Source organism: Mesorhizobium sp. C399B (assembly GCF_030323185.1).
In the GTDB taxonomy this organism is placed as follows: Bacteria; Pseudomonadota; Alphaproteobacteria; order Rhizobiales; family Rhizobiaceae; genus Mesorhizobium.
Genome location: NZ_CP100472.1, coordinates 112,841 through 168,831, shown reverse-complemented (window position 1 = coordinate 168,831; position 55,991 = coordinate 112,841). Strand labels below are relative to the sequence as shown.

The following is a 55,991-nucleotide window of genomic DNA, read 5'->3' as shown; positions in this document are numbered from 1 at the left end:
TGCTCCATTCGCTCAAGCGCACGAGCCGCCATACATTCCAAATCAGCGTCATTGATCAGCTCCATCGACAGCTCTTCGATATCGTGGTCCATTGACGTACCTCTTTGTCTTGTTGCCCTACGATGGCAGGGATGCCGGCCGCTTCATAGATTTGGATGGTCACGAATGAGATTGTTGCTCCTTTCATTGTTTGTCTTGCTTGGGTCGTCGGCTTGGGCCCAAGTGACCACTTGCTATGGTGACCAATGTACGATCGAGGAAAACGGCGCAAAGAGAGCTTTGACCGCTGAGGAAGTCGCTAAGCTCAAGAGGCAAAATGCTCGTACAGCGCTGGGCAATGTCGAATGCAAGGCTGCAACTGACCCGGCTGCTTGCGAGAAAATGATGGGCGAGCTCTTCGCGCAATTCCCCTACTGATTCAAGAAAGTTCGAAAAATGGGCAAGGCTGTTCCGCGCAACGCGACGTTAAAACCCTATTGGCATCGTCCCAAAGCGCTCCCGAGCGTAAGCCACAGCGGATCACCCCTGCGCAGTTAGTACCTGAAGCGCTCCTTTTTTGTCGGCCCTAGCGCTGTGAAATCGAGCAAGACCTCGTACTCTTCTCGGTCTTGAAACACGGTCAATATCTCAGTTTTCTTTACGGCCGTCGACACAACCGTCCGACCCGATTTATATGAAAGGCGGCGACCTCTGGCGAACCGTACAGCCGTCGCTTTGTCTGTAGTCCACGACAGCCCATATACTCGGTCAGATGCACATCCGCGATATACACGAACCTCACTAGGCAAGGCGTCAAAGAAATCCTGATCATTACCATGTGTCATGCCAACCAACCGAGGCAACACCGATAAGAATTCAAAACGAAGCTCATATGTGTCATCACACCCTGACCAGTGCGTCCGGAACAGGTCCCATCGGGCTTGCGCGTCATCGAGCTTGGCCAACTCACTCAGCAACACGCCGGCAAGCTGCGACGAACTGCATCGGGCCAAAGTTGGTTCGGTCCATATTCCAAACTCTCTGCGAACTTGATCAGTGATTGCCTGGACCACGGCGATATTCTTCGCACCTGTACGCTCGCCCAGCAGCTGCTGAAAGCGCGCATTAAATGCCTGTTCGTCGAAGTTCATCGTGTCAACCTGTAGGATTAAGACAGTGTGGAGGTGGCGACTATTAGGCCTTGACCGCCTTGGGCTGTGCTTTGAGCCGGTCGGCAAGCTTCACGGTAAGCCGAGAAGTCGAGTCGGTCTGCCTAATCAGCGCTAGCAAATCGATGCTGAACGTCACGCCGCTCTTTTTCATTTCTTGGAGTTCGGCATCCAGCATCGACTGCAGCGCTTCAAGCCGCGCTTTCGCTCGGATCAGATCCATCAAGCTATCGATTTGAGGCTGCGAAACGCTTTCCCCGGTGCCGAAATAGGCCTCAAACCCTTCACGGAACGATTTCTTTTCTGCCCTCGAAAGGGCCTTGGGGAAAGGCAAAGCCCTCATACTTTCCACATTTTTGATCATAGCAGACATTGGCTCCAAGACTGAGAACTCGTGTCAGGGCAGCAATCCGTAAAACAATTGCAGAAATCGGGCCGATGCATCGAGCAAATGTTCGAACGCTGCCAGAATAATTGCGCGCGTGGGCGGGCGTGCGCTCGGCGTGCGTTGCCTGCTGTCCACATTTTGATCCCCCCACCTCCTTTAGTGGCGCCGCCGCGCTGGCGTCACAGCGCGGCGGCCAGTGGCCTGAGAGGAGGGTGGCCAGGCCAACAACAAGATTGATTTCAATGGACCGGAAATTTCCGTTTGACCGCATCGACTGAGCGCTTGAACCAGGCTTCAATCTGGATGCTGTACGCGCCCAAGCGTTTGCTCTTCTCGCTATCGCTTAGCCCCTGCTGTGCCAAGGCGGCCTTGTATCTCTCGAGGACACTATCGGCGGCCTGACGGAAGGCAGTCTGGCAGATCTTAACCACTTCGGCGGGAGTCATAATTTCACCGCCTTGGCGCGGGCTTTGCCTACGGGCTTGGCACCCTTTGGCGACCCGGCGGCGAGTTCCAACAGCGTCACGCGATTACTCAGCAACCTTGTTTCTTGAGCAACCAGCTGTTTCATCACGTGACTTATGTCTGCCAGAAGGCTGGTGTCATAGTTGTCGGATGGTGAAATCGACGGCCCACCGCCTTTGGCCAACAGCCTGGCCAAGGAAAGAAGGGCTTCAAGCTGCCCATCGTCATTGGGTGTTTTGGAAATCGAGCGCATCTAGGGCGTCCCATGTTTTGAGGGGGTTCGCTCCTAAGCTTTCGCTTTGGTAACATAGCAAGAGGGGCGGTGAACTGCAAGGTTCGTTGATACAGTGGCGCTAGTGAAGATGTTGCGCGACCGTTGTCCGCGACGCGGGTTTGGTCGCATTCGCTCCCGCACTGCCCTCCGGGCATCGCTCCGCTTCGCTGCGCGGCCGCGACAGAGGTAGGATGGTGGCACTTCGCTTTTGATTCTCGATTTGAGGGATTTTTTTATAGCCGAGCACAAAGGCATTCACCGCGCTTTTGTATGCTCTCATCTCGGCATTGATTTGCTGTTGCTTCAGGCCATCGTGCCGTAGCTTCCCCCGCATTTTGGCGATGTGCTTCTTCCAAAACCGCGTGCCAGTTTCGGGCGATATCAAGCGCAACGCCGTGGCGCGCACGAGCGCGGCGCGGCGGTGCAGCGGGAAGTATGTGGTGCTGCATATCGGCTTCGCTTCCGGTCCTGGACTGAAGAGGCTCAACTGCATATTGGCTCCGTTGGCACTTAAAGGTCCCTCCACGGTAGGGGGAGCCGTGGGGGGTAACATCGATATTATCCTGGGGGGGACCGTGGAGGGTTCACTCTCTCGTCGGGCGGCCCTCGGTGCTTGGAAGGACGATCCCGTCAGGCAGTGATTTTGGATACGATAGCTGAAGGATTCGGGATCTGAGAGAATGACCATTACTTGTGATGCGTGGACCCCGCTTCGATATGAGCACGCCCATCGCTATGGCTTGCTTGACAAGGCGCTCCATCACCACAACGGAGCGCTCCGCAAGGCGCGCCAACCGCTTATTGGTTGCTGTTGTCGTGCCACTTTTCCACACGATTACAAATTTCATGAGATTGATGAGTTTAAAGCTGGCGTTGTGAAGGCCCGCTACTTGCTTGGACACGTAAAGCCATGACTCGAAAGCTACTTGACGTGTAGCTGCTGTTTTAGGCCATTCAAGCCGAATCGATGGCACTGGCGCGATTTCACGGTGTTTCCCTGTAAGCCACTTGGGCTTATCTTCAGCGCGTTGGGCTTCGGCTTGGTCGCCGGCCGAGGCGGACCTGTCGCGAGGGCGGAAATGCATTTTGACTAGTCCTCAAGATCATTCATCGTTGCGCCGGCACCGTTTCCGGGTCGCGTTTAGTCGTCATTGATCGCAGTAGTAAAGTTCGGACAGCATCATGATCCTGGGCGTCACGTTCTTAAACACCCTGTGGATCGAGTCCGCTTTGCCTTGAGCACGCTGCTGTTTCCAGAAGGCTTCACAGGTGGAGTGCTCTAGGTCCCGCAATGCTTTCATCGCCACAACCAATGACGCAATGCTGTCGATTTCGTCGGTACTTGGTTCCTGGTCGTGAACTTCAGCGGGGTCATTGATTTCGCGAACGGCACCGTGAATGCTGTCGGTAGACGGTTCCGGGTCTGGACCAGGGTGTCGCAGCTCCGGCGCGTCAACCTCCTGCATGGGTTCGATTTCGGCCTCGCGCTCCATGGTGGCGATGGCGTCATCATCCGCCTGCCTCATCGCGGCCCGATGCGCGGCCATCGCCTGATCGTAGGTTGCCTTGGTCACCAGCTCGCCGGCGTCGATCCTGCGGTCGATCTCGTCCCTGACCTCCGATGGCGTCTTTGGTGCCGCGAGGAGGTAGAGGGCTTCGGCTGTTACCTTCAAATCCGCAAGGCTTGCGTATTTGTCCGCATAGACCTCAGCTACCCCCATAAAATTCTGGGCTGAGCGTTCGCTCATTTTGAACTCGGCCTTGATCCATTTCATAAAATGGCCGTGACCTACGCGTTCCTTGATATCGATCAGGTCCAGCCCGATCCCGATGATGTCTTCAACAGTGCGGCGCATCCGCAATTTGATACGCGTGGCGGCTTCGCGTACCGCGATGGTGTCCACGTCATTCAACCCGAAGTAGTTGAACGCGCATTTGGCGCTGCTGTCATCGTACAGATCGGGATTGACGCGAGCCATTTACGCGCCCTCGCCTTCCAACAGGCCCAGGCGCTTTGCCTCTTTGGTGACGGCAACCAATTTCAGGCGGCCCATCGTCAGAACCTGAATGTCACCGCGCGCGGCGGCGCTGTAAGAGCCGTTGCGGGACAGATCCAGGAAAATCTTGCCGAAGATCGTCAACGGCAAAGTCGGATGCTCAAGGGCTTCCTTTACAGTCCTGGGTTGTGGCGATCTCACGATTGCACCTCGAAATGTTATTATTTGGCAGTGCAATCGGTGATAGGAAGGGACGAAAAAGGTCAATAGGTGTTGCAAAGTTTTTTGTGTCATTATAGGGAATTGGCATCACATTGGGAGCGGACGGGATGAAATCGGCGACGCCGCGAGGCGGCAAGAGCGAAACGCTCACAATCCGACTTGATCCAAAATCCCGCTTCGTTGTCGATTATCTATCACGGCTCACCGGTGCGACCATTACGAGCACGATAGAGCGCGCGATTTTCGTAGCCGCCTCAAACGCTCCGATTCCTGGCAATCCGGCGACCCCTGCGGAGACAACTTGGCAAGACCTTTGGGATGTCTCTGAGGGTATCCGTGCCCTTCGACTAGCGGCTCAACCGGAATTGTATCCAACCGATGAGGAGGAACGACGCCTTCGCTTCGCACAGGAACATTGGGCGTTGTTCTTCACCAATCACGATTGCAAGACGCCCATCCGGCAGAACGTCGATGTCCTCTGGCCAGATATCGATCAATACATCGCTATGCAGAATGAGGAAAAGGCGACCAACTATTTCGGAGCCAGCAAGGCGATGCATGCCGCACTTGTGGCGGCGAAACTGCGAGTGCCGGATTGGTTCGATGGGCGGGCCAACGGCGAAGAGAATTTTTAGGGGATACAGCAGTGAAGGGCCATCTCAGAGAAAGGTCGCCGGGGCGATGGGCGATAATCTTGGATGTCGGCGAGCGAGATCCGAAAACGGGCAAAAAGAAACGGAAGTGGCACAGCTTCAGCGGCGGCAAGCGCGAAGCTCAAAATGAATGCTCCCGTCTCATATCCGAAATTACCAAAGGCCAATATGTCGAACCGACCAAGCAGACCGTGGCCCAGTTTCTTGAAGAATGGCTCTTATTCATCAAGCCGTCGGTCGCACCGAAAACCCATGAACGCTACACTGAGATATGCCGCAAGGGGCTGACGCCGCTCATCGGCGATGTGGTCCTTTCTAAGCTGAGAACGGACCGTATTGATGCGGCCTTTACAACGGCGCTGACGGCGCCACGCGTCGACCACCGCAAGAAGAAAGATGGCGCGCCGTCGAAGCCTCTTGCGCCGTTGTCCCCCCGCACGGTCCACCACTACCGAAGAGTTCTGGTCAAGGCGCTGGGCCAAGCCGTGACCTGGGAGCGGCTTACTCGCAATCCAGCCACGGCGACGACGCCGCCGAAGGTCGAACGCAAGAAGATGCTGGCATACGATGTGGTGCAGACAGCCAGCATGTTGGACGCCCTCCGGCCGACGCGCATGTTTATTCCCATACTCTTGGCTGTGACGTGCGGCTTGCGCCGTGGTGAGATTCTTGCGCTACGCTGGCGCCACCTTGATCTTGGAGACAACAGCCGGCAGATGTCGATCCAGGAAAGCGCCGAGCAGACAAATGACGGCGTTCGCTACAAGGAACCGAAGAGTGGGCGGGCCAGGACGGTGGCGCTATCTGCTAGCACAGTCGCTGAACTAAAGGCGCACCGCGCGCGGCAGGCTGAGGAACAGTTGCGCCTTGGTATTCGTCCGGATGCCGACAGCTTCGTTGTCGCCCAGGTCGATGGCCAGCCGCTACAGCCTCGCTCCCTCACACATGAGTGGGTGCGCGTTCTCGGCAAGACCTCCCTACCCCGAATCCGGTTCCACGACTTAAGGCACTCGCATGCCTCCCACTTGTTATCGGCAGGCGTCCATCCAAAGATCGCGAGCGAACGCCTCGGGCATTCCGGCATCGGGATCACGTTGGATTTGTATTCGCATGTGATGCCCGGGATGCAGGCCGATGCAGCGGAGCAAGTTGACGTGGCATTGCAGGCGGCTATAAGCAGCCAGCGAAAAGCCGAATAGTTGCAAAGTGCGTAGCAAAGGCACAATGGAGATTTCTTGGCGCAGGGAATAACGTAGTCGGATCAACACTTTGGAGGGATGGCCGAGCGGTTTAAGGCACCGGTCTTGAAAACCGGCGTGGGTGCAAGCCCACCGTGGGTTCGAATCCCACTCCCTCCGCCAGATATTTGGCTACCGTGCTGAATTGCCTCTGTATTTTCAAAGAGGGCCAAATCTTTCCTAAGTTATTCCTAACTTCCTAAAACGAAGAAGCCTGCCACCGCGAGGCAGCGGGCCAGCGTGAGCGCAAACGTTGCGCCAGCCTCAGGATCAACGTTCGTCCTGGCGATAGAGCCGTTTGGTCGCGCGGTCGCTTTCCATGCGTTCTGCAGGACCACGGTGGCGTCGGGTCATAAGAACGTATGCCATCAATAGGGCCAGCAACAGTGGCCCACCAGCAACGACGATCAACCACATCACACTTTCAAACATGAGGCATCTCCTTCACGTCACAACCGTCAAGGAGAAGAACCGTTCCGTTCAAAGTTACAGCAACACCAGCACCTCCTGCGACTGAGGGCCGTTTTCCCATGTGACCGTTTCGGAAATCCGGGCTCCGCTGCAACAAAAGGCTGCGGCTGCACGTTGCGGTTGATCATTCAACCAGGAGCAAAGCAAATGGCCGACGACAAAACGAAGACGGACTTCCGCGATCGGGACCGCGTCTCTGCCGATGAGGATTATGAAGTCGAGTATTTCGCCACCAAGGCCGGCATCACCCCGCAGCAGGTCAAGGAATTGATCGCGAAGCACGGCAACCGACGCGAGACGCTGGAGCGGGAAGCGAAGGCTCTGGGGAGCGGTAGGTAGGCCGGCATGCCAGAGTACCAGGTGGAAGAGTGGCATGGAGAGGAGTGTGTCTCAACTCAGGCCACGAGCGCCGATGATCCGTTATCTGCGGTAGAGAAGGTCACGGGCCAAAGGGTGTCGCCTAGAGCGCTTCAGGAGCATTGGTTTCGTGTGGTCGATGAAGATGCGCGAAGCACGCATGAATTCAGCCTTGAGGACGGCGGCCCGGCTGGAGATTTCGCAAAATAGCCATGACCAGAATCTCGGACCTGCATTGGGACCAACGCTGCAGATAGGCGAGAAAGGTGCAGCCGCCGGGCGGACCCGACGGCTTATCGTCGATTGGATCGCTGCCGCCGCATGGGGCCTTAAGGCGCGGCCGGCGCCAGCTTGGCGGCTACTTGGTCGATCTTGTCGGCAAGTACGCTATTGGCCCAATCTGTCACCTCAGGGTCAACGGGCTTGTTGGCCATTTGGGCAAGGGCTGCATCGATCGATGGGACGTTGGCAGCGGCAGCTGTGGCGGCGGTCTGAGCAGCGGCCGCATCCTGGGTGGCGTCATCGAGCGCTGCCTGTGCTGCATCGAGGTCGGCCTGCGTCGGGACATCTTCGGGCGGGGTATTCGGGTCAGCCGCTTTCGCATTCAGCGCGTCGAGCGCCGCTTTGGCGTCGGCAACCGCCTGATTAGCGGCATCGAGCGCCGATTGAGCGTTCTTGGCTATTGCCGACTGTGTCACAAAAGCCTGCACGCCAGCGAAGTTCTTGCTCTTGGAGTGCATAAAGGCGTTGGCGTTGCGCTGCAGTGAGTTCAATCGGCCCAGCTTGGCATGGATATTCTTTTCCTTGGACACTGAACCGGTAGCGGCCTTGGCGACCTGGCCCTTGGCGGATGCCGACTTGCCGAGCGAACCGCCGCCTCCGCCATTGCCGCCAGCATTACCGTTTCCTCCGCCATTGCCATTGCCATTGCCGTTACCGTTACCATTGCCATGGCCGTTACCATGGCCGTTGCCACCAGCAGCAGCCAGGGCCGGCGACACCAGAAGCGAGAACACCGCAAATGCAGCAAAAAGGGTCTTTCGGGATGTCATAACTACCTCCGAGATTGCCACCGCCACTAACCGCTATAGCGGGCAACATGAGGAATCGCTAACACAAAGGGTAAACTTGGATATAGCTGTGCTTTCATTGCGAGAACGAAGCGGCCGGCCGGCGAAACGCCAACCAGCATAACTCTTTGAAATTGCTGAAGTAGATCACCCTCGTTGGGACCGGCCGGCCTTCCGAACTCAAAGGTCCTAGACCGCTCGGACCAAGGTCTTAAGCCGTGGTTTCGGCCGCGACTCAGAAGTCGTGACGGCGCGGCGACCTTCGGTAGTCGGCACCGTATCGGCCTGAGGCCGAGCTCGACATCGATCCGCTGCTGTGTCCCAAAACACCTCCTAAGTGCTTGTATTCTCTGTCTTTTGATATAAGCGCTAGTCTGAGGTAAATTTCGACCGGCATATGGCGGGCTTACGTTATGCAGCATCGAACGTTCTTTGGCGGCAAGGTCACCGAGATCCCCACTTCGTTACATTGCGATCCCAGGGGAATGCTGACCGCTATCGAGTTCAGCGGTTACAATTTCCAAGCCGTGCGGGCGTTCGTCGTCACCGCGCCGCGCGGCACGTCGCGGGGCGGACATGCACACGGCTCGGGCCGGCAATTGATGATGCAGCTGTCGGGCGAGATCGGCATCGAATTTCGCTATCAGGAACAGGTCGAACGGCTGACGCTCACCGCATCGAACCGCGCGGTACTGGTCGATGCCCCGGTGTGGGCGCTGCAGACCTATGAAGGCGAGAACCCGTCTTTGCTGGTTTTCTGCGATACCGAATACGACCCTGAAAACTACGTATCGAACCCCTGAGGACACTCATCGGGAAAGGAGAGGCCGCGATGCGCGCCAGGACATGACAGCGCCTCGCGGCAGAATGGCTATTCTCGGCGCCGGCATCATGGGCGCCAGCCTCGCTCTCATGATGGCCCGCAGAGGCTACGCGGTGTCCCTCTTCGACAAGGAGAGCGAGCCGATGGCCTGCGCCAGCCGTTGGAACGAGGGCAAGATTCATCTCGGCTATCTCTACGGGAACGATCCCTCGCTGCTGACCGCCCGGCATCTGCTTTCGGGAGGACTGTGTTTCGGCAGGCTTGTTTCCGAGCTGATCGGAAGCAATCTGGAAGCGCACACGACCTTTTCGGAAGACCTTTATCTGGTCCATCGCAACTCGATCGTCGCTGCCGAGGCGCTGGGGGCGATCTTTGAACGTGTGGATGTATTGGTGCGCAGCCACGCTGACGCCACCAGCTACCTTGCCGACGTATCGGCGGCGCGATCGAATCGGCTTTCCAAAACTGAATTGGCCGATGTCACCAACTCGGACCAGATCGTCGGGGGCTTCCAGGTGCCGGAGCGATCCGTCAACACGCGATGGGTTGCCGACCGGCTTTGCGCCGTGCTTCGGGGTGAACCCAACATCAGCTTGCGGATGACGTCCAAAGTCCTGTCGGCACAGCCGGTGGACGGAATTGACGGGAAATGGCGCGTGGCGGTCGCAGGCAAGAAAAGTGAGGCGTTCGACATCGTCGTCAATTGCCTTTGGGAGGGGCGGCTGGCTGTCGACCGCACGGCCGGCATCGAGCCGGTTCCCGGATGGTCGCACCGCTACAGGCTTTGCCTGTTCGGCCGCACCAGGCAGCCTGTCAATGTGCCATGCGCGGTCGTCGCCCTTGGCCCGTTCGGCGACATAAAAAACTATGACGGGCGCAACTTCTATCTCTCCTGGTACCCGAGCGGGTTGCTTGCGGAGAGTGGCGAATTGTCGATCGAAACGCCGCAAGCGCTCGATGCCGACGCACGACAGCGGTTCATCGGCGACGTTCGCGCCACGCTCGCCCGGTTGGTGCCCAGTGTTTCCAGCATGTTCGACGATGCCGAGGAGCTTGAGGTACGCGGCGGCTTCGTGTTTGCGCAAGGGCGTGGTTCGCTCAGCGACCCGAAAGCCACAATCCATCGCCGCGACCAATTCGGGGTCAACCGCCTGGGCAACTACATCTCGGTCGACACAGGTAAATATTCGACGGCGCCGTGGCTTGCCGACAGGCTGGCGCGGCAAATCTGCGGGATCGAGTGAATGGGTGAGACAGAACAGGGCGGCGCGAAGCAGGTAGCGCAGAAACAAGTCCAGCTTCGATCCGGCTGGCGGCCGAAGGTCACGGCGCTGGTGCCATGCTACAATTCGGCGGCATTCATTTCGCGTACGCTGGACAGCCTCGCCGCGCAGACCTGGGACAATATCGAGATCCTGGTCGGGGAGGACAATTCGACCGACGCGACATTCGAGATCGTTTCAGCCTTCGCCGGCGGCCGCGACGATGTCCGTATCCTCCGCCGGGACAAAAACCTGGGATGGCTGAAGAACTCCAACGATCTGATGGCCAATGCCAGCGGCGAATTGATGTTCTTTGCCTTCCATGACGACGTCATCGATCCAACCTATATCGAGGCGCTGGTGCGGGCGCTCGATGCCAATCCCGCGGCCGTACTGTCGTTCAGCGACGTCGAAGTGATCGAAGTCAGCGGCGAAAGTGCCACGTGGAAGTTCGACCTGCTGGAGGGCTTGCAGGACGGTTTTGCGCGTGGCCGGGCGATGGCGCGCCAGCCGCATGGATGGTGGGTTCCCAATCGTGGGATATTCAGGGCCTGGGCGTTCCACCGTAGCGGCGGGATCAAGCCCAACAGCCAAGGCGAATTCAGCGCCGACTGGACCTGGCTTCTGCATCTGTCGCTGCTCGGCGGCTTTGTCCGCGTGCCGCAAGTGCTCTGCCACAAATACTACCGGGCGGGCAGCATCAGCCGGCGCTGGGACCGCAACAGCACCCAACGAAGGGCCTTGCGGGCGGCGGGGATAAGGGAGGTCTGGCACAGCGAGGCCGGCCTTGCACAAAGAGCCTTCCTCGCTGTCTATATCGCCTTGCGGCCGTGGCGGTGGGTGCCGCGATCGCGAGAAGCGCAAAGACGGCGAAACAGGCAATCGGTGCATGGCAGCCCGGACAAATAAGAATGGCGCCGGCGACGTATCAAAGCGGCTGCGTCAAAACACCCTGCCCGGCCAACGGCGATTTCCGCGCATATCCGGCTGCCCCAAAATGGCACTCCGGTTGATTTTTCACGCGAGTTATGGTCGTTCTCCCGCCCATGAAAAAACTATTCCTTGCGGCGCTGGCCTCGGTGACGCTGGCCTGGCCCGCCCACGCGATGGACGCCGCCCTGCGCGCCGGCCTGCTGAAACTCGACCCGGAGACCCGGCTGGAGCAGAGATGCGACGCCGAAGTGCTCGACCGCATCAGCCATGACGACCACAAGTACAAGGCAGACCGCGTCGTCGCCTACGCCTTCGCGACGCCGGAAATGAAGGCCGATGCCATCCGCAGCCCGGGCGCTGCCTTCCGCAGCAAGGGGCAGTGGTACCGGCTGAAGTTCAAATGCGAGACGGCGCCTGACCATATGGAGGTCCTGCAGTTCCGTTACCGCATCGGCGACGAGATTCCGGAAGCCGACTGGGCGAAGTACAATCTCTACGACTGAATTCGCTGCGACCAGAATTCTCTCTGGCAGAACGACCTTCCCTATTCCCGTGGCTTTCAGCGTCGGCCGTTAGAGCGGTTCAGCTTTTTACAGAGCAGCTGACCCACTCTAACTCTTTGTTTTTGCATGATTCCGGACGGAAAACCGCTACGCACTTTTCCTGGAATTGCGCCGGCAGTCTCTTGACGCGCGGGAACCATACACGTTAGGGCGTCGGCATATCCGACGACGAACACGCCGATACAGCAAGGGGCTCCGGTCGATGGACATTTTCAGCGCTGCAAGCATGACGGCCCTCCTCCAGGTCATCGCCATCGATCTGGTGCTTGCCGGCGACAATGCCATCGTCATCGGCCTTGCCGCCGCCGGCCTGCCGGTCGAGCAGCGCAAGAAAGCCATCCTGATCGGCGTGTTGGCGGCGACTGTGCTGCGCATCCTGTTTGCCGCCGTCACCGTCAAGCTTCTTGCCATTGTCGGCCTGCTGCTGGCCGGCGGCATCCTTTTGTTGTGGGTGTGCTGGAAGATGTGGCGCGAGCTGCGGACGTCGCATGCCGACGAGTTCGAGGCGACCGAGGCGCTCTCCGATTCCGACCTCAACAGCGACAGAACGGTAGGTGGCAAGGCGCCGCGCAAGACGCTCGGCCAGGCGGCCCTGCAGATCGTCGTCGCCGATGTTTCGATGTCGCTGGACAATGTGCTGGCGGTCGCCGGTGCGGCGCGCGATCATTTTCCGGTGCTTGTCATAGGCCTGGTGCTGTCGATCGCCTTGATGGGCTTGGCCGCGAGCTTCATTGCCAAGCTGCTGCACCGCCACCGCTGGATCGCTTATGTCGGCCTGCTGATCATTCTCTACGTCGCGATCGATATGGTCTATCGCGGCGTTGTCGAGGTCTGGCCGCATGTCAGTCCTGTGGTGAGCTGACTCTGCCGGTCCTACAGCTTCTGTATATTACGGGTATCTGCCGGAGGCAGTGGTCGCGTTCGCCGCAGCCGCTGCCCATACCAATGCCGCAATAAGTGTGGTACTGGCCCCCGATCCCGAAAAACCCGGAATGTTTCTCATGTCTGCGCCTCGCGTCAGTTTCGTCAGCCTTGGATGCCCGAAGGCGCTTGTGGATTCCGAGCGCATCATCACGCGCCTGCGCGCCGAAGGCTATGAGATCGCGCGCAAGCATGACGGCGCGGACCTTGTCGTCGTCAACACCTGCGGCTTTCTCGATTCGGCCCGCGACGAATCGCTCAACGCCATTGGTTCGGCGCTTTCGGAAAACGGCCGGGTGATCGTCACCGGCTGCCTCGGCGCCGAGCCGGACGTCATACGAGAGAAGCACCCCAACGTCCTCGCCATCACCGGCCCGCAGGCCTATGAGAGCGTGATGGCCGCGGTGCATGAGGCGGCGCCGCCCAGCCACGATCCCTATATCGACCTTCTGCCGCCGCAAGGCGTCAAGCTGACGCCGCGCCACTACGCCTATCTCAAGATTTCCGAAGGCTGCAACAACCGCTGCACCTTCTGCATCATTCCGGCACTGCGCGGCGACCTCGTCTCGCGCCCGGCGGCCGATGTGCTGCGCGAGGCCGAGAAGCTGGCCAAGGCCGGCGTCAAGGAACTGCTGGTCATCTCGCAGGACACCAGCGCCTACGGCATCGACATCAAGTACCAGACGTCGATGTTCGGCGACCGCGAAGTGCGGGCGAAATTCCTCGACCTTTCGGAGGAGCTGGGCAAGCTCGGCATCTGGGTACGCATGCACTATGTCTACCCCTACCCGCATGTCGCCGATGTCATCCCGCTAATGGCGGATGGAAAAATCCTTCCCTATCTGGACATCCCCTTCCAGCACGCCTCGCCGCAGGTGCTGAAGAACATGCGCCGTCCAGCCCATGGCGAAAAGACGCTGGAGCGCATTCGCGGCTGGCGCGAGGTGTGCCCGGATCTGGCGATACGCTCGACCTTCATCGTCGGTTTCCCCGGCGAGACCGACGAGGATTTCGAGATGCTGCTCGACTGGCTGGACGAGGCCAGGATCGATCGCGCCGGCTGCTTTAAATACGAGCCGGTCCGCGGCGCCCGCTCCAACGATCTCGGCCTCGAACAGGTGCCGCAGGAGATCAAGGAAGCGCGCTGGCATCGCTTCATGCAGCGCCAGCAGAAGATCTCGGCGACGCAGCTGGCCAAGAAGGTCGGCAAGCGCCTGCCGGTGCTGATCGACGAGGCGCATGGCACGTCTGCCAAGGGCCGGACAAAATACGACGCGCCCGAGATCGACGGTTCGGTGCATATCCAGTCGCGCCGCCCGCTGCGCCAAGGCGACATCGTCACGGTCAAGATCGACCGCGCCGACGCCTACGACCTTTACGGCTCGGCGGTTTAGAAAATTACCAAAAAGGGCGCCTCCCGGCGCCCTCGGATTTTTGGCACAGCCCTCGGCGCGGTTTCGCAGTCGAAGCGTGCAGCCCGCGAAATGAAAAAGGGCGCCGCGCGGCGCCCCTTCTCCTTTGCGTTTCCGATATTTACTGCGGCAACTTGTCGTCGACGCCCTTCACATAGAAGTTCATGCCGAGCAGCGTGCCGTCGTCGGCGACTTCGCCGTCCTTGAGCCACGGCGTGCCGTCCTGCTTGGCGACCGGTCCGGTGAAGGGGTTCCAGCCATCTGCGATTTTCTTGGCGGTTGCCTCGGCCATCGCCTTCACATCGTCCGGCATGTTGGTGAAGGGCGCCAGCTTGACGGCGCCGTCCTTGATGCCGAGCCAGACATTGTCCGGCTTCCAGGTGCCGTCGAGCGCTGCCTGAACGCGGCTGATGTAGTACGGCCCCCATTCGTCCGTCAGCGAGGTCAGCTGCGCGTTCGGCGCGAACTTGATCATGTCGGAGGACTGGCCGAAGCCGTGCAGCTTGCGCTCTTCCGCCACCTGCAAGGCAGCGGTGGAATCGGTGTGCTGAACGATGATGTCGGCGCCCTGATCGAACAGTGCCTTGGCCGCGTCAGCTTCCTTGCCCGGATCGAACCAGGAGTTCACCCAGACGATCTTGGCCTTGAAGTTCGGGTTGACCGACTGCGCGCCGAGCATGAAGGAGTTGATACCCATCACCACTTCGGGGATCGGGAAGGAAACGATATAGCCGGCGACCCCTGCCTTCGATTCCTTGGCGGCGATCTGGCCGAGCACATAGCGGCCTTCATAGAAGCGCGCATTGTAGATGCCGAGATTGTCAGCGGTCTTGTAGCCGGTGGCGTGCTCGAACATCACTTTGGGGAACTTCTTGGCGACCTTCACTTCCGGGTCCATGAAGCCGAAAGAGGTGCCGAAGATGATCTTGCAGCCTTCGCGCGCCAGACGCTCGAAAGCGCGGTCGGCATCGGGACCTTCCGAGACGTTCTCGAGATAGGCGGTTTCGACCTTGTCGCCGAGCGCCTTTTCCACCTCGAGGCGGCCCTGGTCGTGCTGGTAGGAATAGCCGAAGTCGCCGATCGGGCCGGTGTAGACCCAGCATGCCTTCAACTTGTCGGCGGCCTGCGCGGACGCCGCCAGTGACATGGCGGCGGTCGTGGTCATCAACGCAATAAGCAGTTTTTTCATTGTGTTACCTCTCTGAGTTTAGCCTTGGAGCTTCCCGTTTGTTTTTGTTGTCAACGATCCGGAACGAATGGCTGCCCCAAGGAAGCCGGCGTGTTCATCATCGTCAGACGCTTGTTGCGCGAGATTAGAACGAGAACCACGACGGTTGCCAGATAGGGCAGAGAAGAAAGCAGCTGCGAAGGCACCGGAATGCCAAATGCCTGTGCATGAAGCTGGCCGATCCACACCGCGCCGAAGATGTAGGCGCCGGCGAGCACGCGCCACGGCCGCCAGGAGGCGAAGACGACCAGCGCCAGCGCGATCCAGCCGCGGCCCGCGCTCATGTTCTCCACCCATTGCGGCGTGTAGACCAGCGACAGATGGCCGCCGGCAAGGCCGGCGCAGGCGCCGCCGAAGATGACCGCGAGATAGCGGTAGCGGATGACCTTGATGCCGAGCGCATGCGCCGATGTGTGGCTGTCGCCGATCGAGCGCAGAGTGAGGCCGGTGCGGGTCTTGAACAGGAACCACATGACGGCCGCCGTCAGCGCGATCGAGATGTAGAAGATCGGGTCCTGGCCGAACAACAGCCTGCCGACCACGGGAATGTCGGTGAGCACCGGAACGTAGAGGTTTGGCAGCCGCTCGCCGGGCTGGCCGACGAAGCTGGTCCCCATCATGCCGGAAAGGCCGAGGCCGAGCAGCGTCAACGACAGGCCGGTCGCCACCTGATTGGTGGCGAGCGACAGCGTCATCACCGCAAACAGCAGCGAGAACACCGCGCCCATGGCAATTGCCGCCAACAGGCCCATCCAGGGCGATCCCGTGAGATAGCCGGCTCCGAAGCCGCCGACGGCGCCCATGATCATCATGCCTTCGACGCCGAGGTTGAGCACGCCGGAGCGCTCGACCACCAGTTCGCCGATGGCCGCTATTAAAAGCGGCGTCGCCGCCGTGGCGATGGTCAAAAGGATGTTGACGGCGATGTCCATCAGCGGGCTTCCTTCAACTTCGGCGCGGCTTCAAGCTTCGCCGCGCTTTTCGTCAGCGCCATGCCGACCAGACGGATGCGATAGTGGATGAGCGTGTCGCAGCCGAGCACGAAGAACAAAAGCATGCCCTGGAACACGCGTGCCACTTTGTCGGAAATGCCGAGCGCGCTCTGCACCGCCTCGCCGCCGAGATAGGTCAACGCCAGCACCAGGCCGGCGGCGACAATGCCGAGCGGATTGAGCCGGCCGAGGAACGCGACAATAATGGCGGTGAAGCCGTAGCCGGGCGAGATCACCGGCTGGAGCTGGCCGATGGCGCCGGAGACTTCCGAAATGCCGGCAAGCCCAGCCAGCGCGCCTGACAGCAGGAAGGCGAAGAACACCATGCGGTTGAGGCCGAAACCGGCGAAGCGCCCTGCCCTCGGGCTGGAGCCGAGCACGCGGACCTCAAAACCCTTGAGCAGGCGGCTCATCAGCACCCAGATCAGCACGGCTGCAACAAGCGCGAAGACAAAACCCCAATTGGCGCGGCCGGCATCCGGCATCAGTTCCGGCAGGACCGCCGAGTCATTGAACTGGATCGTCTGCGGGAAACCGTGGCCCTGTGGATCGCGCCAGGGGCCGCGCACCAGCCAGTCGAGGAAAAGCTGGGCGACATAGACCAGCATCAGGCTGGTCAGGATTTCGTTGGTGCCGAAGCGCGTCTTCAAGAGAGCCGGGATTGCTGCATAGGCGGCACCGCCGACCATGCCGAACAACAGCATCAGCGGCAGCACCAGCGGGCCTTCGAACCCGGGAAACAGCACCGGAATGGCCGAGCCGAAAATGCCGCCGAGGATGAACTGTCCCTCAGCGCCGATGTTCCAGATGTTGGCCTTGTAACAGACCGACAGGCCGACCGCGATCAGGATCAACGGCGCGGCCTTGATCGCCAGCTCATGCAGCTGCCAGACCTGGCTGATCGGCTCGATGAAATAGATCTCAAATGCGCTCAGCGGGTTGACGCCGAGCAGCGCGAACAGAACCGCGCCGGCGATGATCGTTAGGGCGAAGGCGATGAAGGGCGACAGCGCCGAAAAGAGCATAGAGCGCTGCGGGCGTTTGACGAGTTCGAGGCGCATCATGCCGTCTCCAGACCATGTTCGGCGTGGCCAGGCTCGGCGCCGCCCATCAACAGACCGACCTTTTCGAAAGTTGCCTCGGCGATCGGCAGCGGTTTGGACAATTCGCCATTGTGCATGACCGCGATCGCGTCCGAAATCTCGAACAGCTCATCGAGGTCCTGGCTGATGACCAGAACTGCCGAGCCGCTGCGCGCCAGTTCGATCAGCGCCTGGCGGATGTGGGCGGCGGCACCGGCGTCGACGCCCCAGGTCGGCTGGTTGACGACCATGACGGCAGGGCTGCGGTCGAGTTCGCGACCGACGATGAATTTCTGCAAATTGCCGCCCGAAAGGGCCGCAGCTTCCGGATCGGGCGCGCTCTTGCGCACATCCATCGCCACGATGATGCGCTGGGCGGCGGCATAGACCGCACCGCTTTTGACGGCGCCGCCGGCGCCGACAAAAACCTTGCCGTCGGTGGCGTGCCGCGACAGAAGCAGGTTTTCCGAAAGCTTCATGCGTGGCGCCGCGCCATGGCCGAGGCGTTCTTCCGGCACGAAGGCAGCGCCCATCAGCCGCCGGCCTGTGATCGAGAGCGAGCCGGCATCCTTGCCGCGGATGCGCACGGATGCGGCGTCCTGCTGCAGCACCTCGCCGGAGACGGATTCGAAGAACTCGCCCTGGCCGTTGCCGGCGACACCGGCAATGCCGATCACCTCGCCGGCGCGCACAGTGAGGTTGATATTCTTCAGCGGAATCGAAAACGGCGTTGCCGGCTTGCGGCTGAGGGCGCGGATTTCGAGCAGCGGCTGCGCGGTCTCGATGCCTTCGGCCGGCGCACGCACCACGGCCTTCACCTCGTTGCCGACCATCATGCGGGCCAGCGACGAAGCCGTTTCCTCGCGCGGATTGCAATGGCCGACGACCTTGCCGTGACGCAGCACGGTCGCGCGGTCGCAAATGCGTTTGACCTCTTCCAGCCGGTGCGAAATGTAGAGGATGGATTTGCCCTCGGAGCGCAGGCGCTCCAGCGTCTCGAACAGCTTGTCGGCTTCCTGCGGCGTCAGCACCGAGGTCGGCTCGTCGAGGATGATGAGCTGCGGCGTCTGCAACAGGCAGCGGATGATCTCGATGCGCTGGCGTTCGCCGACCGAGAGATCGCCGACCAGCGAGTCCGGATCGAGCGGCAGGCCATAGCTGAAGGAAAGCGCCCTCGCCTTGGCCGCGATCGAGCTGATCGGTGAGCCGTCATCCAGAGACAGAGCGATATTCTCGGCCGCGGTCAGCGCCTCGAACAGCGAAAAGTGCTGAAACACCATGCCGATGCCGAGCTTCTTCGCCATTCCCGGACTGGTGATGCGGACCGGCTCGCCGTTCCAGAATATCTCGCCGGAATTGGGCTCCAGTGAACCGAACAGCATCTTGACCAGCGTCGACTTGCCGGCGCCGTTTTCGCCGAGCAGCGCGTGGATCTCGCCCTTGGCGATGTTGAGGTCGATATGATCGCACGCCGTCAGCGTGCCGAATATCTTGGTCAGCCCACGAACCTCAAGCAGGTTCGCTCCATCATGATCTGCACTCACAGTGCCTCCCATCCGGTTCCCGGACATGTTCTGTGTTCCCGCCAGCATGGTATGCGCTGGCCGCTCTCGTGCGAAAGCAGCACCCGCCTTGAAAGAGCTTCAAGAATTTCAGCGGAAACTCAAGGGGTAAAGATTGACCTGCTTCGCACAACAAACCGATCGCCCGGTTTTTCGGGTAAACAGTGCCTGGCGTCGCGGCAAAACGCTGAAAAGCAAGGCAGATCAGGGGATCAGTATTGTCGTACCCGTGGTCTTGCGCCCTTCGAGATCGGCTTGCGCCTTGCCGGCGTCCTTCAGCGCATAGCGCTGGTTGATCTTGATCTCGACCGCGCCGCTCAACACCACATCGAACAATGCCGCGGCGGAGATTTCGAGGTCTTCACGCTTGGCGTTGTAGACGAACAGCGTCGGCCTGGTAGCGAACAGCGAGCCCTTCTGCGCCAGCAGCGACATCGAAAATGGCGGGATCGGTCCAGAGGACTGACCGAAAGAGACGAACATGCCGAGCGGCTTCAGACAGTCGAGCGAGGCCGGGAATGTGTCGTTGCCGACCGAATCGTAGACGACGTCACATTTCTTGCCGCTGGTGATGGCGGCGACGCCGGCGACGAAATCCTGCTCCTTGTAGTTGATGACATGGTTGAAGCCATGCGCCTTGGCGAGCTCGATCTTGTCGGTTGAGCTTGCCGTGCCGATGACGGTGGCGCCGAGATGTTTTGCCCATTGTCCCAGGATCAGCCCGACGCCGCCGGCGGCGGCATGAAACAGGATGGTGTCGCCTGCCTTCACCTTGAAGGTCCGGCGCAACAGATACTCCGCCGTCATGCCTTTAAGCATCATGCCGGCGGCCTGTTCGTCGCTGATGCCGTCCGGCACCTTGACGACGCGGTCGGCGGCGACGACGCGCTGTTCGGCATAGGCGCCGACATTGACGGCATAGGCGATGCGGTCGCCCGGCTTCAGCCAGTCGATGCCTGCACCGACCTCGAGAACCACACCTGCCGCCTCGCCGCCCGGGATCAGCGGGAAGCCGCCGGGCGGCGGATAGAGGCCGATGCGGTGATAGACATCGATGAAATTGAGGCCGATCGCGGTGTGCCTGACCAGGATCTGCCCGGCGCCGGGTTGTCCCGGATCGGCGTCTTCATAGGTCAGGACTTCCGGACCGCCATGGGCGTGGATACGGACTGCTTTGGACATTGTGGGCTTTCCTGCGGTCAGGCTTTCTTAGTGTCCGGCTTGGCGCCGAGTTTGGGGAAGAACTGCATGATACCGCCGATGCAGGCGAGGTAAAGTCCGGTGATGGTGATGCCGACCTTGGTAAAGACGCTGACCTGTTCGCCCAAAACGCCGATCTGGTCGTAGAAGGCGGCAAGGGCCGCCTGCGCCAGCGCCAGCGCACCGAAAGCACACCAGAGCAGCGTCATGCCAAGATTAATTGGCCGCAGCCGCACCACCCGCACGGGGTGAATGAAGTTGATCGGCACGAAGGTGAGGATGCCGGCCGCCACGACGACGCCGAAGGACACCCACTGTCCCGGCTCGATGACGAACAGCGTGAACACGACCATGTTCCAGACCACCGGAAAGCCTTTGAAGAAGTTCTCCTTCGTCTTCATTCCGGTGTCGGCATAATAGATGGCGCTGGACACCACGATGATGGCCGCGGACAGGAAAGACAGCCCTTCGCCCATGAAGCCGCGCTGGTAGAGCGCGAAGGCGGGGATCAGCACATAGGTGACATAGTCGATGATGTTGTCGAGGAGTTCGCCCGACCAGGTCGGCAGGATCTCCTTGACCTCAAGCTTGCGCGCGATCGGCCCGTCTATGCCGTCGACGAACAGCGCCAGCCCCAGCCACCAGAACATCGCCGTCCAGCGTTGCTCGCTTGCCGCCACCAGAGACAGGAAGGCCAGGAACGAGCCAGACGCGGTCAACAGATGCACCGAGAATGCCCGCGCCTGCGGCCAGGTGACCTTTTTCTTCGGCCTCGGAATCCGGTCGGTGATCTTTTTGGCGGCGTTTCTGGCCGTTGTGTTCTTGCTCACGGGCCCCGCCAATCCAGTTTGCAGATTTCGGCCGAGCGGCCGGCAAAGTTCCAGTTGTGGCCGAACGCCCGCATCTTGCTTTTGTCGGACCTGGCCACGATGATCTCCGGCGCGATCCAGTATTCCGAGTTGCCGATCACGGTATCCTTCTCGCGATCCTTGCCGGGAATCGGTGTGACCGCCCCGTCGATGATCTTCGGTATCTGGAAAATACGGGTCTTGTCACGCGTCTCGTAGGTGATCGGCACCTGCTCGACGCCGAGGAACTTGCCGACAAGGATCGACAACAGCGCGGTGGTTCCGCCGGCCTTCCCGGTGAAGATCCTGGTCAGCGCTTTCACCGCATAGACGGAGGCTCGCTTGTCGATGAACAGGCCTGCGGTCCAGTTGCCGCGGCTCATATAGCCGGGGATTTCCATGACCAGACCGAGATTGAGGCCGGACAGGTCGACCTCGCCGAAATGGCCTGCGTCGATGCGGAAGCCCGCCCAGGTCTGACAATAACCCTCCGTCGGCGGATGGCTGCCAAGCGACAGCACGCAAGGACAAAAAACCGTGCAATTGCAGGAGAGTACGAGCTCTCCTTTCATTGCCCAGCCTTGCTCTGCCATGGAATTATCCCCCGTCATGCCGAGACTACTAGCAGGGCGATTGCCCAGACAAGCAGTATCGCACCGGCCACTCGGGTTGGAAGGCTGCCGGTGGTCTGTTTTTCGATCAAGGTGAACAGGCCGATCAGCGCCATCCAGAACACGTTCATCGCGCCGACGGCAAACATCACCAGCATCAGCGCCCAGCAGCAGCCGAGGCACCACAGGCCCTGCTTCAGCCCTAGCCGGAAGATGCCACCCGGCTCCGCGCTCCAGTTGGAAAACAGTGTCGAGAACGGGTTCCGGCATTTTGTCAGGCAGGCCTGCTTGAGGCTGCTGAACTGGTAGAGGCCGGCAACCAGCAGCGCGGCCGCCGCGGCAAGGCCGCTCACCGGATCGAGCAATCGAGCGGAGGACGTAAATGCGTGGACGAGCAACGTCAGCACCGCGAAGCCGATAGAGGCGACAAGCCATGTCGAGAGGTAGCCGGCAGCCAGGACCAGCGGATGGGCCACCGGCTCGCCCTTGATGCGGGCGGTGTCGGCGATTTCACAATAGGTACGGATCATCGGCGCCGCCGACGGCAGCATCGTCGCCACGGCCATCAAAAACCACATCACGATCAGCGCCAGAACCGGTGCGCCGCCGGCATCAAGTGGTGCGGGCGTCAGGCACATGCCGAAGAAGCGGTCGAGGACATCCGGCAGCGGCAGTTGCGGCAGATATCGCAGGACCACATCGCCTGGTACGCCGGGGAGCCGGGCTTCGGCGCCGCGGATCGCCATGGCGCCAAGAATAAACCAGGCGAGCAGAATGCCGCCGGCGATGGCGATGTTGACCGTCAGGCGGGGGCTGCGGGCCAGGCTTGCCGTGGCGCGGCCGGCGCGGTCGAGATGGCTGAAATCGTCCTGCTGGCCGGTCATGGCAATCGAATGAGCCTAATCGCCGCGTTGATCAAGCCGCATGGTCTGACCTATATCCATGGGTAGACACCTGCATCGCAAACTGGAAGTCCAATTTGGATCATCGCGAGACAGCACGGATACTGGTAGCCGGCAGCGGCCCTGCCGGACTGATCGCGGCGCTCGGTTTCGCCGAGGCGGGCTTTCCGGTAACCCTGGTCGGACCCGAAGCAGGCGGGCCCGATGGCCGGACCACGGCGCTGATGAACCCTGCTCTCAAGGTTCTCGATCGGCTGGGCGTGCTGGCCGAACTTGCGCCGAAGGCCGCGCCGCTGAAGGTCATGCGCATCGTTGATGCGACCAGCCGGCTGATCCGCAGCCCGGTGGTGACTTTTCGCGCCATGGAGATCGGCGAGGAGCAGTTCGGGCTCAACCTGCCCAACAGTGCGCTGAACCCGACGCTGGCCAAGTCCGTCGCGGCCCATCCCGACATCGAATGGCTGACGTCGATGATCGAGAGTTGGCGTCTGGACGCCGATCAGGCGCATGCCGTCTTGACTGATGGTCGCGAAGTCTCGGCCGCGCTTGCGGTCGCTGCCGATGGGCGCCTGTCGCCGGCGCGCGAGGCGGCAGGCATAGTGGCCTCGGTGCGATCCTACCGCCAAGCGGCGCTGGTGCTGAATTTTGGCCATCGCAGCGAACACGGCTTCACCTCGACCGAGTTCCACACAGAGACCGGGCCGTTCACCCAGGTGCCGCTGCCCGGCAACCGCTCCAGCCTCGTCTGGGTGGTGAAACCGGAGGCGGCGAAGGACCTCGCCGCACTCGATGACGCGACGCTTTCCGAGCGTGTCGAGCAGCAGATGCAGTCGATGCTGGGCCGGGTGTCGGTCGAGCCCGGCCGACAAATTTACCCGCTTTCAGCGGCATCACCGGGGCGCTTCGCGCAAAACCGTGTGGCGCTGGTCGGCGAGGCTGCACATGTGTTCCCGCCGATCGGGGCCCAAGGTCTAAACCTCGGCATCAGGGACGTCGAGGATCTGATTGGAATCGCACGCGAAAATCGCGGCGACCCTGGCGCCGCAAGGGCTTTGGCCGCCTATGATTCCAGGCGCCGTCCCGACATTCTGGCGCGTTCGGGCGCGGTCAACCTGCTTAACATGTCGTTGCTGTCGGACATGTTGCCGGCGCAGATGGCACGCAGCGCCGGCCTCAATGTGCTCGGCAGTTTCGCGCCGCTGCGCGCCTTTTTCATGCGCGAAGGCTTGAGGCCGGGCAGCGGCTTTGCGGCGCTTACCGGCGGTTCAGGGAAACAGGTCCGGCGGTAAGATGCCGTGGCGGATCATGTAGAGCAGCCCGGTCACCGTCAGCACCGAGAGGCAGGTGGTGATCAGCACGCTGGCCGACGCGCGTTGCACCCAGACGCCATATTGCTGGGCGATGACGAAGACGTTGGTTGCGGTCGGTAATGCCGCCAAAAGCACGGCTGAAAAAACCCAGATTTCGGAAAAGTTCCCGATCCAGCTCAGCACGACGTAGCAGAGCGATGGATGCAGGATCAGCTTCAGCGCCGCGATCGACGCCAACTCATGCGGCACGCGGTTGAGGGGCCGGAGCGCAAGCGTCACGCCCATGGCAAACAGGGCGCAAGGGGCGGCCGCCCGAGACAGATATTCGAGCAGGCGATCGACCGGCTGCGGTGGGTGAAAGCCGAGATAGGCGGCGCCGACGCCAAGCGCGGTCGCGATGATGAACGGGTGCAGGACGATTTTCCTGACTACGCCGAGGATGAGCCGCCACGGCGATGTCTTGTCGTCGCCCGACAGCGCCATCATCATCGGCGCGATGGCGAAATGCATGATATTTTCGAAGCAGAAGATCAGCGCAACGGGGACCGCCGCTTGTTCGCCGAAGGCGAGCAGCGCCAGCCCCGGCCCCATATAGCCGATATTGCCGTAGGCCGCGGCCAGCGCCTTGATCGTCGACTGGGCGATCTCGCCGCGCGACGCCGTCACCGACCATACGAACATGATCGAGAAGATCGTGTAGGTGGAAAATACCGAGCCGAAGATGAAGCGCCATTCGGTCAACTGTTCGAACGGCGTGCGGGCCAGCAATTGGAAGAACAGGGCAGGAAGCGCGACATAGACGATGAAGGTGTTCATCCAGCCAAGCGCTTCCAGCGGCTGCCTGGTTATGCGCGCGACCAGAAAGCCGATGAAAATCAGCCCGAAGAACGGAATAACAAGACCGACAATGTCAGACATTTTTGCCCTGGCCCGAAACCCCGGGACCGGGCTAGCCCGTAGCTTCATCGGGCGTCAAGCGCTTCGGCATTGAACTGACACGCTTTCTGCGCCAAATAAAGCCTGATCCCAGACCTAAGTCGGGCTCGATTTTTGGCCACGGTGTGTGTAAATTCAAAGTCTTAGAGCGCTCTTCGCACATTCGAGGGGACGCCGGGCGCTCTAGAGGCTTAGTGGTGAGTATGATGAAAACGGCCAAATTTTCGATCGGACAGGTGGTTCGTCATCGGCTGTTTCCGTTCCGCGGCATCATTTTCGATGTCGATCCGCAATTCGCCAACACCGACGAATGGTACGAAGCCATCCCGGCCGACGTGCGGCCGCGCAAGGACCAGCCGTTCTACCATCTGCTCGCCGAGAATTCGGAAACCGAATACATCGCCTATGTCTCCGAGCAGAACCTGCTCGAGGATCAATCGGGCGAACCGGTCCGGCATCCACAGATCGGCGAGATGTTCGACAAGCGGCCCGACGGACGCTATGAGCCAAAACGCCAGTCGAGACACTGACATCACCTTGCATCGACGTGACGACAACAAAAAAGCGGGGCATGACCCCGCTTTTTGTCGCTCCGGTATCTGTCCCGGCGATTAGTTGGCGGCTTTGGCCTTGGCCTGCTCGTCCTTGAGCTTCTTGGCGAAGTCCTGGTTGTTCTTGACGACGAAATCCTGAAGTTTTTTCTGCCGATCCTCGATGTCCGACTGCTGCAGCGGCGCGCCGTCAAAGGCGCCGCTGAAGCCGGTCAAGGCAACCTTGATTGGATTTGGCTGACTCTGGAAGTTGATCGAGGTCAGCGTGATCGCCTGTCCCTTCTTGAAGGACGCGACGAGCGCGTCGGTCAGCGGCACTTCGGCAACGCAACGGTCGGCGAAGCAAATGACATAATCCAGCTTCGTCGCCTTGCCGGCGTCTATCTGCAGGGCGATGCCGGGGGGCACCAGGCGACCTGGGGGAACCGTGACCTGGAAGACCTTGCGGTTTACCTTGCCCTTCAACTCGATCAGGCTGACGCCGGTGACGAACTGGCCGTTGCCGGCAGTGATGATGTTCTGGACATTGCAGATGTCGACATCTTCCTGCTTGGTGCAGGCCTTGAACCAACCCTGCGGAATCTGTTGCTGTGCCGAAGCGGTGGGAAGTCCGGCGCCCAGAAAGCCGACCACGCCCGCGGCCAGGACCGAAAGGCGGTATGCGTTGCTGTTCAGGCTCGTCATGTCGTGCATTTCCTCTCAAATGATCCCGGGACCGGCTTCTTCGCGCCGTGTGGTCCTGCTACCTGTTGCCGAATTGAGGCAACAGAATGACTTCGGAGCGCGTGTTACACTGCATGAGCAGCCGAATCCAGCCCGCCGCCTGCAATTCTTGGCCTCGCAATTTGGGTCGTGCGATTTGGGTTGATGTATCTGGCCGGAGCGCCGCGGCGCCATGTTAGGGTGCACTCCGAATCATCAAGCCGCCCAGTAAGGAGACGGTCATGGGCCGCATTCTTGTTTGGCTGATCGCCGCAATTTCGTTCTTCGCCTTTGCACCCGGCGTGGCGATGTCGGAACCGAAACATGCCATCGCCATGCAGGGCGAGCCGGCGCTGCCAGCCGACTACCAGCATTTCGACTACGTCAATCCCGATGCGCCCAAGGGCGGCAACATCACTTACTGCGTCGTCGGCAGCTTCGACAATCTGAACCCGTTCATCCTGAAGAGCCTGCGCACCACGGCGCGCGGCATGCAGGACCTCATTTTCGGCAATCTCGTCTTCGAGCCGTTGATGATGCGCAACTACGACGAGGCCTTCAGCCTCTATGGCCTGCTCGCAGACACGGCCGATATGGATCCCGAGCGCAAGTGGATCGAGTTCCATCTCAACCCAAATGCAAAGTGGTCCGATGGCGAGCCGGTGACGCCGGATGACGTGCTTTTCACCTACGATGTCTTCACCGACAAGGGCCGCCCGCCCTATAGGGACCGCATGAGCCTGATCGCCAAGCTCGAAAAGACCGGCGATCACAGCGTACGCTTCACCTTCAACGACAAGGCCAATCGCGAGACCCCCTTGATCATCGCGCTAACGCCGATCATCCCAAAGCACGCCTTCAACAAGGATACCTTCGACAAGACGACGTTGAAGCCGGTGATCGGCAGCGGTCCCTATACCATCGACAAGGTGCAGCCGGGACAGCGCATCGTCTTCAAGCGCAATCCAAATTACTGGGGCAAGGACATCCCTTCCAAGCGCGGCTTCGACAATTACGACCAGATCACCATCGAGTACTTCCTCAACGCCAACGCCAAGACGGAAGCGTTCAAGAAAGGCATCTGCGCCATTTACGATGAGGGCGATCCGGTCAAGCGCGAGCGCGATATCGATTTTCCCGCCTTTCATCGCGGCGAGGTGATCGCCGAGACCTTCGACACCGGCATACCGCCCGTGGTGACCGGCTTCCTGTTCAACACGCGACTGGAGAAGTTTTCCAATCCGGAGGTGCGGCGCGCGCTCGGCATGCTCTACGACTTCGAATGGGCCAACAAGAACCTGTTCGGCGGTAAGTACACGCGCACGATGAGCTACTGGCAGAATTCCGAACTTTCCGCGCTCGGCCATCCCGCTAGCGACAGGGAAAAGGCGCTGCTGGCGCCCTACCCCGGCCGCGTGCCGGCCGATGTCATGGACGGCAGCTGGCGCCCGCCGGTGAATGACGGCACCGGCCAGGACCGCAAGGTGCTGAAGCTGGCGTTCGACCTGCTGAAGAGCCAGGGCTACGCCGTTAGGGATGGCGTCCTGCTGGATCCCAAGGGAAACCCGTTCGGTTTCGAGATCCTGACGGCGTCGCAGGACGAGGAACGCTTTGCCGCCATCTATCAGCGCTCGCTGGAAAAGATCGGCATCGCGGTGACCATCCGCAGCCTCGAGGCCGACCAGATCCAGTCGCGCAAGCAGCGTTTCGACTTTGAGGTTCTTGTCGGGTCGAGCGGGTTCAGCAACTCGCTGTCTCCCGGTATGGAGCAGAACCTTCGCTGGGGTTCTTCAGAGGCCAAAAGAGAAGGTTCATTCAATCTGGCCGGCGTCGCCGATCCAGCGGTCGACGCGGCGATCGACGCGATGCTTAGAGCACGGACCAAGGAAGACTATGTCGCCGCCGTGCGCGTGCTCGACCGATTGCTGATCTCCGGCAACTACATGGTGCCGATGCAGTACAACGCGCAGCAATGGCTCGCCTACTGGAATTATCTGGACCATCCCAAAAAGACGCCCATATTCGGTTATCAATGGCCGACCTGGTGGCGCAAGCCGAACTGAGCGTGGCCGAGATCGGTCTCGCTGAAACGTTCGGCTGCAGGAGATCAAGATGAGCGATGACAATTCCATTACCATCGACGTGGTCTCCGACGTCGTCTGCCCCTGGTGCTTCGTCGGCCAGAGGCGGCTCGACAAGGCGATCGCCGCTGCTGGCGACGTCCAGGTTCATGTGCGCTGGCGGCCGTTCCAGCTCGACCCGACCATCCCATCCGAGGGCAAGGACCGGCGCGAATACATGCTGGCCAAATTCGGCAGCGACGAGCGCATCCGTCAGATGCATGCCCGCATAGAGCCGCTCGGCGAAGCCGAAGGCATCGATTTCGCTTTCGACGCCATCAAGGTGGCCGCCAACACGCTGGACGCGCATCGTGTCATCCGCTGGGCCGGTGCCGCCGGTGAAGCCGTGCAGAACCGGCTCGTGCGCCGGCTGTTCCAGCTGTATTTCGAGGAAGGCGGCAATATTGGCGACCACGCCGTGCTGGTCGATGCCGCCCGCGAGGCAGGCATGGACGCTGCCGTGGTCGAAACGCTGTTGCCGACCGATGCCGACCTCGAGGAGGTGCGCACAGAAATCGCCACGGCATCGCGGATGGGGATCACTGGCGTGCCGTGCTTCCTGCTCGAAGGCAAATACGCCGTCATGGGCGCGCAGGACGCCGACACGCTGACTGATGCCATCCGCCAAGTCGCGGCCGCAAAGGCCAAGGGCGAGCTGGAAAAGGCCGGCTAGAGCCTGTTCCATCCCGATGGAAATCGGGATGGGCTCTATCTCCTTGTTTGAGCATGATCTCTGGACAAAACGGTTTCCCGTTTGTCCGAGAAAACCGGCAACCACTTTTCGGGATCATGCTCGGGTTATTTCACCGTCACCTTGGCTTTGCTGAGGAAGAAGCCATGCCCGTTGCTGCCCGTGCAGGTCAGTCCCTTGGTTGACGACTGGCAGGTAAACGGCCCTTTGCTCCAGCTGTTGCCATAGGCCAGCTTCGCGACATCGCTGCAGCAGCCCTGCTCTCCCGGATTCTTGATCAATGTCGCCGGGCCGTTCGGCCCAAGGATCACGATGACGTAGCTGGGCTCGACGCGCGAACAGCTCAGTTCCGGACCGCCATCCTGTGGTTCGTAGGTGCTGGTGCCGCCCTTCGGCGTGTAGATGCAGCCGATGTTGCCGGACGGAGCATTGAACTCGATTTGCCCTTCGGCGCTTGCCGGAATGGTCTGGCTGACGGCATGCGCAAGAGGCAGCCAGGCAAAGAGCGTCACCATTGCGGGAACGGCTGCGCGTGCAAGCATTGGGGAGCTTCCTTGTTGGGGACCGGACATGCATCGGTGCCGACAGTGCCCGGCAAGGTTCATTCCAGTGCGCTTGATTGTCAAACGGTGTTGAGCTGCAGCTAAAAAGCGTGGGCCAACTCATGAGCAGTCGCCGTGCAGGAGCGACGATCTTGCGTGCCCAACCATGATGGCCCGTGAAATGATTCGGGCGGCCTGGGGCGATCACGGACGGCAATTTTTCGGGCGATCCGGTTAGCGCGCGGTGGGAAAACCGGCCGACGGGCAGGCCTTTTGGTCACAAAGGCGTGTATGAGCCTTCCCTCGGGGAATATTTTCGCACATCTGAGCGTTCTCGCAACACATTGAAACAAAGGACAAATTCGGCCCAAAGACGGCGGTCTTGCAGCACCAACTGTTGCCTCATGGCAACGGGGGGTGGGCTGCCTCACATTCGCCGGGATAAAATTCATAGAAAATGATCAATTGGTGTTACTATCCGTAACAAAACTAAAAAGGTTTGGGCGGGATTGTGATTCGGGTCGACAGACCGCGACGTTCAATATCGGCACTTTGGAACCGCGACGCCCCCGCCGGGCCGCCGCCCCTGACGCCAGTATCGTCGATGCGGACCTTCTGGGGACTGATGCGGGCCTACTGGTTCTCGGACCGGTGGAGAGAGGCCTGGGCTCTCACCGTCGTCCTCGCACTCATCATAGCCCTGTCGAGCAAGGCCGACGTCTGGTTTACCGTGTTGGCGGGCGAACTGGCAGCCTCAATCGCTTTTTTTCACGACGCCGCGAATACCACGCCCCTTGAATCGGTGCTTACCAATGCCGGCCTGCTTGTGCTGCTGGTCGTGTTCAAGGACATGGGAATCATAGGCGCCTGCAAATTTGTATCGGCGACATTGCATCGCAAATGGCGCGCCTGGTTGAACGCGCGTTTCAATGCGGCGCTGCTTGATACCAACCATACTCACTACCACGCTCAGAATGGCTCGCCAGATGCGCCAGCGCCCGACAACATCGATCAGCGCGTGCAGGAATCCATCAAAGACATGGCGGGCGGCGCCATCGGGCTTGCCCAAGGTGTCTTCGGCGTCTTCACCTCACTTTATTTTGTCGGCGGCGCTTTGCTGGCGAATTCCGTGGAGGTAAAAGGCCTGGATGCCCTCGGCAGCTATGGCAGCGCCGTCCTCGCTCTGCTGGCGGTTGCCATCTATGTGCCCGTCAATACCTGGATCGCGATCAAACTCGGCGGAATGCTGGAGTGGCTCAATGTCAGGATGCAGAAGGCCGAAGGCACCTATCGCAGCGAGCTGATCACCTTGTTGCGCCGCAGTTTCCATGTGTCGGCGTCGCAAGGCGAAGACGTGCAAAAGACGATACATGGACGGCTCTATCTCGATATCGATACCACCTGGTCGAAGCTCAACATCGTCAACACCCTCTATGCGGGATTCGAATCGGTCTATAATTTCGTCGGGGCCAAAGTTGTCGCCTACGGACCTGGTCTGGTGCCGTTCATCCACAACGGCGTCGACCTCAAGGGCTACATAACCGGTTCCGAGCAGGTCAACGCGCTGATCAGCAAATGTTCCTGGTTCATCCATGTCATGCCGAGTCTCGCCACCTTGCGGGCCAACAGCCAGCGCGTCATTGAATTGGCGCACGCCATTGAAAACGTCCAACAGCCGCAGGAATTCTACAGCCAGACCGGCCGTTCCGATTTCCACTATGCCAGCCAGAACCCGGTCTTCGGCCTGACCATCCAGAAGCTTGAACTGGCGCATCAGGGTGAAGACGCCACGCCGTTCCTGAGCGCAGCCAATCTGCGCTTTCGGCGCGGCGAGTGGGCATTCCTCAAGGGCGAATCCGGCTGCGGCAAGACTTCGCTGATCAAGGCGATCAACGGCTTGTGGCCTTATGGCCGCGGCACCATCGTCTTCCCTGACGGTGTGAGGAGCTTCTATGCCGCACAGGAGGTCAAGCTGCAGCTGGTGTCGCTGAAGCAGCTGGTGTGCCTGCCCGGCTCCGAGGACGACTATGGCGATGCGCAGGTCGCGGCAGCCCTGCACAAGGCCGGCCTTGGCGATTTCATCGAACACATGGCCGATGAAAGCCGCGAGGGAAAGATCTGGGACCAGCTGCTGTCCGGCGGCCAGAAGCAGAAGCTGGTTGTGGCCCGCATCGTGCTGCAGCAACCGGGACTGTTGTTCCTCGACGAAGCGACCGGCGCGCTCGATCCGGATGGCAAGATCGCCTTCCACCAGGCCATCAAGGACAACTGTCCCGATGTCACGGTGATCAGCATCATGCATGAGGCGGTGCCGCCACGTTCGGCCTCGGGCGAGGAATTCTACCATAGCGTGGTCGCGATCGCCGACGGCGTCGCCACCAAGAGGCCGCTTGTTCCGAACCTTCCGCGCGAGCTCACCACCATCCTTACGCAGCCGCGGCCGGTCGAGGACAAATGGATGCGTTTTTCACGCCGGCTGAAGCAGAAATAGCAGCCACGCCGAAGCGCGTTCCGCCACTGGCGGCGGGGCACTCGCTCCCTCCCCCTTCAATAATCATCACAGTCTCGCGATTGGGCCGGCTCCCGGCTGTTTTCCGCCACCCCCGCGATTGACTCGCCAAGATGCGCTCCTATGTTGCGCCCGCTCGCTGAATTCCAACTCGAACCCGCGAGCAGAAAGGTCACCGCGCCATGCCTGGCGACAGTAGTCGAACGCAACCGCCGTCCGCCTCGATGTGACCTCTAACGGCTCACGTCCCGCCGGACGGCAAGGAGTGAGCCATGAACGAATTTACCCCCGTCGTAGCGGGCGACGATGCCGTCGCTATCGCGCGTATCCTTGCCAATGATCACGTCGCCGATGTCGTCGAGGCCCTGAACCGGGAAGCTCGCGATACCGCGATAGAACTGCTTTGCGAAATGCCGTTCGAGCGGCTGGTCGAGATCTTCGACCAGCCTGAACTCGACGGCGCCTCCGATCTGGCCGAGGCGCTGCCGCGCGCCAAGGCGTGCAAGCTGCTGACCGCCATGTCGGTCGACCGCGCCGCCGATATTCTGCGAGAGCTGGATGAGCCGACGCGCTCCGAGCTGCTCGGCGGGTTGGTCCCGCCGCTGCGGGCAACGCTGCTTTCCATTCTCGGCTATCCCGAAGGCAGCGCCGCCTCAATCATGACGACCGAATTCGTCAGCGTGCCGTCGGACTGGTCCGTCGGGCGCACGCTCGACTACATCCGCAAGGTGGAGCGGACGCGGGAGACCGTCTACGCCATCTACATCGTCGATCCAGACACGCATGTGCTGGTGCGCTCGACCGGCCTGCGCCGGCTGATCACCGGCGAGCCGGACGATCCGATCCTGTCGGTGGCGCCGGATCGCGCCCCGGTGACGGTGACGCCGCTGACCGATCGCGAGACACTGGCGCAGACGATCTCCAAATATGACCTGCTCGCGGTTCCCGTCGTCGACCACGGCAAGATCCTCGGCATCGTCACCATCGACGACATCATCGACACCATGATCGAGGAGACGACCGAGGACGCGCATCGTTTCGGCGGCATGGAGGCGCTCGACGAGCCCTACATGAAGATGAGCTTTCTCGCGATGATCAAGAAGCGCGGCGGCTGGCTGTGCGCGCTGTTCATCTCGGAGATGCTGACCGCCAATGCCATGCAAAGCTATGAAGGCGAACTGCAAAAAGCGATCGTGCTCACCCTGTTCATCCCGCTGATCATGAGCTCGGGCGGCAATTCCGGTTCGCAGGCGACCTCGCTCGTCATTCGCGCGCTGGCGCTGCGCGAGATCGGCCTTCGCGACTGGTGGCGGGTGGCGTTGCGCGAATTGCCCACCGGCTTCGTGCTCGGCGCCATGCTTGGCGTGGTCGGCATCTGCCGCATCGCGCTCTGGCAATATATGGGCTTCTACGATTATGGGCCGCATTGGCCGCTGATCGCGGCGACCGTGGGGGCAGCACTCGTCGGCATCGTCACCTTCGGCTCGCTGTCGGGGTCGATGCTGCCGTTCGCGCTGAAACGGATCGGCTTCGATCCGGCGAGCGCCTCGGCGCCGTTCGTCGCCACGCTGGTCGATGTCACCGGCCTGGTGATCTATTTCTCGGTGGCGCTGGTCATCCTGCGCGGCACTTTGTTGTAATAAGCTTCAGGCCTCCCATCGCGGTGGCAACAGCGGCTGCCATGGGGGGTTCTTCAAGATCGAGCGCGCGGGCGTCAATCGACCCGCACGCCGTTCTTCACGCGGTAGGTGGGCTTGTACATGGTGACCAGTTCCTCCGCTGCCGTCGGGTGGACGGCCATGGTGCGGTCGAAATCATCCTTGGTGACGCCGGCCTTCAGCGGAATGCCGAGCAACTGCGCCATCTCGCCGGCGTCCGGCCCGAGGATGTGCGCGCCGAGCACTTTTCGCGTGGCGCCATCGACCACCAGCTTCGTCAGCATCTTTTCGTCGCGGCCCGACAGCGTGTGCCGCATCGGCCGGAATGTGGCGCGGTAGATTTCGATATCGGAGTAGCGCTTGACGGCATCGTCCTCGGACAGCCCGACGGTGCCGATCTCCGGCTGTGAGAAGACGGCGGTCGGAATGGTGTCGTGGTCGGGCGCGGTCGGATTGCCCTTGAATGCGGTCTCGATGAAGCACATGGCTTCGTGGATCGCCACAGGCGTCAACTGCACGCGGTTGGTGACGTCGCCGATCGCCCAGATGTTGTCGATGTTGGTGCGGGAATACTGGTCGACAACGATGGCGCCGGTTATGCCGAGCTCGATACCGACGCCTTCCAGGCCCATATTCTCGGTGTTTGGGAGGCGGCCGATGGCGAGCATGACCTGGTCGATCGTCAGTACCTTGCCGCCGGTGACCAACGCATCCAGCCTGCCGTCCGGCCGTTTGCGGACCCATTCCGACACGGCGTGGCAGAGGATCTTGATCCCCTTCCTTTCCATGGTTTCGTGCAGCATGTGCCGCAGGTCCATGTCGAAGCGTGACAGTATCTCCTTGCCGCGATAGACCAGCGTGGTGTCGACGCCCAAGCCATGGAAGATATTGGCGAATTCGACGGCGATGTAGCCTCCGCCCTCGATCATGATCGCCTTCGGCAGTTGCTTGAGGTCGAAAACCTCATTGGAAAAGATGCAATGCTCGTGACCGGGCAGCGCCGGGTGCGGCGCCGGCCGGCCGCCGGTGGCGATCAGGATCTGGTCGGCGGTGACGGTGCGGTCATCGCCCAGGAGATGCACGACATGCGGGTCGACCAGCATGGCGCGCGAGTGGAACGTCTCGCCGCCGGCGCCTTTCACGTTCTTTTCGTAGATCGCTTCCAGACGGGCAATCTCGCGGTCCTTGTTGGCGACCAGCGTCGGCCAGTCGAAGCTCGCCTCCGGCACCGTCCAGCCATAGCCGGCGGCGTCGGCAAAATGCTCGGGAAATTGCGAGGCATAGACATAGAGTTTTTTCGGCACGCAGCCACGGATGACGCAGGTGCCGCCATAGCGGTATTCCTCCGCGATGCCGACACGCTTGCCGAGCGCTGCCGCCACGCGCGCCGCTCTCACCCCGCCGGAGCCGCCGCCGATCACGAAGAGATCGTAGTCGTAACCGCCCATGCTGCTGTTCCTTGCCTCAAGAAATGTTTGAGACAGGTAGGCCGCATGAAGCCAAAAGAAAAGCCCGGTTTCCACCGGGCTTTCTGGTCCAGCGGCAAGGATGCCGGTGGCGAAATCAGACGTCTTAGTTCTTCGGCGCTTCCGGCTGGTCACCGTCTGCGGGCGCATCGCCGTCGGCAGGTGCAGCGCCATCGGCGGGGGCAGTTGCGTTATCCGGCGCAGGCGCGGCCGGAGCAGCGGCCTTCGCGGCGGCTGCCAGCGTTTCGCCGACCTGCTGGGCGAGATCGCGCGCCAGGCCGTTCTGCCAGATGTCGGCGGCCTTGACCAGTTCGCGCGTCACGTTGGGGCCGTTGTCGAGCAGCTTCTTGCCGGCATCGGAATTGTAGAAGGCGGCGATGTCGGTGAGATCCTTCTCGGAGAACACCTTGGCATAGGCGAGCGCTGCTTCCTTCTCCAGATCGGCACGGCGCGAGGCCAGCGCCAGTGCCTTTTCGCCGACGGTCTTGCCGATCAGCTCCTGCATATCAGGGTTCTTCTGGATAAGCTGCTGCTCGAGCGAGGCCGCCGCTTGCGGCAGGATGTTGTCGAACGAGTCGGTCGCGTGGATTGCCGTGACCGCCGCCCGTGCCGCCTTCAGATGCGATTCCGTGATCTCCTGCGAGAACGCCGGGGAGGAGAAGGCGAAAACGGCCGAAGCCGCCAGAACGGCGCAAAGATTGCGAACCCGGTTATGCAACATCATGATCGGTAGAACTCCCTGGTTTTCGGGCGGCATGGACGGTTTGGATGCCGTCGCCGCCGGCGATGATGGCCGCTGACGCCAGCCCGATGAAAAGACCATGCTCGACCACACCAGGAATGGCATGGAGAGCATTCGAAAGCGCTCTTGTATCCGGAATGCGGCCAAAAGATGCATCGAGGATAAAATGGCCGCCGTCTGTAACAAAAGGCTGGCCCCCCGTCATCCTCAATGTAACCGGGCCGGAAAGGCCGAGACTTTTGGCCGCTGCCGCGACCGCGATTTCGGTGGCGCGCAGGCCGAACCGGTTGACTTCGATCGGCAAGGGAAACTGGCCAAGGGTGTCGACCATCTTCGAGCGATCGGCAATGACGATCATCCGCTGAGATGCCGCCGCGACGATCTTCTCGCGCAGCAGCGCGCCGCCGCCGCCCTTGATCAGCGTCAGCGCCGCGTCGATCTCGTCGGCGCCGTCGACGGTAAGGTCGAGCTCGGGCGTTTCCTCAAGCGTCGACAGCGGCACGCCAAGTTCGCGGCAAAGGGCTGCAGTGCGCTCCGACGTCGGCACGCCGATGACGGACAAGCCGGTGGCGATCTTTTCGGCCAGCAGCCGCACGAATTCGTCGGCCGTCGTCCCGGTGCCGATGCCGAGCCGCATGCCGTCGCTGACATGGGCAAGGGCTGCCCGCGCGGCCTCGACCTTCAACTGCCTCGCATCCATGCTCGCCCCGGGGATTTGGCTTGGTTCTGATTTTTCTGGATGCGCGCTCCTAGCACTTTTGCCCGCAGGGTCAAAGACTTTGGCTCGCACCGGCTTGCCTGAAAGAAGCGCAGCCGCTATCGCCTGCCTGCAATGCATCAGCCACAGGATAGGCCATGACCCAACCGATCATCGTGTTCGACCTCGATGGGACGCTGATCGACACGGCGCCGGACCTGCTCGACAGCCTCAATCACAGCCTTGCCGCCAGCGAGCTTGCCGCTGTCGATGAGGCAGGCTTCCGGCGTTTTGTCGGCCAGGGCGGACGCGTGATGATCGAGCGCGCGCATACCGCGCAGCAGAAGTCGTTGGCAGTGGACGAGCACGACCGGCTGCTGAAACTGTTCCTCGATCACTACACGGTCAACATTCCCGGCAAGTCGCGCCCCTACCCCGGCGTGGTCGAGGCGATCGCCCGCTTCGAGGCGGCCGGCTATCTGCTTGCCATCTGCACCAACAAATATGAGGCGAATTCGAAAGCGCTGATCGAGGCGCTCGGCCTGACAAAGCATTTCGCCGCGATCGCCGGCCAGGACACGTTCGCCTTCCGCAAGCCCGACCCGCGCCATCTCACCGAAACCATCAGGCTCGCCGGCGGTGACCCGCACCATGCGCTGATGGTCGGCGATTCGCAGACCGACATCGACACGGCCAAGGCCGCCGGCATTCCGGTGGTCGCCGTCGATTTCGGCTACACCGACCGCCATGTCAGAGAATTCGAGCCGTCGGCGGTGATTTCGCATTTCGACGCGCTGACGCTCGACCTGGCGGAACGGCTGATTGCGGCGGCGGCCGGCTGAGCGAAACGGGGATTCCGCGGCAGCGCCTGTCCTCGGCTATTTCAGGCACAGAAGGCCGGCGCATCTCCTTGACTTCACGACCCTGCCTCCCTTATATCGCGGCTCGCTTGGCCTTCGGGCAACGAGCGGGCGATTAGCTCAGCGGGAGAGCACACCCTTCACACGGGTGGGGTCGCAGGTTCAATCCCTGCATCGCCCACCATCTTTCTTTCCCTGAACAGCGCACTCCAAGCCAGCACTCCTAGCAGCTGCAACTCGCCCCTTCCCCACCAAAATTCTTCTGCGCGAAGTTCAAGGCGCTTGAGTAGCTCGTGTAGCTCTGGAACTGGCAGACATCGGAGCCGTTGCGCACCTTCATCTGCTCGAGATCCCAGAACGAAACCTCGATGTGATCGTTGGCGCAATAGACCGTGTATTTTTCAGGCTCCAGCGCGTTGGCTTTCTGCAGCGGCATGGAGACGGCTGGAATGCAAAGCGCGGAAAGTGCAAGCATGACGGCGTGACGCGTGCGCATGTAAAAACCTCTGGAGTGAGAACAGCCCGTATTTGTCGCGACGATAGTGAGCGGCGCATCGCGGCTTTTTTACGCGCCCTTGTCTTCGCCCCGCTCGGGCCTTCAGTGTTTCTATATGCTGGTCCATATCTCCAATGTGTTGGCCTTGATGATCGGCACCGCACGGGCTGTCACCAGTCGGCCAGCGGCAACCGTGAGGTCGGCGGCCAGCAGTTCGGCGGCGCCACGGTCGGCGTCGTTGTAGGGGTTGTAGCGAACTTCGTTCTTGCCGGCGGCAGCGGCGACACGTTCTTCGCCAGGGTTTGGAATGCCCCAGCCCAAGGCCCGCATTTTTGCGGAAAGCGCCCCGGCGTCCTCGCGCGCCATGCCGGCGAACTGGACGTAAACCGTCTGTGGGCTCTGCTGGATACGCAGCCGGTCCTTCAGCGTGTTGAGTGCGTTGCGATCCTGCTCACCGACAACAGTCTGGCCGTCGGCTGCCGAAAGGGCGAGATCGGCAACCGCCCGGCGCGCGCCGGCAAACACAGCCAGCCAGTCCGGGCGTTCCCACAATTCAGGCGGTACCCCAAGCAGGGTCTCAAGCACGTTGCGGCGCCCCGCCGGTGTCAGCCCGCTTATGCTTTGCAGGCCGGCCATCTCGACGAGAGCCGCGACGACCTTCTGCCGTTCGACCACCGGAAGGTCTGCGTCTTCGAGGACGGCAATCAGGTCACCGCGCAGTGCATCATTTGCGCCGTCGAGCAGCTTGACGCGAGCCGCCAGTTCGTCAGCCGCGGTTCCATTGGGGCCGCGGTTCTTCAGTGAATCCGTCCATTCGATGAGAGGGTCGAAATTGAGGCTCGTGAGCCTTTCAAGCTCGGCAACCGGGAGCCGATACTGCTCGACGTTGAACGCCCCCGTAGCGTCGGCTGGAATGAAGAACGCATCGACCTCAAATTCCGGCTCCCTCACCTCTCCCTTCACGGCCGCCGACACCGAGGACACCGCGAGCTTCCAATAGGCATAAGGGACCGGCACGCCGTCGACCGGCTGGTCCGCGGGCCGGAAGACAGGACCACTGAAGATGGTCACCCGATTGGCGAGCGGATTGTGCTGCGAGCGAACCCAGTTTTCGAGCGGCACCCATCGGCTGCCGTAGAAAGTACGCGGCTGCGGCATCGTGTTTGGCAGGAAAGAGGCATACTGCGCCAGCTTGAGCGCCGCCGTTGCCGGATCGCCGGCGAACTCCGGACCCCAGGCGATGTCGCTGGCACTTGCAAATCGCGCCGCCAGCCAGGGCCGGTCCGCGCGAAAGTACCAGTTGGGACGAGGCTGGTAGTCGACCGACAATCGGCTGTCGGGTTTCAGTCTGCTGGCGGTGAATTGCAGCGGCAACCTCTGCGACCGATCCAGGTTGACGGCCGAATAGATGGCCATGCGATGAGTTCGGCCCATGACCAGCGAGTAGTTGATGTAATCAAGCGGCGGCGCCACGGCGTCGTTGGCCAGGTCGTCGGTTATCCTGGGCAAGCCGATCGTGGCCCCTATGAAATCGACCTTGTATCCCGAAAGAACGTTAGGCTGTTTGTCTATGTCTTTGCCAAGCAGCGGTTCAAGCGCGGCGCGCAGCGGCGCCGGCAATTGGTCGAGCGCGACCTCGCCGCTTTTGACCTGCCCGGCCAGCTCGACCAGCACCCCCTGTCGCAAATCGGGCGCCAACTTGTCCAGGGACACGCTGCCGAGTTTGAGCTGTTCGACCACAAGCAAGATCGCGGATCGCAAAGTGGCCTGCGTGGCTTGCTGCTCGGCCAGCGTCTTGGCGGCGTCTTCCGCCTTCTTCTCGGCAACGGCAAGTGCAGCCTCGGCTCGCTGGCGTGCGTCTTCCGTCTTTTCAAGGGCGGTGGAAAGCTTTCCATTGAGCTTTGCGACCTCACTCGCCGTCGTCTCGGCATCCTTGCGCGCGTCAACAGCGTCATTTCTCTGGACGTAGGCGAAATAGGTGGTTGCCCCAAGGATCGCGGCCAGGATGGCAAACAGCGCGATCAATATATTCTTGCTGCGATCGCGCTGCTTCTGGCTGTCGGTCTCCGCCTTGGCGCTCGCCTCGACGAACTCGGCGATGTCCGGCCCCTGCGGCAGCTCCGCCGCCTCCTTCAGCGCTTCGCCGCGCAGGAGATAGCCGGGATAGCCGGTGTTCTTCCATTGCCGCGCCTGGGCGGCCACGCGAATGCGAAAGCGCTCGGTCAGCTCGTCCGAACTCAGTTCGTCGTCGGATGCGAAGCCGTCGCCGGATTCGGCACCGTCTTTGGTCGCGACGGCCATTGATTCAGGAACGGCGATGGCGACCGTTCCTGAATCGTTGATTTCACGCGATGCCGATTCGGAGTCAACCGCGACGGCAATTGGCTCTGTTGTTTCGAGCCCACCGCCACCTGCGAAAGACGCGAGCCGCACCGGGCTGACGTCGGCTGAGGTGATGCCCGGCCGCGTGACTAGTTCGGCGGACCAATAATCGAGTATGCGCTGCGCCGCGCGCCGGTCGGATTCCCGCGCGATGGTGCTGCCGGCGCGCCGTGCCTTGGCCAGGAAGTCGCGGATGGCCTGCGCATCGGGGGCCGTGTTGTCGATGCTGGCTTCCGTCGTCTCGGCGCCGGCCTTGTCGCTGCGGCTCATCGATGGGTCGACGGCTTCATTGCTGCTGGCGATGCGCATCAGCTCGAGATGTGCGATCCGGATGTCGCTCAGCGAAATAAAATCGGCCGGAGTTTCGGTCTCCGTGCCTGTCGCAAGTTCATCGCTCATGGCCCCAGGTCCTCAATGATCTTGTGCAAAGGCGTGCTGACGCGGACGATCGAGGCGCATTCCGTTTTCAGCGCCAGATCGACCTGGACGAAGCGTTGCTGGGCCTCGTCCCGATAGGCTTCGAAGGCAAGGATGAAGGCGGTATCGACGGTCTCGCGCGATAGCTGGTCGTTGACGTCGGTGGAGTAGTCGACGAGCGTCGCCCGCCACGCTCCAGTGGGGTCGAGGTCGGCAAGAACCTTGACCTTCACTTCCAGGTTTCGCCACAGCGGCGAAAACTGGAACGGCAGCGACTTGTCCGCCGCAGCGCCCCCTTCTATCGGCTCGATCATGTCGGTAAGGCTGGCCAGCTTGTTGTCGATGTCCTGCCATAGCTTGTGCTCGACGACGCGCGCATAGATGGTCGAGGACAGCACCATGATCGCGTCATGCGCGGCCTTGATCAAGGGCACGGACGGCTCTTCTGCAGGAAGTTTGCCGGCTATCGTATCTAGACCGGTGGCCAAAAGTCCGAAGGGCAGGTTCTTTGCCGTGACGAAAATCTGCTGGTTGAGCCGCGACGGCACGACGCGCAGCACGGTGCGCACGTCAAACAGCGCGTCGTAGGCGTCCGGAGACTTGTTATCGATGGCAGCCTGCAACTTGATCGCAGCCGCCTTGAGGTCGTCGAGCCAGGCCTGCTCGATATCGTGAAGCGCCGGCCCCGCCGGCAGTTCCATGACCGACTCTCCGATAGAGACACAGAAGAGCTTCAATATTTTGAGGAAATTGCGCATGACGCGGACCTGCTCCAGGTCGGCCCCCATGTCGCGGGCGGCGACCAGCAGGTTCTGGAAGCTGCCGATGCCGTATTGAAAACTCTGCAGATGGTCATGCAGGTCCTTGTAGGTCTTGAGGACATCGATCTGGCTGGTGACATTGGTGAGGCCGTTGTCGGCGGCAAGCGTGGCCTGAATGTCCTTGGACTGCTGGTTGACGGCGTTGAAGCCTGCGAGCGCGGTGTTGACCCGATCGTCGGTCGTCATGCCGGGCAACTCGGCCGTCGGTTTCTGGCCCGCGGCGAGTTCGTCCAGATAGGCCTTGAACCGGGCCGCGCACTGCGGATTTTGCGCCACGACGGCAGTCATAAGCGCCTGCGACAGTTTATTGGTCAACGCATAGTCAAGGATGTTGAACCAGACTGTAAGCGCCGCCCCCTGGAGGTTGATGGCGCCAGCGACGATTCCAGCGTCCTTGGTTACCTGCAACCAATCGGGAGGCAATGGGTAGAGATCAGCCAGTTGAAGCCTGAGGTCGAAATAGGCGCTGATCTCTGAACTCCCTGGTGTTTGGTGTCTGGCGTTATAAACCGTCACATCCGAAAAATTTTACATGCCGTAGTCCCAAATCGCCGCGCATCGAGCTGCGCCATCGGTCTGCATAGCTCACCATCTACACAGGCTTGGCCGCGAGGTCCTGGATGATGGTGTCGATCGCAATGCCCTCGTTGCGATAATATGTGCTTTTGGTAGGCGCGTTGGGCTCGGTGAGCCAGCCTCCGCTGTGATGCAGCGCAATCAGGTTCCAGTCGGTGTCGAAGACCGGCGAGCCCGACGAACCCGGCAGTGTGTCGGTCAGATACTGGACGCGGCCGCCGCCGACGAAGGCCACGACATTGGCGACGAACGAAATCTGTTTCTGCGCACCGCCGGGATGCTGGATGATGTTGACATGATCGCCGGCCTTGACGGTCATGGGTTTCAATTCCAACTCGCCCCATTTGGAGGCATCGCCCTTGATGCGGACGGCGGACCAATCATTGTCCTTGGAGGTACGAAGAGGCACGGCGGTGTCGATGTCGAACTGGTCGAGCGGCGCGTCGAGCCCGGCAACGGTGCGCTGATAGTTGAACTGGACCACCGTGCCCGCCAATGAAGCGCCGTCAGGCAAGACATGGTTGTTGGTGATCAGTATCCCGCCGGTGGTCATGAAGCCGGTGCCGGAGCTGCCATCCGCACGCTTGATGCGCACCACCGATCTTGCCCTGACAAGGCCGAGTTCGAGATAGCTGATCGGCACCAGCGTGCTCTTGTCGCCAAGGATTTTTTCGAGCTGGGCCGGCGCCGTCGCGCCGCTCCAATTGGCGGTCGCGGGGCCTTCGACCGGCGGCGGCGGGGCGTGCTGCTTTGCCTGCAGCAGTGCCTGGTCGCCGGGATTCTCATCGAGTGCAAAGGCGACGAGGTCGTCGGCCCTGGTCTCCTGCTTTGCGCGCTGGACAATCGCAAACCAGTTGTTGATCGCCTTGTTGTCAAAGGCGATCTGGGCCGTCGAAAGACCGACACCTTTGGCAACACGCACGCCGTCGCCGATCATCGGGTAAAGGTTGGCGAGGATGCGGTTGAGACTGTTCAGTTCGGATTGCGTCCATTCGGTCATGGGATTCCCTCCGACCCTAAGCCTTCTTCTTCCGCTTGCGTGATCCCGCGCGCATCGCAATTTCGGTGCCGCGAACCGTTTCGTACTGGTCGGCGTCGATCAACGATTGGTCGAAGGTGATGCCGGTCATTTCGGAGATTTCGGTCAGTGGGTACATGGCGCCGATGAATTCTTCGGAGACCGTGAACTCCAGTTCCGTGTCCGACAGATCCTGTTCGAGCACGAAGCCGTAGCTGGCGATGCCGTCACTGACGCGGGCGACCACCACCTTCCAGAAGCGGCGCGGCACCGGCGCGCGGAGACTGGTGCCTTTGGGACCCTTGCCGGCAAAGGTCCGGTCGTCTTCGGCGAGGACCGGCCCGGCGAAGACGCACAGCCGCTCGCTGGCCGCCTCCGACAGGACGTGGTTCTCAAGATCGCCCCAGTTCTTCTCGCCGCTGTCGGAGCGGTTGTAGCCTTCGACCTGGGGCGAGCAGTTGGTGACATGGAAGGAGCAGACATTGCCCCTGAGCAGCAGCTCGAAGGTGCTGCCCCAGGCTACGTCATCGCGCCTGACGATATGACCCTTGTCGAAGGCGCCCTGATCCTGGGTGTAGAAGACGTCGGGGATCTGGTACTTGTCGTCGAGCCGCAGATCCGGGAACCAGCGCTCGCTGAACAGGCCGCCGCGCGAATAGTTGCGGCCCTTTTCCGGCTCGCGCAGATTGCTCTCCTCGGTTACGTTGGAGGCGGTGAACAGCGCAAGCCGCCGCTTGGCGTGCATCTTGAGCGAAAAATTCTGGTAGTCGAGTTGCGTGCCGCCGGCCTTGAGCGGCGCCAGCACGGAGAGGTCGGTGGCCTCAGGCATCGGCACAACGACCGGCGCGAGTTTAGTGCCGCCAGAGAGAAATTTCTCGTCGTAGCCCTTATAGCCGGCATAGTCCGCGACCGTTTTGGGAACGAATGCGCCGCCTGGAGGGGTCGACTTGGCCGCTTCGAGCTCGACCGATTCCGTGACCGCTTCATGGGCAGGCGTTGCGCCGAGCGAGACGGTGATGCGCAACGGCACTTCGAAGGTGACGCTGCCGCCTGGCGAAACGACGACGCCTGCCGATGAAGGCGTCTGGGTGGCGACGCCCGGGATCTGCTTGACGCCGCCGGCTTCAACCAGGTTTACGCCCTCGGCCGGCGACCCACTGTCCGCCTTGTTCCACCATGCGCCCCAATCGTTGGGGCCGCCGCTGGCGGCGCCGGCGAAATTGAGGCCGAGGTCGACGACACGCTGGTCCTTGGCCAGCGCGCCGGTCGGCACGGCGTAGTTACGCTCGAGATAGCGGCCGGCGAAATGCAGCGCCACGACCTCGCCGGTGGCGAGGTTGATCATGGCGGTGCCGGAGTTGCCGCCAGTGGTCGAGCAATCATGTGTCGCCGCGCTGACGATCTTGCCGAAACTCTCCGTATCGAAGCCGCCCTGCAGCATGCCCGGTTGCAGGCGCTTGACCTGGAAACGATTGCGCATGAGCTCGTTCTGGACATCGACCGCGTTGCGATTGTCGAACGCGGGATAGCCGATGGCGACGACTTCCTGGCGCAGCATATCGCGCGCGTCGGCGACCGCGAGCGACAGCGGCGTGATGTTGTCGGGCAGGCCTTCGACTTCGAGGATCGCCATGTCCCAATAGGGATGGATCATCCGGACATTGCGGATCTTGAAGACGTTTCCCGCCGCCGAATCGCGCTTGAAGTCGATGCCGGCGGCGCGGCCGTTGATGAATTGCACATTGCGGTCGCCAAGGCCGTCCGCAAATATCTGCGCCACATGACGATTGGTCATCAACAGGTTGCGGCCGACGACGAAGCCCGTGCCGCCGTAAGGGATATTGGTGTTCCACAACAGTTCGATACGCCCGATCGCCGGCAGGGCGGCTTCGATGCGCTGCTTCAATGCGGCCTCGCTGGTAAGCTTCGTCCACAGCGAATGGCCAGGTGTCGGAGCGCCGTCGAAAGTCAGCGTCGTAAAGGTGCCATCCTTGATGTCATAGACCGGCCGCAACTCCGGGATGATTATGGCTTCCAGATCGGAAAGCTGCTCGGGCGCGACTTCGGCGCCCCGCGCGAGGCTCTCCATGCCAGCGCGCGCCGATTCAAACGCCGCCTCCGTCTTGCCGGCTTCCGCAGGCGCAAGGGATTCCAGAGCGCCGCCTGCCATCGTCTCCACGTTGCCGAGGACCGATTCAGTCTCCTCGCCCCCGGTGACGAGATCGAGATATTGACGGATTCGCTGCTCTCTGCTGACCGGCATAGTCGCCCCCAAAGGTTCTGTCGAAGTAAATGACTGTATTGCCCCATTTTAGACTGGTGCAATTCTGATTGGCAGGCAAGGAAACAAATCAACTCGCGTCGAAGATGACCGGAGTGCAACGTCGGCATGTCTCTTTGCCGCAGTCGCTCGCGCGGTGTATGACGCTCGCATTATTTCAGCGATGCCGTATGTGATCTCCGTCACAGACGCTCACGCTGTTTGCGCCCAGCTATCGCAACAGGCGGAAAGGCCATTGCGGCCGCTCGGTTTTACAGAAATTTTATCACCTATCCATTTTTATCAGTTGGCGCCTGCACGCGCGGCTCCTCCCGCCGCGCGTGCAGGCGGCTTTCCGCCCGGCACGAGCCAGGCACTGGGCGCGACCACTGCGCCACGCCTTTACAAGGCGTAATCGCAAGGGATGAACGCCGGCCTTTGACGCGGTGCACTCTTGCCTTAGACTTCGGCCCTTAAACTTCGCCGATTGCGGCAATTGGGAATTTGGAACATGGCTTTTGGCGGCCCAAACGACAGAAACGATCTGCCGCGCCTGGCACGCATCGATCCAAAGCTGTTCGATATCCTGTTCAGCGGCTGCAAGGCCGAGCGCTACGCCGCCGGCCAGCATCTGTTCGTCCAGGAAGACGCCGCCGACCGGATCTACGGGGTGATGAGCGGCACGGTGGAAATCTCGATCTATTCGCCTGGCGGGCAGAAGCTGGTGGCCAATATCGAGCTGTCGCGCAGCCTCGTCGGCGAGATCGGCGCGCTTGACGGGCGGCCACGCACCGCCACCGCCATCTGCCTGACCGCTTGCGAGCTGGTTTCGCTCAGCAGGACACAACTCTTTGATCGCATTGAGAGAAATCCACCGCTGGCACGCGCGATGATCGAACTTCTGTGCGCCCGGCTGCGCTGGGTCAGCGGCGAACTCGGCGACCAGGCCTTCTTCGGCATCGAGGCGAGGCTCGCCAAACGCCTGGTCTTCCTGGCCAAGGTGATGGCCGACAGCGCCGGCTGGATCCCGATCTCGCAATCGGAACTCGGAGAGTTCCTCGGCGCCACGCGCGAGTCCGTCAACAAGACGCTCAACGACTGGCGCAACCGCTCGTTCATTGCCATCAAACGCGGCGGGCTGCGTATCACGGACACCGGGGCACTGCGCCATATCGCCGAGTCGCAGGACGACGACTGACGCCGAATCAGAGCCGCGAAATCAGGTAGCGCAGCGCCGAGCGGCTGGGCATGAAGAAGTATCCACCCCCCTTGGTGGTGACGAATTGCGGCATGTCACGGAGCGTCGTGACCTTTTCCCATGACGGAATGGTGAACCTGCCATCACCGCCGCGCGAACCAATCGTCGGGTCCTTTTCAGCGACGAGGCCCTGGAACGTGGCCGACGAAACCCACGTCTGCTGAATGAATTCGTACTGGCGCTCTATGTCGGCGTTGAGGCACATGAACAGCAGCCCTTTTTCGACCTTGCCATTCTTGCCGTCCTGCTTCTCATAGGTACGGCCGACCCGCAGGATACGATGGCGCTTGCCGATATTGATCTGCGTATCGCGGTCCTCACCCAGCGAGTCGCGTGGGTTGGAACGGCGAATGTGGGCACCAAGCGGGCAGCGATGGCCTTGCGGATCCTCGGCGCCAGCGGCGAAGTTGTTGTCGATGACGCGTCCCGGATGATCGGGGTTGCGCACCAGCGAGCTGCCGTTCTGCCAGCGGCCGAGCATCTTGGCGGCAATCCAGTCTTGCGTGATGGCTTGGTTGCCGAGTTGGCTCGCGACCAAGGCTGCAGCCTTTTTGCAGTAGTTGTTGAAGACGTCGACGTGCTGCTCGAACTGGCGAATAACCAGGAATGAACCGTTGCGCCCGAAATCGCGCGGCGGTGGCGGCAGGCCCGGAATCAGCCGGCTACGGCGCACCTGCGAAAGGATTCCGGTCCGATCGCGTGATGCGCTTACCGAGGGCGAGGCTGGATAGAACCCATGCTCATCACGATAGCCGAACAGGAACTCGCCGGGCGCGACCAGATGCATGGGCGCGGCGCCCCTGCTGGCGCGGGTCGTGCCCCGGACAATCGGCTGCGAAATCCCGTCCGCGAAACCGAAATGCTCGTAGGCTGGCCCACGTTCCGACCGATCGTCACGCTTTGCCCCGTCGGACGATTTCGTCTTCGTGTCGGTCGGACCCCGGTTTACGGCGAGCGGCAGTTCGGCGACGACCTTCATGCCTGCACCGGTCGTCTTTCGTCTCACGGTGGCAATCTCGGTCTTCAACCGTCCCGGGTCTTCAGCATAGCAGACGATGACCAGGTCCACAGGGTTCTCCAACGACCCCCACTCCCATTCGTCCGGGCCGTCGCGGCCTCGGTCGTCCAGTATGCGCCCACGCTCGGGATTGCCCATGCCATGGCGAAAGGCGATCGGAAATGTTTCCAGTGGATCGCCCTCCACACCCTCGTCGAGCCCAAACTGCCGCAGGCCACCGGGACCAAAGGCGACTATCATAGCTCGCCCGGCGGGCCTGCCTTCGCCGAAACTCGTCTGCTCGACAACGAAATCGAGCCAGGCTCTGCGCTTGGGCGCCGGCAACTTGTCCGGCACCCGGATCGCAAGCATATGCGAATAAGCGAGCGGGCCGAGCGGGCCGAAGAAGATGGACTGGATCTCGCCGGTTTCCAGCTGCTGTTCGAGAGGCGCCGGAAAGGCAGAGCTGATATTGGCCAGCAGCGAAGTGGTCTTTTGAACGGTGGTCGTTTCGCTCGCCGGGCGCCGTAGCGAACCGAACAAGCTCAGCCAGTCGCGCGCCTCGTTGCCGACGGCGGAAGCAATGCCGCGCCTGACCCGGGAATTGATCCGGATGCGCTCTGTGTTGATTTGGGGATAGGCGGAGTACCAGAACAGGGTCGGCACCTGCTGGCGCCGCGCCCAGCGCTTGAAACGATCGCCGTCGCGCGCGCCGTCCAGGAACAGCCATCGTGTGCGTGGATAGCCCACGGTGTTGCTCCACACGCCGGTGAGGCCAGCGGACGCCTTGGCGATGAAGTCCTCAAGATAGCTTTCCCAGCTGCCGCCGTAGTTGGAGAAGAACATCAATCGGTTGGAGCCGGGCAGCAGTATCCAGCGGGCGAAATGGATGGTGTTGATGGTGTTGAGGAAGCCTGGCTTGAATACCTTCTGGGCAGCTATCGAGATCAGGTAGAAAGAAAACCTGAGCGCCAGCCGCCGCAGGATGCCGGCCTTCATCGTCGAAATCGCAGTCAGATGGTTCTGTGCCGCGTGGCCCTCCTTGACGAGTATCGCGTTCAATTCAGATATGCCGATCGATGTGCTTTCCGGCCGATCCCTGTCCTCGCGGCGTCGCAGCGCCAGCAAGCACGAAAACGCCAGCAGCGCCGCTGCCACCAACACTCCAAGTCCGGACAACAGAAGTGAGGTGATTGCCACGGCTATAGCGGTGAAGGAGATTTCCTGGGAACTGATGTCGATAGATCTGCCGAACACCACACTGTAGGTCATGTACCAGCAAGCAGCCCAGATGATCGCCACCGTGACGAAGACCGGTGGTACCAGCAACGTCGTCATCAGAGCACGGCCCCAATGACCCGGCGGCTTTTCCAGCAGGCTCTCGGCCGGCTCGAACGCCCAGGCAAACGTCTCTAATGACTGGACATGCTGGCGAACTTCAGCGAGCACGGCAGGAGCGTTGCCGGCGCCTTTGCGTGGCCGCTCGACGATGTCGCGCACGGCTTCGAAAAGCTGCTGCTCGGCCTTGATACGCTGGACCGAGTGCCCCGGCGTGCCCGAAAACACCAGTCCGGCATTGCTGCCGAAGGACGGCGATATGTCGACATTGTGCTTGCGCAGGAAATCGTTCAATGCGCCGCCATCGCGCAGATCGCAGACATCCTTGAAGATCGGCCGTAGCCGGTGCCCGATGGCGTGCGTGACCGCATCGATGACATCGTCGATGCTGCCGTCACCGGAAATCTCGAGAACCAGAGCTCCTTTTTCCTGACCGGAATCAGCGCCGATCTCGCCGGTGCCGACCACGGTCAGGCTGGTGAAGTGGACGGTGCCGGCAATGTCGAGCGCGGTGCGGATATCTTCGACGGCCGGGTTGCCGAGGCTGGCAACCTTGTCGCGGACAGCATCCAGCGACGCGGACCGGGTGACCGGGCAGACCACCGTCACCATAGACTGCGTTACGGTGCGGCAGAGTTCTGCCCGTTCGAAATCGACCTTGAGGGTTTCGGGATAGGCGCCGATGCGGGTCATCCGCCCGGCCTTGCCGGGCATGCGGCGCACGCCCTGCTTCTGGAACAGGGCGCGCAGGCTTTCGCCGATCTGGATCCTGGCAATCTCGGCGCCGATGCACTGATGAATGCCGTGGCCGAACACCATGTAGTCGCGATGCGGGCGCGATGTGTCGAACTGGTCCGGGTTCTGCACGGCGTCGGCATCGAACATCGCCGACAGCGTCGCCGGCATCACCACCGTGCCGGCCTTCACCAGGCGCTCGCGGCGCGTACCCTTGCCGATGATCGCGTCGCGGGCCGTGTAGCGCCAGGGGCCGACCCAGATCGGCTTGAAGCGCATGGCTTCAAGGACGGCCCTGTCGAGCTTGGCGGTATCGTTTTCGGCCAATGCGGCATCGATAGCCTGCCTTGCGTCGGGCCGCGACAGGATCACGTCGAGGCAATTGCCGGCGGCCAGCACATTGGTCGGGACGAAGCCGGCGATCATGCCCAGCATGATCGAATTGAGGTCGTCCCGCGACAGGCGGCCCTGATCCATCTGGACAACCAGCCTCGCCAGCGGTTGCTCGGCCTTCAAGCCCCGGTCCCTAGCCGACTGGATGGAGCGATCGATGACTTTGAGAAGACGGTCGCCCGCCACCACTGCGAGTTCGCGCATGACGGGGCTCGCCGTCGGGTCCGAAAAGAACAGCGCACTCAGCGCGATCGCCCAGTCGGCGAATTCGGATTCATCGTCGATCTCGACGCCGAAATAATCTCGACAGATATGCACCGGGACGATCTTCATCAACCTGGAGATCGCATCGAAGCCGGGGCTGGCGCGCGTCATGATCTCTTGCGAATGACGCGCTGCGATCGGCCTGACGGCGGCTTCGACCTCGGCCGGCGGGAATGCACTCAGCACCGACGATTTCATGCGCCGGTAGTCGGCGCCGTCCTGCATGCCGAGGATGAAGTTGGATCCCCGGGCAAGCTCGGTCATTTCCGGGCCGTATGGGGTCTGGAATTCGTCGCCGCGCTCCAATATGTCGCGGACATCGGCGTTCTTGGTGACCACGAGAACACCGAAGAGCTTGCCGGTCGGCCGGAAACGCCGCAACAAGGAAAGCGCCCAGCGGGGGTCTTCGGCCAGAGACCCGACGATGCGCGCAATCAGCCCTGTCTTGCGGATCCGGCCGAGATCGAAGGGCGGCATTTCCGACAGCGGGCGCTGGTTTTTCTGGGCCGCGCGAATAGCGTCGAAATACTTCAGTTTGGTCATGCGCGTTCAAGCCCCCCGGCTATCCACGTTATTGCGATGCCGGCCGTTCAAGGCCTAGGTTTGCATCGGTTGCACGTATGTGAATCTTTTCACAGTTGGTCCATGTTCCAGCCAGCACTGACGCCATGTTCATTTGGCCAGTTGGAAATTGGCGACGAGGAACTCGTTCGCGGCCTTGTCGGTGAACGGTATCCAGCGCACACGCTGTTCTGAAAAATCGGGATGCCGGGTTGTGAAAATGGTCATCTCGCGCCGCGCCTGTTCCGGCCGGCCGCTTCGCATCAGCGCGCCGATCTTCAGGAACCTGGAATAGAAATAGCCGGGAGACAGGTTGAGCGAGCGGTCAGCGGCAGCGATCGCCGCCGGCCAGTTCTCGACCAAACAATAGGCCGCCGTCAGTTCCCCCAGATTGTGGAAGCGGTAGAGGTCGAACGGGCTCAATCGCTCGGTATCGAGAAAGAACGGTATCGCGGTCGCGGCATTGCCGAGCAGCAGCTGGGCGCTGCCCATGGCCGAGCGCGCGAAGGCAAAGCTCGGATTGATGTGGATCGCTTCCTCGAGATGGTCGACGGCCGACCGCGGTTCGCCGCGCATGATGTCGACGGCGCCGAGATGGGCGTGCGGGCGCGCATCCAGGCTGTCCACCAGCAACGCCTTGCGGGCAAACTGCTCGACCTTGTTCAAATCGTCGCTGTCGCCGAAACGCAGCCATGCCCGCCAGAAATACCACCACGCCAGTTCGTTGAGCACGGCGCTCGAGTTGGCGTCCTCGCGGTAGGCCTTCTGGAAGAACTCGAGTGCGGTTTCGGTGTCGCCGCGGGTGCGCCGGTTCATGTGCCAGCGGCCCCGTCGCACCAGTTGCCAGGTCTCCAGGCTTTCCCAGGGAACCTGGAAGGTGCGTGCCTGTTCCGCCCGGTCGACCTCCTTGTCGAGGATCGAAACGATCTCAGCGCCGATCTGGTCGCGCAGGTTGAAGATGTCGACCAGATCGCGATCGAAGCGCTGCGACCACACCAGCCGCCCGTTGGACGCGTCGGCCAGCGAGGTGTTAAGGCGGATCTGGCCACCATTGCGCATCAGCGTGCCGCTGACGATGTAGCGCGCGCCGAGCGCGTTGCCGATCACCCGCGTGCCCAGCGTGTCGTCGCGGAACTGGAAGCTGGAGCCCTTGGCGATGACCGAGAGCCATCTGGTGTTGGAAAGACCATAGATGATGTCCTCGGCGATGCCGTCGGCCATGTAGCCGATGTCATGCTCGCCGCCATCGGCGTGGAAGGGCAGGACGGCGATCGCCGGCGGCCCCTTGGACGACAGCTTCTGCTGCGCATTGGCCTGGGGAATGGCGGCGAAAGACGCCGCCGGCGAGGATCCGTTGCCACTGCGGCCGGCGATCAGAACGCGCACCGGCAAGGCGATGTTCTTCAGCATGAATTCGCCGAGATCGGTGAATTCGGCCGCCGTCTTGTCCTTCACATGGTGCCAGGTCGTCTCCGAAACGGCGAGACCGTCGCCCGGCGCGAATTCCTGGATTCTCGCGGCGATGTTGACGTCGTCGCCGTAGAGGCGTCCACCACGCACGATGACGTCGCCGGTGTTGATGCCGGCCCGAAACGGCATGCGCATGTCGTCGGCAACCTCGGCGTTGAGGGCGACGATGCGGCCCTGGAAATCAAAGGCCGCGCGCAACGCCTCGATCGGATTGCCGAACTCGGCCATGATGCTGTCGCCGGCGTCGCCGAACGTGCGGCCGCCAAATGTGCCACAGCTGTCGGCGATGATGTCGCGCCGTTCCTCGAATGCCGCGACAGCAGACTCGTCGTCGATGCCCATCAGCCGGGAGAACCCGACGGCATCGATAGAAATGATTGTCGCCAGCTGACGGGTGTAGTTCCGTACAGCCATGTTCGAGCCCCCGCTCCCTTTCTGGTTCTGGTCCAGCACAGGCGACGACCCGTTCCTGAAACACTTCGCCGCGCGCTGAGAGATGAAGATTCCGGCGGGGTTGGCGCGCCATGCCACCCCGCCAGGACCAGAAGTCTAGCAGGGTCTTGGGCAAAGCTCTACCACCATCGGGTTGTCCAGCGCGGGCCGTGGCAGCACTCATGGTTGGCCGGCGGTTGGCGCAAATATTGGCGTGCCGTCGCTCTGAGCGCGGCGATCTAGGGCTTCACGGAAGCTGCGCGATGTCAGCTCTCGGAACAAACTGTGCTGCCTGCGAGTTTCCGGTGCGGTTCATACCAACGTGAAATGAGGGTAATCATGCGAAATCTTGTTCTGGCGACCGGTGTCGTCGTTCTTCTGGCCGGCTCGACGGCCTTTGCCGCGGATGACAGCCCACTGCCGCCGACGAATGCCCAGAAACTGTCGGCAATCATCGCCAAGGTCGAGCAGCGCGACGGCTTTCGCTATGTTAAGGAGGTCGACTGGGACAAGGACGGGTACACCGTCACCTATTACACCGCCGACAAGGCGAAAGTCGAAATCACCTTCGATCCCGTGACCGCCGAACCGAAATAGCGCCGATACCGCACCGCTTCGGCAATTCCGTCCGCCACGTTTTTTGCCTACGATGGTGGCAGTTGTCGGACAACGGGGCGACCATGCTTTCTTCCAATCGAATTGCCAACTCGCTTGCGCTTGTCGTCGCACTGGCTGGCGGGGCGGTCTGCCTTGGTCCAGCGCGTGCCGACGGGCCGTCCTTCGACTGCCGCAAAGCCAGCCTGCCGGTGGAAAAGGCGATCTGTGCCGACCCGCAACTGTCGGCAATTGATGCCTTGGTCGCCAAGGCCTTTACGGGTTTCGAGCCAGCCTTTGGCCGCGACAAGCGCAAGATCGCCCGTGCGCTTGTCGCCGACAGGAACGCCTGTGGGCAGGATGCCGCCTGCATCGTCAGCGCCCAGAACAATGCGCTGCAGACCTACGGCAATGCGCCGTCCTGGGTGCAGGATTACAACATCGCCCTGATCGGCAAGAAGGCGCTCGACACCGCGGCCCGCCATCCGGGCAGCCCCGACCAGCCCCTGCCCTCGTCGATCGGCCAATGCGCCTTGACCCACATCACCGCGCTGACGACGCGGCTCGGCGACGACCCGCTGGAAACCGCCGGCCCTGAAGCCGGCAGCCTGGCGCGGTTCAGCAATGGCGGCGCCGGGGTTTCCTACGAGCGGGAGCCTGGCCTTGCCAGTTCGAAAGCCGGCGATCCTGTCGTCATGTGCCTGATATCGATCCCGAGGGATTGTCCGCAGGGCGACGAGCGCGGGCGGGTCTATTACGGCGTCGACCTCACGATAAAAGGCACATGGGTTTTGCCGGATTCACAACATCTATGCGGCGGCGCCTGAAGATTTGCCGCAAAGCACTGCTGGATGCACTCTTGCGCCGATCCGCCTTTGATGGCTGAGTGCGCGTAACAGTTGCAGGGCACGGGGGTGCATGGCCATGGTTAAGCATGTTTTGAAGCGCATCCTGATGATGCTTGCCGGCTATTTCGTTTCGGTGCTGATCGGATTGTTCGCGGTCGTGGCGATATATTGCGCACTCGCCGTATTGCCCAACGCGCCGGACTATTTCGGCGCCATGCAATTTTCGCCCATTGTCGTGCTGCTGTGGCCGCCGCTCGGCATGGTCGTCTATTTCCTGACGATCGTGCTGACCGGCCTGCAGACGCTGATCTTCGCGCTGCTCGCCGAATTCTTTGCCCTGCGCAATTTCCTGGTGCACATGCTGTTTGGCGCCGCTGCCGCTGCAGCCGGCTTCTTCCTGGTCTGGCCGGCCGCGGAAGAGGATGCCGGACGCTGGGCCGATATCGGCATCATCGCCGCCGCCGGCCTCGTAGCCGGCCTGGTCTATTGGCTGATCGCGGGCCGCGACGCCGGCTTCCGGCGTCCGCTCATCCAGCGCTGATCGCAGGAAACGGGCGACCGTCTATCGGCCAAAAATCTAATAAAACCAGAGAGACAAAGTGAGTTCCTCGTTTCGTTGAACGAGGAACTCCGCTGGTTCAGCTCGTCGGCGAACGCACCGCTTCAGTCGCGTCCAGCGCCTGCATCAGCCGCGTGTCGCGGTCGTAGACGTCGTTGAAATATTCGACTTTGCCGGACAGGTCCGGCCAGGCAGTGAAGTAGGAGACATAGACGGGAATCGTGCGTGTCACGTCTTCGCTGGCATGGCCGTGCTTGAGCTTTTCGGCGATGTCGTCGACCGAGACGCCGAGCACCGCCGCCGCCATCCCACGTGGGTCCTGAAGGCGAATACAGCCATGGCTGAGCGCCCGCATATCGCGCTGGAAGAAGGATTTTTGCGGCGTGTCGTGCATGTAGATGGCGTGCTTGTTGGGGAACAGGATCTTCAGTTCGCCCAGCGCATTGGCTTCGCTCGGCTGCTGGCGCACGCTGTAGGGAATGTTGGCGCCGTAGGCGCCCCAATTGACCGAGGACGAGGGAACCCGCCTGCCGCGCGAATCGGTCACCTCGTAGCCGGCACGGTCGAGATAGCCCGGATCGCTACGCAGCCTTGGCAGCATCTCGTTGACGATGATCGACTGCGGCACGCCCCAATAGGGATGGAAATCGACCTGCTTGATCTCCTTGAAGAAGAAGGCGGTCTGGTTGGTGGTCCGGCCTATGACGACGCGGGTCTTCAGCTTCTCCTCGCCATTGTCGATATAGCTGGCGGTGAAGGCGGGCTGGTTGATGAAGACCCGCGGGCTACCAAGATCGGACGGCAGCCAGCGCAACTCTTCCAGCGCAACCTGCACCTTCTGCAGCCTGTCTGCCTTGGATGCGCCGGCGAGCGAGGCGACGGTGCGCGGGCCGATGACCCCATCGCCCTTCATGCCGGCCTTCACCTGCACGGCCTTGATGATCGGAACCAGTTCGGGAACATAGACATCGCTGGTGCCGAGACGAGACAAGATCTCGCCATAGGCGCCGCCCATCTCGTCGTCGAGATTGCGCGCGATCAGCGTCAGCAGCTTCGGCAGTTCGGCGCTGGTCTCGCCGGGCTTCAGCAACAGCTTGGGATCGACGACGATTTCGTTTTCGGCGCTCGCCTGCAGCGATTCAAGTTCGACGCGCAGCGCCTGATAT

53 protein-coding genes and 2 tRNA genes (2 of these 55 running past the window's edge) are annotated in these 55,991 nt (G+C 61.4%); 24 read left to right on the top strand and 31 right to left on the bottom strand.

The window, feature by feature from the left end:
- Positions 1 to 95, top strand: the 3' end of a protein-coding gene (locus NLY36_RS00835) for a hypothetical protein (protein WP_156933252.1). 214 nt of this gene lie to the left of the window's left edge; only the last 95 of its 309 coding nucleotides appear in the window; its start codon lies off the left edge, out of view; it ends in the stop codon at positions 93 to 95.
- Positions 96 to 165: 70 nt separating this feature from the next.
- Positions 166 to 417 carry a hypothetical protein gene (locus NLY36_RS00830; protein WP_023736631.1) on the top strand — a complete coding sequence of 84 codons (252 nt, stop codon included), beginning with the start codon at positions 166 to 168 and terminating at the stop codon, positions 415 to 417.
- A gap of 116 nt (positions 418 to 533) precedes the next feature.
- On the opposite strand, the gene NLY36_RS00825 is transcribed toward NLY36_RS00830, so the two are convergent.
- The 7 genes from NLY36_RS00825 to NLY36_RS00795 all read right to left on the bottom strand — a co-directional run bounded on the left by NLY36_RS00825 (position 534) and on the right by NLY36_RS00795 (position 4,416).
- A complete protein-coding gene (locus NLY36_RS00825) occupies positions 534 to 1,130 on the bottom strand; it encodes a hypothetical protein (RefSeq protein ID WP_023736630.1) in 597 nt (198 codons plus the stop codon).
- 43 nt (positions 1,131 to 1,173) lie between these two features.
- The gene (locus NLY36_RS00820; RefSeq protein WP_023736629.1) at positions 1,174 to 1,512 is read right to left on the bottom strand and encodes a hypothetical protein; all 339 of its coding nucleotides are present in this window, start codon (positions 1,510 to 1,512) and stop codon (positions 1,174 to 1,176) included.
- 263 nt (positions 1,513 to 1,775) lie between these two features.
- Positions 1,776 to 1,982, bottom strand: coding sequence for a hypothetical protein (locus tag NLY36_RS00815; RefSeq protein ID WP_023736628.1), 207 nt, complete (start codon positions 1,980 to 1,982; stop codon positions 1,776 to 1,778).
- Complete coding sequence (locus NLY36_RS00810; protein WP_023736627.1) at positions 1,979 to 2,254, bottom strand: hypothetical protein; 276 nt, start codon at positions 2,252 to 2,254, stop codon at positions 1,979 to 1,981. The genes NLY36_RS00815 and NLY36_RS00810 overlap by 4 nt, the downstream gene beginning before the upstream one ends.
- A gap of 100 nt (positions 2,255 to 2,354) precedes the next feature.
- The gene (locus NLY36_RS00805; RefSeq protein ID WP_023736626.1) at positions 2,355 to 2,768 is read right to left on the bottom strand and encodes a DUF6074 family protein; all 414 of its coding nucleotides are present in this window, start codon (positions 2,766 to 2,768) and stop codon (positions 2,355 to 2,357) included.
- 655 nt (positions 2,769 to 3,423) lie between these two features.
- Positions 3,424 to 4,254, bottom strand: coding sequence for a DUF3102 domain-containing protein (locus tag NLY36_RS00800; RefSeq protein WP_023736625.1), 831 nt, complete (start codon positions 4,252 to 4,254; stop codon positions 3,424 to 3,426).
- Entirely contained in the window at positions 4,255 to 4,416 is a 162-nt protein-coding gene (locus NLY36_RS00795) for a hypothetical protein (RefSeq protein ID WP_023736624.1), read from the bottom strand.
- Between the two features lie 185 nt (positions 4,417 to 4,601).
- Here NLY36_RS00795 and NLY36_RS00790 point away from each other — a divergent pair, with 185 nt between their 5' ends.
- The 3 genes from NLY36_RS00790 to NLY36_RS00780 all read left to right on the top strand — a co-directional run bounded on the left by NLY36_RS00790 (position 4,602) and on the right by NLY36_RS00780 (position 6,508).
- Positions 4,602 to 5,129, top strand: coding sequence for a hypothetical protein (locus NLY36_RS00790; protein ID WP_156933251.1), 528 nt, complete (start codon positions 4,602 to 4,604; stop codon positions 5,127 to 5,129).
- 11 nt (positions 5,130 to 5,140) lie between these two features.
- A complete protein-coding gene (locus NLY36_RS00785) occupies positions 5,141 to 6,346 on the top strand; it encodes a site-specific integrase (RefSeq protein WP_023736622.1) in 1,206 nt (401 codons plus the stop codon).
- Positions 6,347 to 6,418: 72 nt separating this feature from the next.
- Positions 6,419 to 6,508 (top strand) — tRNA-Ser (locus tag NLY36_RS00780).
- Positions 6,509 to 6,655: 147 nt separating this feature from the next.
- On the opposite strand, the gene NLY36_RS00775 is transcribed toward NLY36_RS00780, so the two are convergent.
- Complete coding sequence (locus NLY36_RS00775; RefSeq protein ID WP_023691300.1) at positions 6,656 to 6,817, bottom strand: hypothetical protein; 162 nt, start codon at positions 6,815 to 6,817, stop codon at positions 6,656 to 6,658.
- 186 nt (positions 6,818 to 7,003) lie between these two features.
- On the opposite strand from NLY36_RS00775, the gene NLY36_RS00770 reads away from it, so the two are divergent.
- Positions 7,004 to 7,195: a DUF3606 domain-containing protein gene (locus NLY36_RS00770; RefSeq protein ID WP_023668952.1), complete on the top strand. Its 192-nt coding sequence runs from the start codon at positions 7,004 to 7,006 to the stop codon at positions 7,193 to 7,195.
- Positions 7,196 to 7,542: 347 nt separating this feature from the next.
- On the opposite strand, the gene NLY36_RS00765 is transcribed toward NLY36_RS00770, so the two are convergent.
- Entirely contained in the window at positions 7,543 to 8,265 is a 723-nt protein-coding gene (locus NLY36_RS00765) for a hypothetical protein (RefSeq protein WP_023736621.1), read from the bottom strand.
- Positions 8,266 to 8,696: 431 nt separating this feature from the next.
- On the opposite strand from NLY36_RS00765, the gene NLY36_RS00760 reads away from it, so the two are divergent.
- From NLY36_RS00760 to rimO, 6 genes are all read left to right on the top strand, one after another.
- Positions 8,697 to 9,086, top strand: a complete 390-nt coding sequence (locus NLY36_RS00760; protein ID WP_023682533.1) for a sugar 3,4-ketoisomerase — start codon at positions 8,697 to 8,699, stop codon at positions 9,084 to 9,086.
- A 43-nt stretch (positions 9,087 to 9,129) separates the two neighbouring features.
- Entirely contained in the window at positions 9,130 to 10,350 is a 1,221-nt protein-coding gene (locus NLY36_RS00755) for an FAD-dependent oxidoreductase (protein ID WP_198020861.1), read from the top strand.
- Entirely contained in the window at positions 10,351 to 11,277 is a 927-nt protein-coding gene (locus tag NLY36_RS00750) for a glycosyltransferase family 2 protein (RefSeq protein WP_023691313.1), read from the top strand.
- 119 nt (positions 11,278 to 11,396) lie between these two features.
- On the top strand, positions 11,397 to 11,804 hold the full coding sequence (locus tag NLY36_RS00745) for a DUF930 domain-containing protein (protein WP_032889884.1): 408 nt from the start codon (positions 11,397 to 11,399) through the stop codon (positions 11,802 to 11,804).
- Between the two features lie 262 nt (positions 11,805 to 12,066).
- A complete protein-coding gene (locus NLY36_RS00740; protein ID WP_023668959.1) occupies positions 12,067 to 12,726 on the top strand; it encodes a TerC family protein in 660 nt (219 codons plus the stop codon).
- 139 nt (positions 12,727 to 12,865) lie between these two features.
- Positions 12,866 to 14,179 carry a 30S ribosomal protein S12 methylthiotransferase RimO gene (gene rimO / locus NLY36_RS00735; RefSeq protein ID WP_023691314.1) on the top strand — a complete coding sequence of 438 codons (1,314 nt, stop codon included), beginning with the start codon at positions 12,866 to 12,868 and terminating at the stop codon, positions 14,177 to 14,179.
- 139 nt (positions 14,180 to 14,318) lie between these two features.
- Here rimO and NLY36_RS00730 read toward each other — a convergent pair whose 3' ends face one another.
- From NLY36_RS00730 to NLY36_RS00695, 8 genes are all read right to left on the bottom strand, one after another.
- Positions 14,319 to 15,386, bottom strand: coding sequence for a BMP family ABC transporter substrate-binding protein (locus NLY36_RS00730; protein WP_023682527.1), 1,068 nt, complete (start codon positions 15,384 to 15,386; stop codon positions 14,319 to 14,321).
- A gap of 50 nt (positions 15,387 to 15,436) precedes the next feature.
- Complete coding sequence (locus tag NLY36_RS00725; protein ID WP_023682526.1) at positions 15,437 to 16,357, bottom strand: ABC transporter permease; 921 nt, start codon at positions 16,355 to 16,357, stop codon at positions 15,437 to 15,439.
- Entirely contained in the window at positions 16,357 to 17,481 is a 1,125-nt protein-coding gene (locus NLY36_RS00720) for an ABC transporter permease (RefSeq protein WP_031193354.1), read from the bottom strand. The genes NLY36_RS00725 and NLY36_RS00720 overlap by 1 nt, the downstream gene beginning before the upstream one ends.
- Entirely contained in the window at positions 17,478 to 19,055 is a 1,578-nt protein-coding gene (locus tag NLY36_RS00715) for an ABC transporter ATP-binding protein (protein ID WP_023736619.1), read from the bottom strand. Before NLY36_RS00715 ends, NLY36_RS00720 begins: the two co-directional genes overlap by 4 nt.
- Positions 19,056 to 19,265: 210 nt before the next feature.
- Positions 19,266 to 20,243: a quinone oxidoreductase family protein gene (locus tag NLY36_RS00710; RefSeq protein WP_023736618.1), complete on the bottom strand. Its 978-nt coding sequence runs from the start codon at positions 20,241 to 20,243 to the stop codon at positions 19,266 to 19,268.
- A 17-nt stretch (positions 20,244 to 20,260) separates the two neighbouring features.
- The gene (gene pcsA, locus NLY36_RS00705) at positions 20,261 to 21,091 is read right to left on the bottom strand and encodes a phosphatidylcholine synthase (RefSeq protein ID WP_023668966.1); all 831 of its coding nucleotides are present in this window, start codon (positions 21,089 to 21,091) and stop codon (positions 20,261 to 20,263) included.
- Complete coding sequence (locus tag NLY36_RS00700) at positions 21,088 to 21,702, bottom strand: DUF1326 domain-containing protein (protein ID WP_023736617.1); 615 nt, start codon at positions 21,700 to 21,702, stop codon at positions 21,088 to 21,090. Before NLY36_RS00700 ends, pcsA begins: the two co-directional genes overlap by 4 nt.
- Positions 21,703 to 21,716: 14 nt before the next feature.
- Entirely contained in the window at positions 21,717 to 22,604 is an 888-nt protein-coding gene (locus NLY36_RS00695; protein ID WP_023736616.1) for a DUF2182 domain-containing protein, read from the bottom strand.
- 95 nt (positions 22,605 to 22,699) lie between these two features.
- Here NLY36_RS00695 and NLY36_RS00690 point away from each other — a divergent pair, with 95 nt between their 5' ends.
- Positions 22,700 to 23,911: a UbiH/UbiF family hydroxylase gene (locus NLY36_RS00690; protein ID WP_023736615.1), complete on the top strand. Its 1,212-nt coding sequence runs from the start codon at positions 22,700 to 22,702 to the stop codon at positions 23,909 to 23,911.
- Here the strand turns inward: NLY36_RS00690 and NLY36_RS00685 are convergent.
- Positions 23,888 to 24,850 carry an AEC family transporter gene (locus NLY36_RS00685; protein ID WP_023730586.1) on the bottom strand — a complete coding sequence of 321 codons (963 nt, stop codon included), beginning with the start codon at positions 24,848 to 24,850 and terminating at the stop codon, positions 23,888 to 23,890. The two genes, NLY36_RS00690 and NLY36_RS00685, sit on opposite strands and share 24 nt — an antisense overlap.
- 224 nt (positions 24,851 to 25,074) lie before the next feature.
- Here NLY36_RS00685 and hspQ point away from each other — a divergent pair, with 224 nt between their 5' ends.
- The gene (gene hspQ / locus NLY36_RS00680) at positions 25,075 to 25,398 is read left to right on the top strand and encodes a heat shock protein HspQ (RefSeq protein WP_023668971.1); all 324 of its coding nucleotides are present in this window, start codon (positions 25,075 to 25,077) and stop codon (positions 25,396 to 25,398) included.
- An 81-nt stretch (positions 25,399 to 25,479) separates the two neighbouring features.
- Here hspQ and NLY36_RS00675 read toward each other — a convergent pair whose 3' ends face one another.
- A complete protein-coding gene (locus NLY36_RS00675) occupies positions 25,480 to 26,103 on the bottom strand; it encodes an invasion associated locus B family protein (RefSeq protein ID WP_023668972.1) in 624 nt (207 codons plus the stop codon).
- Positions 26,104 to 26,363: 260 nt separating this feature from the next.
- Here NLY36_RS00675 and NLY36_RS00670 point away from each other — a divergent pair, with 260 nt between their 5' ends.
- A complete protein-coding gene (locus tag NLY36_RS00670) occupies positions 26,364 to 28,184 on the top strand; it encodes an extracellular solute-binding protein (RefSeq protein WP_023688488.1) in 1,821 nt (606 codons plus the stop codon).
- Between the two features lie 49 nt (positions 28,185 to 28,233).
- Positions 28,234 to 28,914 (top strand): DsbA family oxidoreductase, encoded by a 681-nt coding sequence (locus NLY36_RS00665; RefSeq protein WP_023696126.1) that lies wholly within the window; start codon positions 28,234 to 28,236, stop codon positions 28,912 to 28,914.
- 125 nt (positions 28,915 to 29,039) lie between these two features.
- Here NLY36_RS00665 and NLY36_RS00660 read toward each other — a convergent pair whose 3' ends face one another.
- Positions 29,040 to 29,474, bottom strand: a complete 435-nt coding sequence (locus NLY36_RS00660) for a hypothetical protein (RefSeq protein ID WP_023696127.1) — start codon at positions 29,472 to 29,474, stop codon at positions 29,040 to 29,042.
- Positions 29,475 to 30,078: 604 nt separating this feature from the next.
- On the opposite strand from NLY36_RS00660, the gene NLY36_RS00655 reads away from it, so the two are divergent.
- Positions 30,079 to 31,965, top strand: a complete 1,887-nt coding sequence (locus tag NLY36_RS00655) for an ABC transporter ATP-binding protein/permease (RefSeq protein ID WP_023696128.1) — start codon at positions 30,079 to 30,081, stop codon at positions 31,963 to 31,965.
- A gap of 290 nt (positions 31,966 to 32,255) precedes the next feature.
- The gene (gene mgtE / locus NLY36_RS00650; RefSeq protein WP_023696129.1) at positions 32,256 to 33,623 is read left to right on the top strand and encodes a magnesium transporter; all 1,368 of its coding nucleotides are present in this window, start codon (positions 32,256 to 32,258) and stop codon (positions 33,621 to 33,623) included.
- A gap of 74 nt (positions 33,624 to 33,697) precedes the next feature.
- Here mgtE and gor read toward each other — a convergent pair whose 3' ends face one another.
- From gor to rpiA, 3 genes are all read right to left on the bottom strand, one after another.
- Complete coding sequence (gene gor / locus NLY36_RS00645) at positions 33,698 to 35,089, bottom strand: glutathione-disulfide reductase (protein WP_023736614.1); 1,392 nt, start codon at positions 35,087 to 35,089, stop codon at positions 33,698 to 33,700.
- 124 nt (positions 35,090 to 35,213) lie between these two features.
- Positions 35,214 to 35,831 carry a DUF2059 domain-containing protein gene (locus NLY36_RS00640; protein WP_023736613.1) on the bottom strand — a complete coding sequence of 206 codons (618 nt, stop codon included), beginning with the start codon at positions 35,829 to 35,831 and terminating at the stop codon, positions 35,214 to 35,216.
- Positions 35,818 to 36,549, bottom strand: a complete 732-nt coding sequence (gene rpiA / locus NLY36_RS00635) for a ribose-5-phosphate isomerase RpiA (protein WP_023736612.1) — start codon at positions 36,547 to 36,549, stop codon at positions 35,818 to 35,820. The genes NLY36_RS00640 and rpiA overlap by 14 nt, the downstream gene beginning before the upstream one ends.
- Before the next feature lie 155 nt (positions 36,550 to 36,704).
- Between rpiA and NLY36_RS00630 the strand changes: the two genes are divergently transcribed.
- Positions 36,705 to 37,388, top strand: coding sequence for a phosphoglycolate phosphatase (locus NLY36_RS00630; protein WP_023736611.1), 684 nt, complete (start codon positions 36,705 to 36,707; stop codon positions 37,386 to 37,388).
- Positions 37,389 to 37,515: 127 nt separating this feature from the next.
- Positions 37,516 to 37,590, top strand: a tRNA-Val gene (locus NLY36_RS00625).
- 39 nt (positions 37,591 to 37,629) lie between these two features.
- On the opposite strand, the gene NLY36_RS00620 is transcribed toward NLY36_RS00625, so the two are convergent.
- The 5 genes from NLY36_RS00620 to NLY36_RS00600 all read right to left on the bottom strand — a co-directional run bounded on the left by NLY36_RS00620 (position 37,630) and on the right by NLY36_RS00600 (position 45,379).
- Positions 37,630 to 37,902, bottom strand: a complete 273-nt coding sequence (locus NLY36_RS00620; protein ID WP_023696133.1) for a hypothetical protein — start codon at positions 37,900 to 37,902, stop codon at positions 37,630 to 37,632.
- Positions 37,903 to 38,013: 111 nt separating this feature from the next.
- Positions 38,014 to 40,683, bottom strand: coding sequence for a DNA/RNA non-specific endonuclease (locus NLY36_RS00615; RefSeq protein WP_023736610.1), 2,670 nt, complete (start codon positions 40,681 to 40,683; stop codon positions 38,014 to 38,016).
- Positions 40,680 to 41,810, bottom strand: a complete 1,131-nt coding sequence (locus tag NLY36_RS00610; RefSeq protein ID WP_155921533.1) for a hypothetical protein — start codon at positions 41,808 to 41,810, stop codon at positions 40,680 to 40,682. Before NLY36_RS00610 ends, NLY36_RS00615 begins: the two co-directional genes overlap by 4 nt.
- Before the next feature lie 304 nt (positions 41,811 to 42,114).
- Complete coding sequence (locus tag NLY36_RS00605; RefSeq protein WP_023688493.1) at positions 42,115 to 43,098, bottom strand: trypsin-like peptidase domain-containing protein; 984 nt, start codon at positions 43,096 to 43,098, stop codon at positions 42,115 to 42,117.
- Positions 43,099 to 43,114: 16 nt separating this feature from the next.
- Positions 43,115 to 45,379 carry a DNA/RNA non-specific endonuclease gene (locus NLY36_RS00600; RefSeq protein WP_286461637.1) on the bottom strand — a complete coding sequence of 755 codons (2,265 nt, stop codon included), beginning with the start codon at positions 45,377 to 45,379 and terminating at the stop codon, positions 43,115 to 43,117.
- 508 nt (positions 45,380 to 45,887) lie between these two features.
- Between NLY36_RS00600 and NLY36_RS00595 the strand changes: the two genes are divergently transcribed.
- Positions 45,888 to 46,574, top strand: coding sequence for a Crp/Fnr family transcriptional regulator (locus tag NLY36_RS00595; protein ID WP_023706835.1), 687 nt, complete (start codon positions 45,888 to 45,890; stop codon positions 46,572 to 46,574).
- 7 nt (positions 46,575 to 46,581) lie between these two features.
- Here NLY36_RS00595 and NLY36_RS00590 read toward each other — a convergent pair whose 3' ends face one another.
- Positions 46,582 to 50,904, bottom strand: a complete 4,323-nt coding sequence (locus NLY36_RS00590) for a cytochrome P450 (RefSeq protein ID WP_023736607.1) — start codon at positions 50,902 to 50,904, stop codon at positions 46,582 to 46,584.
- A gap of 129 nt (positions 50,905 to 51,033) precedes the next feature.
- The gene (locus tag NLY36_RS00585; RefSeq protein WP_023690753.1) at positions 51,034 to 52,806 is read right to left on the bottom strand and encodes an adenylate/guanylate cyclase domain-containing protein; all 1,773 of its coding nucleotides are present in this window, start codon (positions 52,804 to 52,806) and stop codon (positions 51,034 to 51,036) included.
- 357 nt (positions 52,807 to 53,163) lie between these two features.
- Here NLY36_RS00585 and NLY36_RS00580 point away from each other — a divergent pair, with 357 nt between their 5' ends.
- From NLY36_RS00580 to NLY36_RS00570, 3 genes are all read left to right on the top strand, one after another.
- Positions 53,164 to 53,421, top strand: coding sequence for a PepSY domain-containing protein (locus NLY36_RS00580; protein WP_023668990.1), 258 nt, complete (start codon positions 53,164 to 53,166; stop codon positions 53,419 to 53,421).
- Positions 53,422 to 53,504: 83 nt separating this feature from the next.
- Positions 53,505 to 54,245: a lysozyme inhibitor LprI family protein gene (locus tag NLY36_RS00575; protein WP_023736606.1), complete on the top strand. Its 741-nt coding sequence runs from the start codon at positions 53,505 to 53,507 to the stop codon at positions 54,243 to 54,245.
- A 91-nt stretch (positions 54,246 to 54,336) separates the two neighbouring features.
- A complete protein-coding gene (locus NLY36_RS00570; RefSeq protein WP_023668992.1) occupies positions 54,337 to 54,807 on the top strand; it encodes a hypothetical protein in 471 nt (156 codons plus the stop codon).
- 97 nt (positions 54,808 to 54,904) lie between these two features.
- Here NLY36_RS00570 and NLY36_RS00565 read toward each other — a convergent pair whose 3' ends face one another.
- A protein-coding gene (locus NLY36_RS00565; protein ID WP_023736605.1) for a L,D-transpeptidase family protein crosses the window boundary here: on the bottom strand, positions 54,905 to 55,991 show its 3' portion. 794 nt of this gene lie beyond the right edge of the window; 1,087 of the gene's 1,881 nt are visible here — the last part of the coding sequence; the start codon falls outside the window, past its right edge — the gene reads right to left on this strand; the stop codon is at positions 54,905 to 54,907.

Excerpts from the sequence above, each read along its gene's own strand:
- NLY36_RS00615 (WP_023736610.1), bottom strand. The coding sequence starts at position 40,683 with ATGAGCGATGAACTTGCGACAGGCACGGAGACCGAAACTCCGGCCGAT.
- NLY36_RS00590 (WP_023736607.1), bottom strand. The coding sequence starts at position 50,904 with ATGACCAAACTGAAGTATTTCGACGCTATTCGCGCGGCCCAGAAAAAC.
- NLY36_RS00600 (WP_286461637.1), bottom strand. The coding sequence starts at position 45,379 with ATGCCGGTCAGCAGAGAGCAGCGAATCCGTCAATATCTCGATCTCGTC.
- NLY36_RS00685 (WP_023730586.1), bottom strand. The coding sequence starts at position 24,850 with ATGTCTGACATTGTCGGTCTTGTTATTCCGTTCTTCGGGCTGATTTTC.
- NLY36_RS00725 (WP_023682526.1), bottom strand. The coding sequence starts at position 16,357 with ATGGACATCGCCGTCAACATCCTTTTGACCATCGCCACGGCGGCGACG.
- NLY36_RS00710 (WP_023736618.1), bottom strand. The coding sequence starts at position 20,243 with ATGTCCAAAGCAGTCCGTATCCACGCCCATGGCGGTCCGGAAGTCCTG.
- NLY36_RS00730 (WP_023682527.1), bottom strand. The coding sequence starts at position 15,386 with ATGAAAAAACTGCTTATTGCGTTGATGACCACGACCGCCGCCATGTCA.
- NLY36_RS00695 (WP_023736616.1), bottom strand. The coding sequence starts at position 22,604 with ATGACCGGCCAGCAGGACGATTTCAGCCATCTCGACCGCGCCGGCCGC.
- NLY36_RS00670 (WP_023688488.1), top strand. The coding sequence starts at position 26,364 with ATGGGCCGCATTCTTGTTTGGCTGATCGCCGCAATTTCGTTCTTCGCC.
- mgtE (WP_023696129.1), top strand. The coding sequence starts at position 32,256 with ATGAACGAATTTACCCCCGTCGTAGCGGGCGACGATGCCGTCGCTATC.
- NLY36_RS00800 (WP_023736625.1), bottom strand. The coding sequence starts at position 4,254 with ATGGCTCGCGTCAATCCCGATCTGTACGATGACAGCAGCGCCAAATGC.
- NLY36_RS00675 (WP_023668972.1), bottom strand. The coding sequence starts at position 26,103 with ATGACGAGCCTGAACAGCAACGCATACCGCCTTTCGGTCCTGGCCGCG.
- NLY36_RS00745 (WP_032889884.1), top strand. The coding sequence starts at position 11,397 with ATGGTCGTTCTCCCGCCCATGAAAAAACTATTCCTTGCGGCGCTGGCC.
- NLY36_RS00820 (WP_023736629.1), bottom strand. The coding sequence starts at position 1,512 with ATGATCAAAAATGTGGAAAGTATGAGGGCTTTGCCTTTCCCCAAGGCC.
- NLY36_RS00825 (WP_023736630.1), bottom strand. The coding sequence starts at position 1,130 with ATGAACTTCGACGAACAGGCATTTAATGCGCGCTTTCAGCAGCTGCTG.
- NLY36_RS00805 (WP_023736626.1), bottom strand. The coding sequence starts at position 2,768 with ATGCAGTTGAGCCTCTTCAGTCCAGGACCGGAAGCGAAGCCGATATGC.
- NLY36_RS00660 (WP_023696127.1), bottom strand. The coding sequence starts at position 29,474 with ATGCTTGCACGCGCAGCCGTTCCCGCAATGGTGACGCTCTTTGCCTGG.
- NLY36_RS00740 (WP_023668959.1), top strand. The coding sequence starts at position 12,067 with ATGGACATTTTCAGCGCTGCAAGCATGACGGCCCTCCTCCAGGTCATC.
- NLY36_RS00570 (WP_023668992.1), top strand. The coding sequence starts at position 54,337 with ATGGCCATGGTTAAGCATGTTTTGAAGCGCATCCTGATGATGCTTGCC.
- NLY36_RS00700 (WP_023736617.1), bottom strand. The coding sequence starts at position 21,702 with ATGGCAGAGCAAGGCTGGGCAATGAAAGGAGAGCTCGTACTCTCCTGC.
- NLY36_RS00715 (WP_023736619.1), bottom strand. The coding sequence starts at position 19,055 with ATGGGAGGCACTGTGAGTGCAGATCATGATGGAGCGAACCTGCTTGAG.
- hspQ (WP_023668971.1), top strand. The coding sequence starts at position 25,075 with ATGAAAACGGCCAAATTTTCGATCGGACAGGTGGTTCGTCATCGGCTG.
- rpiA (WP_023736612.1), bottom strand. The coding sequence starts at position 36,549 with ATGGATGCGAGGCAGTTGAAGGTCGAGGCCGCGCGGGCAGCCCTTGCC.
- NLY36_RS00655 (WP_023696128.1), top strand. The coding sequence starts at position 30,079 with ATGCGGACCTTCTGGGGACTGATGCGGGCCTACTGGTTCTCGGACCGG.
- rimO (WP_023691314.1), top strand. The coding sequence starts at position 12,866 with ATGTCTGCGCCTCGCGTCAGTTTCGTCAGCCTTGGATGCCCGAAGGCG.
- NLY36_RS00665 (WP_023696126.1), top strand. The coding sequence starts at position 28,234 with ATGAGCGATGACAATTCCATTACCATCGACGTGGTCTCCGACGTCGTC.
- NLY36_RS00765 (WP_023736621.1), bottom strand. The coding sequence starts at position 8,265 with ATGACATCCCGAAAGACCCTTTTTGCTGCATTTGCGGTGTTCTCGCTT.
- NLY36_RS00580 (WP_023668990.1), top strand. The coding sequence starts at position 53,164 with ATGCGAAATCTTGTTCTGGCGACCGGTGTCGTCGTTCTTCTGGCCGGC.
- NLY36_RS00575 (WP_023736606.1), top strand. The coding sequence starts at position 53,505 with ATGCTTTCTTCCAATCGAATTGCCAACTCGCTTGCGCTTGTCGTCGCA.
- NLY36_RS00630 (WP_023736611.1), top strand. The coding sequence starts at position 36,705 with ATGACCCAACCGATCATCGTGTTCGACCTCGATGGGACGCTGATCGAC.
- NLY36_RS00620 (WP_023696133.1), bottom strand. The coding sequence starts at position 37,902 with ATGCGCACGCGTCACGCCGTCATGCTTGCACTTTCCGCGCTTTGCATT.
- NLY36_RS00755 (WP_198020861.1), top strand. The coding sequence starts at position 9,130 with ATGACAGCGCCTCGCGGCAGAATGGCTATTCTCGGCGCCGGCATCATG.
- NLY36_RS00760 (WP_023682533.1), top strand. The coding sequence starts at position 8,697 with ATGCAGCATCGAACGTTCTTTGGCGGCAAGGTCACCGAGATCCCCACT.
- NLY36_RS00815 (WP_023736628.1), bottom strand. The coding sequence starts at position 1,982 with ATGACTCCCGCCGAAGTGGTTAAGATCTGCCAGACTGCCTTCCGTCAG.
- NLY36_RS00770 (WP_023668952.1), top strand. The coding sequence starts at position 7,004 with ATGGCCGACGACAAAACGAAGACGGACTTCCGCGATCGGGACCGCGTC.
- NLY36_RS00790 (WP_156933251.1), top strand. The coding sequence starts at position 4,602 with ATGAAATCGGCGACGCCGCGAGGCGGCAAGAGCGAAACGCTCACAATC.
- NLY36_RS00605 (WP_023688493.1), bottom strand. The coding sequence starts at position 43,098 with ATGACCGAATGGACGCAATCCGAACTGAACAGTCTCAACCGCATCCTC.
- NLY36_RS00720 (WP_031193354.1), bottom strand. The coding sequence starts at position 17,481 with ATGATGCGCCTCGAACTCGTCAAACGCCCGCAGCGCTCTATGCTCTTT.
- NLY36_RS00810 (WP_023736627.1), bottom strand. The coding sequence starts at position 2,254 with ATGCGCTCGATTTCCAAAACACCCAATGACGATGGGCAGCTTGAAGCC.
- NLY36_RS00585 (WP_023690753.1), bottom strand. The coding sequence starts at position 52,806 with ATGGCTGTACGGAACTACACCCGTCAGCTGGCGACAATCATTTCTATC.
- NLY36_RS00750 (WP_023691313.1), top strand. The coding sequence starts at position 10,351 with ATGGGTGAGACAGAACAGGGCGGCGCGAAGCAGGTAGCGCAGAAACAA.
- NLY36_RS00830 (WP_023736631.1), top strand. The coding sequence starts at position 166 with ATGAGATTGTTGCTCCTTTCATTGTTTGTCTTGCTTGGGTCGTCGGCT.
- NLY36_RS00775 (WP_023691300.1), bottom strand. The coding sequence starts at position 6,817 with ATGTTTGAAAGTGTGATGTGGTTGATCGTCGTTGCTGGTGGGCCACTG.
- NLY36_RS00610 (WP_155921533.1), bottom strand. The coding sequence starts at position 41,810 with ATGACTGCCGTCGTGGCGCAAAATCCGCAGTGCGCGGCCCGGTTCAAG.
- NLY36_RS00640 (WP_023736613.1), bottom strand. The coding sequence starts at position 35,831 with ATGATGTTGCATAACCGGGTTCGCAATCTTTGCGCCGTTCTGGCGGCT.
- NLY36_RS00595 (WP_023706835.1), top strand. The coding sequence starts at position 45,888 with ATGGCTTTTGGCGGCCCAAACGACAGAAACGATCTGCCGCGCCTGGCA.
- gor (WP_023736614.1), bottom strand. The coding sequence starts at position 35,089 with ATGGGCGGTTACGACTACGATCTCTTCGTGATCGGCGGCGGCTCCGGC.